The 57,671-nt window shown below is 44.7% G+C and carries 51 protein-coding genes and 1 other RNA gene (1 of these 52 running past the window's edge); 21 read left to right on the top strand and 31 right to left on the bottom strand.

The window, feature by feature from the left end; all coding sequences use genetic code 11:
- Nucleotides 1–596 precede the first annotated feature (596 nt).
- The gene (locus ACIGBN_RS00005) at nucleotides 597–1,562 is read left to right on the top strand and encodes a transposase (RefSeq protein ID WP_396662933.1); all 966 of its coding nucleotides are present in this window, start codon (nucleotides 597–599) and stop codon (nucleotides 1,560–1,562) included.
- Between the two features lie 631 nt (nucleotides 1,563–2,193).
- Here ACIGBN_RS00005 and ACIGBN_RS00010 read toward each other — a convergent pair.
- From ACIGBN_RS00010 to ACIGBN_RS00025, 4 genes are all read right to left on the bottom strand, one after another.
- On the bottom strand, nucleotides 2,194–3,432 hold the full coding sequence (locus ACIGBN_RS00010) for a uracil-xanthine permease family protein (RefSeq protein WP_396662935.1): 1,239 nt from the start codon (nucleotides 3,430–3,432) through the stop codon (nucleotides 2,194–2,196).
- 334 nt (nucleotides 3,433–3,766) lie between these two features.
- On the bottom strand, nucleotides 3,767–5,989 hold the full coding sequence (gene ppk1, locus ACIGBN_RS00015; RefSeq protein ID WP_133002071.1) for a polyphosphate kinase 1: 2,223 nt from the start codon (nucleotides 5,987–5,989) through the stop codon (nucleotides 3,767–3,769).
- Between the two features lie 180 nt (nucleotides 5,990–6,169).
- Nucleotides 6,170–7,165, bottom strand: coding sequence for a porphobilinogen synthase (gene hemB, locus ACIGBN_RS00020; RefSeq protein ID WP_396662937.1), 996 nt, complete (start codon nucleotides 7,163–7,165; stop codon nucleotides 6,170–6,172).
- 104 nt (nucleotides 7,166–7,269) lie between these two features.
- On the bottom strand, nucleotides 7,270–9,195 hold the full coding sequence (locus ACIGBN_RS00025; protein WP_133002069.1) for an ABC-F family ATP-binding cassette domain-containing protein: 1,926 nt from the start codon (nucleotides 9,193–9,195) through the stop codon (nucleotides 7,270–7,272).
- Nucleotides 9,196–9,411: 216 nt separating this feature from the next.
- On the opposite strand from ACIGBN_RS00025, the gene hslO reads away from it, so the two are divergent.
- A complete protein-coding gene (gene hslO, locus ACIGBN_RS00030; RefSeq protein WP_243711924.1) occupies nucleotides 9,412–10,287 on the top strand; it encodes an Hsp33 family molecular chaperone HslO in 876 nt (291 codons plus the stop codon).
- A gap of 14 nt (nucleotides 10,288–10,301) precedes the next feature.
- On the opposite strand, the gene ACIGBN_RS00035 is transcribed toward hslO, so the two are convergent.
- On the bottom strand, nucleotides 10,302–10,703 hold the full coding sequence (locus ACIGBN_RS00035) for a CBS domain-containing protein (RefSeq protein ID WP_396662939.1): 402 nt from the start codon (nucleotides 10,701–10,703) through the stop codon (nucleotides 10,302–10,304).
- 416 nt (nucleotides 10,704–11,119) lie between these two features.
- Between ACIGBN_RS00035 and mqo the strand changes: the two genes are divergently transcribed.
- Both mqo and ACIGBN_RS00045 read left to right on the top strand, forming a co-directional pair.
- On the top strand, nucleotides 11,120–12,598 hold the full coding sequence (mqo, locus tag ACIGBN_RS00040; protein WP_243711923.1) for a malate dehydrogenase (quinone): 1,479 nt from the start codon (nucleotides 11,120–11,122) through the stop codon (nucleotides 12,596–12,598).
- An 85-nt stretch (nucleotides 12,599–12,683) separates the two neighbouring features.
- Entirely contained in the window at nucleotides 12,684–12,956 is a 273-nt protein-coding gene (locus tag ACIGBN_RS00045; RefSeq protein ID WP_133002067.1) for a YfcL family protein, read from the top strand.
- Between the two features lie 81 nt (nucleotides 12,957–13,037).
- Here the strand turns inward: ACIGBN_RS00045 and ACIGBN_RS00050 are convergent, their stop codons facing one another.
- Nucleotides 13,038–13,766 (bottom strand): NAD(P)H-flavin reductase, encoded by a 729-nt coding sequence (locus ACIGBN_RS00050; RefSeq protein ID WP_133002066.1) that lies wholly within the window; start codon nucleotides 13,764–13,766, stop codon nucleotides 13,038–13,040.
- 137 nt (nucleotides 13,767–13,903) lie between these two features.
- Complete coding sequence (gene rho / locus ACIGBN_RS00055; RefSeq protein WP_133002129.1) at nucleotides 13,904–15,169, bottom strand: transcription termination factor Rho; 1,266 nt, start codon at nucleotides 15,167–15,169, stop codon at nucleotides 13,904–13,906.
- Between the two features lie 511 nt (nucleotides 15,170–15,680).
- Here rho and ppx point away from each other — a divergent pair.
- On the top strand, nucleotides 15,681–17,198 hold the full coding sequence (gene ppx / locus ACIGBN_RS00060) for an exopolyphosphatase (RefSeq protein WP_133002065.1): 1,518 nt from the start codon (nucleotides 15,681–15,683) through the stop codon (nucleotides 17,196–17,198).
- Here the strand turns inward: ppx and ACIGBN_RS00065 are convergent.
- Nucleotides 17,195–17,503: a hypothetical protein gene (locus ACIGBN_RS00065; RefSeq protein ID WP_396662943.1), complete on the bottom strand. Its 309-nt coding sequence runs from the start codon at nucleotides 17,501–17,503 to the stop codon at nucleotides 17,195–17,197. The genes ppx and ACIGBN_RS00065 overlap by 4 nt on opposite strands.
- A gap of 381 nt (nucleotides 17,504–17,884) precedes the next feature.
- Here ACIGBN_RS00065 and amt point away from each other — a divergent pair, with 381 nt between their 5' ends.
- Nucleotides 17,885–20,938, top strand: a complete 3,054-nt coding sequence (amt, locus tag ACIGBN_RS00070; RefSeq protein ID WP_396662945.1) for an ammonium transporter — start codon at nucleotides 17,885–17,887, stop codon at nucleotides 20,936–20,938.
- A 257-nt stretch (nucleotides 20,939–21,195) separates the two neighbouring features.
- Nucleotides 21,196–23,220, top strand: a complete 2,025-nt coding sequence (locus ACIGBN_RS00075; protein WP_133002062.1) for a hypothetical protein — start codon at nucleotides 21,196–21,198, stop codon at nucleotides 23,218–23,220.
- A gap of 118 nt (nucleotides 23,221–23,338) precedes the next feature.
- On the opposite strand, the gene ACIGBN_RS00080 is transcribed toward ACIGBN_RS00075, so the two are convergent.
- The 12 genes from ACIGBN_RS00080 to ACIGBN_RS00135 form a co-directional block, all read right to left on the bottom strand.
- Nucleotides 23,339–23,701 carry a Na+/H+ antiporter subunit G gene (locus ACIGBN_RS00080; RefSeq protein WP_133002061.1) on the bottom strand — a complete coding sequence of 121 codons (363 nt, stop codon included), beginning with the start codon at nucleotides 23,699–23,701 and terminating at the stop codon, nucleotides 23,339–23,341.
- A gap of 8 nt (nucleotides 23,702–23,709) precedes the next feature.
- Nucleotides 23,710–23,979 (bottom strand): K+/H+ antiporter subunit F, encoded by a 270-nt coding sequence (locus tag ACIGBN_RS00085; RefSeq protein ID WP_133002060.1) that lies wholly within the window; start codon nucleotides 23,977–23,979, stop codon nucleotides 23,710–23,712.
- Complete coding sequence (locus tag ACIGBN_RS00090; protein ID WP_396662948.1) at nucleotides 23,973–24,458, bottom strand: Na+/H+ antiporter subunit E; 486 nt, start codon at nucleotides 24,456–24,458, stop codon at nucleotides 23,973–23,975. The genes ACIGBN_RS00085 and ACIGBN_RS00090 overlap by 7 nt, the downstream gene beginning before the upstream one ends.
- Nucleotides 24,455–25,966, bottom strand: coding sequence for a monovalent cation/H+ antiporter subunit D (locus ACIGBN_RS00095; protein ID WP_133002058.1), 1,512 nt, complete (start codon nucleotides 25,964–25,966; stop codon nucleotides 24,455–24,457). The genes ACIGBN_RS00090 and ACIGBN_RS00095 overlap by 4 nt, the downstream gene beginning before the upstream one ends.
- Nucleotides 25,967–26,332: a Na+/H+ antiporter subunit C gene (locus tag ACIGBN_RS00100; protein WP_133002057.1), complete on the bottom strand. Its 366-nt coding sequence runs from the start codon at nucleotides 26,330–26,332 to the stop codon at nucleotides 25,967–25,969.
- Nucleotides 26,333–26,334: 2 nt separating this feature from the next.
- A complete protein-coding gene (locus ACIGBN_RS00105; RefSeq protein WP_133002056.1) occupies nucleotides 26,335–29,133 on the bottom strand; it encodes a monovalent cation/H+ antiporter subunit A in 2,799 nt (932 codons plus the stop codon).
- Nucleotides 29,134–29,682: 549 nt separating this feature from the next.
- Nucleotides 29,683–30,294 carry a Yip1 family protein gene (locus ACIGBN_RS00110; protein ID WP_133002055.1) on the bottom strand — a complete coding sequence of 204 codons (612 nt, stop codon included), beginning with the start codon at nucleotides 30,292–30,294 and terminating at the stop codon, nucleotides 29,683–29,685.
- 185 nt (nucleotides 30,295–30,479) lie between these two features.
- A complete protein-coding gene (locus ACIGBN_RS00115; RefSeq protein ID WP_133002054.1) occupies nucleotides 30,480–31,124 on the bottom strand; it encodes a hypothetical protein in 645 nt (214 codons plus the stop codon).
- 403 nt (nucleotides 31,125–31,527) lie between these two features.
- Nucleotides 31,528–31,770, bottom strand: coding sequence for a hypothetical protein (locus ACIGBN_RS00120; RefSeq protein ID WP_133002053.1), 243 nt, complete (start codon nucleotides 31,768–31,770; stop codon nucleotides 31,528–31,530).
- A gap of 349 nt (nucleotides 31,771–32,119) precedes the next feature.
- Nucleotides 32,120–32,362 carry a hypothetical protein gene (locus ACIGBN_RS00125; RefSeq protein WP_133002052.1) on the bottom strand — a complete coding sequence of 81 codons (243 nt, stop codon included), beginning with the start codon at nucleotides 32,360–32,362 and terminating at the stop codon, nucleotides 32,120–32,122.
- 377 nt (nucleotides 32,363–32,739) lie between these two features.
- On the bottom strand, nucleotides 32,740–32,982 hold the full coding sequence (locus tag ACIGBN_RS00130; RefSeq protein ID WP_396662952.1) for a hypothetical protein: 243 nt from the start codon (nucleotides 32,980–32,982) through the stop codon (nucleotides 32,740–32,742).
- A gap of 252 nt (nucleotides 32,983–33,234) precedes the next feature.
- Complete coding sequence (locus tag ACIGBN_RS00135; RefSeq protein ID WP_396662954.1) at nucleotides 33,235–33,477, bottom strand: hypothetical protein; 243 nt, start codon at nucleotides 33,475–33,477, stop codon at nucleotides 33,235–33,237.
- Nucleotides 33,478–34,668: 1,191 nt separating this feature from the next.
- Here ACIGBN_RS00135 and ACIGBN_RS00140 point away from each other — a divergent pair.
- Nucleotides 34,669–36,042, top strand: a complete 1,374-nt coding sequence (locus ACIGBN_RS00140; protein ID WP_396662956.1) for an alkyl sulfatase dimerization domain-containing protein — start codon at nucleotides 34,669–34,671, stop codon at nucleotides 36,040–36,042.
- 117 nt (nucleotides 36,043–36,159) lie between these two features.
- On the opposite strand, the gene ssrA is transcribed toward ACIGBN_RS00140, so the two are convergent.
- Together ssrA and smpB are read right to left on the bottom strand one after the other, a co-directional pair.
- Nucleotides 36,160–36,521: a transfer-messenger RNA gene (gene ssrA / locus ACIGBN_RS00145) on the bottom strand.
- Nucleotides 36,522–36,631: 110 nt separating this feature from the next.
- Nucleotides 36,632–37,111 (bottom strand): SsrA-binding protein SmpB, encoded by a 480-nt coding sequence (gene smpB / locus ACIGBN_RS00150; RefSeq protein ID WP_133002048.1) that lies wholly within the window; start codon nucleotides 37,109–37,111, stop codon nucleotides 36,632–36,634.
- A 181-nt stretch (nucleotides 37,112–37,292) separates the two neighbouring features.
- On the opposite strand from smpB, the gene ACIGBN_RS00155 reads away from it, so the two are divergent.
- Genes ACIGBN_RS00155 through ACIGBN_RS00165 form a run of 3 tightly spaced genes read left to right on the top strand, consistent with a single transcriptional unit; the run spans nucleotide 37,293 to nucleotide 39,364 of the window.
- The gene (locus tag ACIGBN_RS00155; protein WP_133002047.1) at nucleotides 37,293–38,651 is read left to right on the top strand and encodes a sodium-dependent transporter; all 1,359 of its coding nucleotides are present in this window, start codon (nucleotides 37,293–37,295) and stop codon (nucleotides 38,649–38,651) included.
- A gap of 1 nt (nucleotide 38,652) precedes the next feature.
- Nucleotides 38,653–39,084 carry a type II toxin-antitoxin system RatA family toxin gene (locus tag ACIGBN_RS00160; RefSeq protein WP_396662959.1) on the top strand — a complete coding sequence of 144 codons (432 nt, stop codon included), beginning with the start codon at nucleotides 38,653–38,655 and terminating at the stop codon, nucleotides 39,082–39,084.
- Entirely contained in the window at nucleotides 39,077–39,364 is a 288-nt protein-coding gene (locus tag ACIGBN_RS00165; protein WP_133002045.1) for an RnfH family protein, read from the top strand. The genes ACIGBN_RS00160 and ACIGBN_RS00165 overlap by 8 nt, the downstream gene beginning before the upstream one ends.
- Before the next feature lie 5 nt (nucleotides 39,365–39,369).
- Here the strand turns inward: ACIGBN_RS00165 and ACIGBN_RS00170 are convergent, their stop codons facing one another.
- Nucleotides 39,370–39,687, bottom strand: coding sequence for an outer membrane protein assembly factor BamE (locus tag ACIGBN_RS00170; RefSeq protein ID WP_396662961.1), 318 nt, complete (start codon nucleotides 39,685–39,687; stop codon nucleotides 39,370–39,372).
- 69 nt (nucleotides 39,688–39,756) lie between these two features.
- Between ACIGBN_RS00170 and fur the strand changes: the two genes are divergently transcribed.
- Nucleotides 39,757–40,167, top strand: coding sequence for a ferric iron uptake transcriptional regulator (gene fur / locus ACIGBN_RS00175; protein WP_133002043.1), 411 nt, complete (start codon nucleotides 39,757–39,759; stop codon nucleotides 40,165–40,167).
- Nucleotides 40,168–40,223: 56 nt separating this feature from the next.
- Here the strand turns inward: fur and recN are convergent, their stop codons facing one another.
- Nucleotides 40,224–41,894 (bottom strand): DNA repair protein RecN, encoded by a 1,671-nt coding sequence (gene recN, locus ACIGBN_RS00180; protein ID WP_133002042.1) that lies wholly within the window; start codon nucleotides 41,892–41,894, stop codon nucleotides 40,224–40,226.
- Nucleotides 41,895–42,268: 374 nt separating this feature from the next.
- On the opposite strand from recN, the gene grpE reads away from it, so the two are divergent.
- The 3 genes from grpE (at nucleotide 42,269) to dnaJ (ending at nucleotide 46,170) form a co-directional block, all read left to right on the top strand.
- The gene (grpE, locus tag ACIGBN_RS00185) at nucleotides 42,269–42,847 is read left to right on the top strand and encodes a nucleotide exchange factor GrpE (RefSeq protein WP_133002041.1); all 579 of its coding nucleotides are present in this window, start codon (nucleotides 42,269–42,271) and stop codon (nucleotides 42,845–42,847) included.
- 100 nt (nucleotides 42,848–42,947) lie between these two features.
- A complete protein-coding gene (dnaK, locus tag ACIGBN_RS00190; protein WP_396662963.1) occupies nucleotides 42,948–44,876 on the top strand; it encodes a molecular chaperone DnaK in 1,929 nt (642 codons plus the stop codon).
- Between the two features lie 163 nt (nucleotides 44,877–45,039).
- Entirely contained in the window at nucleotides 45,040–46,170 is a 1,131-nt protein-coding gene (gene dnaJ, locus ACIGBN_RS00195) for a molecular chaperone DnaJ (RefSeq protein ID WP_133002039.1), read from the top strand.
- A gap of 34 nt (nucleotides 46,171–46,204) precedes the next feature.
- On the opposite strand, the gene ACIGBN_RS00200 is transcribed toward dnaJ, so the two are convergent.
- Nucleotides 46,205–46,816, bottom strand: coding sequence for a uridine kinase (locus tag ACIGBN_RS00200; RefSeq protein ID WP_133002038.1), 612 nt, complete (start codon nucleotides 46,814–46,816; stop codon nucleotides 46,205–46,207).
- 345 nt (nucleotides 46,817–47,161) lie between these two features.
- On the opposite strand from ACIGBN_RS00200, the gene ACIGBN_RS00205 reads away from it, so the two are divergent.
- From ACIGBN_RS00205 to ACIGBN_RS00215, 3 genes are all read left to right on the top strand, one after another.
- On the top strand, nucleotides 47,162–47,743 hold the full coding sequence (locus ACIGBN_RS00205) for a uridine kinase (RefSeq protein ID WP_133002037.1): 582 nt from the start codon (nucleotides 47,162–47,164) through the stop codon (nucleotides 47,741–47,743).
- A gap of 39 nt (nucleotides 47,744–47,782) precedes the next feature.
- On the top strand, nucleotides 47,783–48,112 hold the full coding sequence (locus ACIGBN_RS00210) for a DUF3392 domain-containing protein (protein WP_133002036.1): 330 nt from the start codon (nucleotides 47,783–47,785) through the stop codon (nucleotides 48,110–48,112).
- Nucleotides 48,113–48,374: 262 nt separating this feature from the next.
- Entirely contained in the window at nucleotides 48,375–49,748 is a 1,374-nt protein-coding gene (locus ACIGBN_RS00215) for a glyceraldehyde-3-phosphate dehydrogenase (RefSeq protein ID WP_133002035.1), read from the top strand.
- A gap of 36 nt (nucleotides 49,749–49,784) precedes the next feature.
- On the opposite strand, the gene ACIGBN_RS00220 is transcribed toward ACIGBN_RS00215, so the two are convergent.
- Nucleotides 49,785–50,126: a LysR substrate-binding domain-containing protein gene (locus tag ACIGBN_RS00220; RefSeq protein WP_396662966.1), complete on the bottom strand. Its 342-nt coding sequence runs from the start codon at nucleotides 50,124–50,126 to the stop codon at nucleotides 49,785–49,787.
- Here ACIGBN_RS00220 and ACIGBN_RS00225 point away from each other — a divergent pair.
- Both ACIGBN_RS00225 and gcvA read left to right on the top strand, forming a co-directional pair.
- On the top strand, nucleotides 50,118–50,306 hold the full coding sequence (locus ACIGBN_RS00225) for a hypothetical protein (RefSeq protein WP_396662968.1): 189 nt from the start codon (nucleotides 50,118–50,120) through the stop codon (nucleotides 50,304–50,306). The genes ACIGBN_RS00220 and ACIGBN_RS00225 overlap by 9 nt on opposite strands.
- Before the next feature lie 477 nt (nucleotides 50,307–50,783).
- Nucleotides 50,784–51,746: a transcriptional regulator GcvA gene (gene gcvA, locus ACIGBN_RS00230; protein WP_133002033.1), complete on the top strand. Its 963-nt coding sequence runs from the start codon at nucleotides 50,784–50,786 to the stop codon at nucleotides 51,744–51,746.
- On the opposite strand, the gene ACIGBN_RS00235 is transcribed toward gcvA, so the two are convergent.
- From ACIGBN_RS00235 to ACIGBN_RS00245, 3 genes are all read right to left on the bottom strand, one after another.
- A complete protein-coding gene (locus ACIGBN_RS00235; protein ID WP_133002032.1) occupies nucleotides 51,726–52,499 on the bottom strand; it encodes a TSUP family transporter in 774 nt (257 codons plus the stop codon). The two genes, gcvA and ACIGBN_RS00235, sit on opposite strands and share 21 nt — an antisense overlap.
- A 126-nt stretch (nucleotides 52,500–52,625) precedes the next feature.
- Complete coding sequence (glpD, locus tag ACIGBN_RS00240; RefSeq protein WP_396662970.1) at nucleotides 52,626–54,125, bottom strand: glycerol-3-phosphate dehydrogenase; 1,500 nt, start codon at nucleotides 54,123–54,125, stop codon at nucleotides 52,626–52,628.
- A 220-nt stretch (nucleotides 54,126–54,345) separates the two neighbouring features.
- Nucleotides 54,346–55,119 (bottom strand): DeoR/GlpR family transcriptional regulator, encoded by a 774-nt coding sequence (locus ACIGBN_RS00245; RefSeq protein WP_133002030.1) that lies wholly within the window; start codon nucleotides 55,117–55,119, stop codon nucleotides 54,346–54,348.
- Between the two features lie 164 nt (nucleotides 55,120–55,283).
- On the opposite strand from ACIGBN_RS00245, the gene glpK reads away from it, so the two are divergent.
- Nucleotides 55,284–56,774, top strand: coding sequence for a glycerol kinase GlpK (gene glpK, locus ACIGBN_RS00250; RefSeq protein ID WP_133002029.1), 1,491 nt, complete (start codon nucleotides 55,284–55,286; stop codon nucleotides 56,772–56,774).
- Nucleotides 56,775–56,896: 122 nt separating this feature from the next.
- On the opposite strand, the gene ACIGBN_RS00255 is transcribed toward glpK, so the two are convergent.
- Complete coding sequence (locus tag ACIGBN_RS00255; RefSeq protein ID WP_396662973.1) at nucleotides 56,897–57,412, bottom strand: DUF501 domain-containing protein; 516 nt, start codon at nucleotides 57,410–57,412, stop codon at nucleotides 56,897–56,899.
- A gap of 9 nt (nucleotides 57,413–57,421) precedes the next feature.
- A protein-coding gene (locus ACIGBN_RS00260) for a PilZ domain-containing protein (protein ID WP_133002027.1) crosses the window boundary here: on the bottom strand, nucleotides 57,422–57,671 show its 3' portion. Its footprint extends 161 nt past the window's final position; 250 of the gene's 411 nt are visible here — the last part of the coding sequence; its start codon lies beyond the right edge, outside the window; its stop codon occupies nucleotides 57,422–57,424.

Consider the following 57,671-nt stretch of genomic DNA (forward strand, 5'->3'; position numbering starts at 1 on the left):
TTTTTGGCGAAATTATTGATCACCAAGGGCCATGAACGTTCCCTTCTTGCGTTAACTAATTGTTATTTATATCAAATTCGTGGGGATACCTCAGGCTCTGACCCCTTTTAGCTAAAAAGCCAAGCTCGACGCATCAGCGGCTCTCTAAAGATACGGCAAAACAAGAAGCTATCACACTGATTGTGCATACCGTCCGCAGGGTCAGACCCCTTAAAAAGTAGCACATCGTTCAAACAACCACATCACTTGATGTTTAAGGGCTCTGACCCTAGTCGTAACAGGCAAACTAGCTAGGCTTTGAAATATTTTTTAAGACAGGCATACGAAAAAGCCAGGCACATATAAAAACTAATAAGCACGGTACTTCTAACGCTTATTCTCCGTTATTTATTACACAATAAAGACAGGCTCTGCCCTTAAGTTGTTACTGACCAAGGTGCTGGCATCTATGCTCTTGATAATAGGGGTAGGCACTCTTTTTATTCAAGACAGGCATATATAAAAACCAACAACCACAAGCCCTTCAGGACTTTTCGTTTTATTCGTTCTATTTCTTCTATACTTAATGTTTGTTTTCTCAAGGAAGAGGAACGGATATGCCAATGCCCCGACGTCAGCAAGTGTGCTTAGACGATACCCCGTATTACCACTGTGTTGCTCGATGTGTGCGTCGTGCCTTTTTGTGCGGTGAAGACCCGCATACTGGAGCGAGTTACGAGCATCGACGAGATTGGGTAGAGCGGCGCTTGTTGTTCCTAGCCAGTGTGTTTTCCATCGATGTCTGTGCTTATGCGGTGATGAGCAACCATCTTCATGTAGTGCTGCATATTGATTCTGAGACGGTGAAAAACTGGTCTGTCGTTGAGGTTTTAGAGCGTTGGCATAAACTTCATAAAGGCACGACCTTTACTCAACGATATCTGCTTGGTGGCACACTGCCTGCGTATGTGGTTGCGCTAGCAGAAGCGGCGGCAGAAACTTACCGAGAACGCTTAACAGACCTAAGCTGGTTTATGAAAGAGCTCAACGAACCCATCGCTCGGCGATCTAACCTAGAAGACGAATGCACTGGGCACTTTTGGGAAGGGCGCTTTAAATCCCAGGCTTTATTGGATGAAGCCGCCCTGATCGCTTGCATGGCCTACGTGGATTTAAATCCAGTAAGGTCAGGCATCAGCGACACACCAGAAGAATCAGATTTCACCAGCATTAAGAAACGAGTAGCAGCCGTGAAAGAGAACAGCCAACCTAAAGCGCTGTATGCTTTTGTTGGGAATTCAAAACACGATATGCCTAATGGATTGCCTTTTAAACTCGCAGATTACTTAGAATTAGTCGATATGACTGGGCTCATTGTGAGAGAAAGCAAAAAAGGCTCGATTGATGCCTCCTTGCTTCCCATCTTGCAGAGGTTGAATATATCCTCTGAAAACTGGCTTTGTATTGCTACTGAATTTGAGGCGAGAACAGGCCGGGTCGTCGGGCAAGAATTATCCATAGATCATTACTGTGAATCCCACCATAGAAAGCGGTATCGTAAAAGTAGTCAGTTACTTATTTAACGAAAATAGTCGATTAGAATACAGTGGATCAACTTCTGGCTGAGATCTTTTTGTAACTAAAAAAGGTCAAGCAGCATTGTTATTGAAGAATAGTGTGATACTCCCTCTCGCACACTTATTTTTATCCTGTATATTTTGATTTATTAGTGATGAGTGATTTCAGCAGTGTGCCCAATATATTGTTTTTATTAACTATATAAGATGCCTGTCTTTGTTTTGTTTGTTTTGTTACTCGCCGTTTAAGGGCTCTGAACCTCGTCGTAACCGCTGAACTCGTTAGCGCCCAACGCTCTCGTGCTTAGCGCCAAAAGTCGCATGCGCCATCACTTTCTAAAGAGCCGTACCTCGACGCGTTAGCGGCTCTCTAAAAGGTACTGCAAAAAAAGAACCTCTCGCACTGACCTTATTCATACTGTCCAATAAGTGTGTCTAATTGCCAATGCACGCCTGTGACTAAACAGCTAAAATCGTAGTCTATTACCTTAGCGTGATATCGCTATTCAACTTTGGGAAGTCCAGAGCTTTTAACACCATATTACTCTGTGTCTTTTTCTCATTATAAAAAACCTCCAATAAGGCAGTGCCATTATTGGAGGTTTTTTGTTTTTACTTTTTTGGTGTGCGTAAAAACTTATTCTATTTGTGCGTTGTCAACAATATGGTTGTCGCCAATGTCTTTTGGTAAGACTAGATTAAGAATAATAGCAACGATGCCGCATAGGCTGATGCCTTGTAAGTTAAACTCGCCAATGCCAAAGGCCATTCCGCCAATACCAAAGACTAGTGTAACGCCGACAATAACAAGGTTACGTGATTTATGAAGGTCTACTTGGTTTTTAATTAACGTGTTGAGTCCAACCGCCGCTATGGAGCCAAATAATAAAATCATAATGCCTCCCATAACAGGCAGGGGAATGGTTTGTAATAAGGCACCTAGTTTGCCAACCCAGGCAAGGACAATCGCGGCAATTGCTGCCCATGTCATGATCACGGGGTTAAAAGATTTAGTGAGCATGACAGCCCCAGTGACTTCGCTGTAGGTTGTATTTGGCGGCGCGCCTACCATGGCTGCTGCCATAGTAGCGATCCCATCTCCTGCGATGGTGCGATGCAAGCCTGGTTTTTTCAAGTAATCTTTGCCAGTGACACTGGAGATAGAAAGTATATCGCCTACGTGCTCTATCGCAGGTGCGATGGCCACAGGAATCATAAATAAAATGGCGTTTATATTAAACTCAGGAGCGGTAAAGTTTGGCATAACAAACCAAGCGGCTTGATGAACCGCATCGAAGTTAACAATGCCGAATAGTAAGCTTAATGAGTAACCCACGATAATACCGCCAAAAATAGGCAGTAGTTTAAAAATACCTTTACTAAAGACACTGATAAAAATAGTCGTTAATAAAGAGGCAAGTGCGATCCAAATAGAGAAATCTGCATTGACCAGTTGAGCAGCCCCATCACCACTTTTCCCCATAGCCATATTGACAGCTGTTGGGGCTAAGCCTAAGCCAATAACCATAATAATAGGGCCAATGACGACGGGTGGTAATAGACGGTGTATAAAGCCTGCGCCTCTTAACTTAATAAGAGCCCCTAAAATAACATAAACAAATCCAGCAGCAATTAACCCGCCCATGGTGGAGGCTAAGCCCCAAGTTTGGATGCCGTATAGAACGGGAGCGATAAAGGCAAACGAAGACGCTAGAAAAATAGGCACGGTGCGACGTGTGACAACTTGAAAAAGCAAAGTCCCTATACCGGCACCAAATAAAGCCACATTCGGATCAAGGCCTGTTAGTAAGGGAACTAATACTAAAGCGCCAAATGCAACAAATAGCATTTGGACGCCTAATATGGCGTTTTTCATTGGTTTTTCCTTTGTCATGATTAAGTGCTGAGGATTTTATCTATTTGCAATGGCAGACGTACAGGGTCAGAGCCGCTAAAAAGCAATCCATGATTCAATTATCTGCATGATTAGACATTCAAGGGGGGATTTTAAGTGTAATCAGCAGACACACCAACAATAAATGCAGTGGCTGGATGTACTTCAGTGCGATAAGCCTGCCTCTAGAGTTCGCTTACTCATTACCGTGATAGTTTGAGTTCATTTTACGCTAGGGGATAAAACAGGTGGTTATACATAAAAAGCCCAGCATTCGCTAGGCTTTTTATGTATAAATGTTGGCTGAGTGACGTGATTAGCGAGTGCTGTCTGCAAGATCGCTTAGTAGCGTTCGTTGCGCACTGCGGTATTCACCTTTTCTCGGCTTAGACAATTGATAAGAGCCATCGCTTTGCAGTATCCAGCTTTGGGTGTTATCCGACAGGTAGAGTTCCAGTTCTTTCTTCACACGACGAGACAGTTTCAGGTCTTGTAACGGGAAGGCGACTTCAATACGGTTGTTTAGGTTTCGGTCCATGCCATCGGCGCTGGACAGATAAACCTGAGGGTTGCGGTTGTTGTAGAAGTAGTACACCCGAGTGTGCTCTAAGAAACGGCCGATGATGCTGCGCACACGGATATTAGAGGAGATGCCTTTAATACCTGGGCGTAGCGTACAGATACCACGAACAATCAAATCTATTTTCACGCCTGCTTGCGAGGCTTTATACAGAGCTTGTACCAAGCGTTGCTCAGTGAGCGAGTTGACCTTGATAATGATTCGAGACGGGTCGCCTTTTTGCGCGTTTTCTGCCTCGCGATTAATCATGTCTAACAAGCGATCGCGTAGTGTGAAAGGGGCGTGTAGCAGCTTTTTCACTTTGAGTTCTTTGCTCATGCCTGTCAATTGCTGGAAGACGCGATGCACATCGTCTCCGGTTTCTTTGTCGCAAGTGAGGAAGCTGTAATCCGTATAAAGACGCGCATTACCAGCGTGATAGTTACCTGTGCCTAGGTGAACATAACGGGTTAATTCTGCGCCTTCTCTGCGTACGATGAGTATCATTTTGGCATGGGTCTTGTGACGAACGACGCCATAAACAACAATCGCTCCAGCGTCTTGTAGACGACTGGCTAAGGCTAAGTTTTCGGCTTCATCGAAGCGTGCACGCAGCTCAATGACCACGGTAACTTCTTTGCCGTTTCGCGCGGCCTCGACCAGTGCATTCGCAATGGGAGAGCGTGCTCCTGTACGGTATAGAGTTTGACGAATTGCCACCACATGAGGGTCTTTCGCTGCATCACTGAGTAAGTCGATAACAGGGGAGAAACTCTCAAATGGGTGCATTAAGAGGTAGTCACGTTGTCGAATTGCTTCGAATATGCCGCCTGAGCTGGCCAGTTTTCTTGGCAGTCCCGGAGAAAAAGGAGGGTACATAAGATCTGGACGGTCGACCAGTTCGAGTACTGCCATCAGACGACTTAAGTTAACAGGACCATCTGTTTTGTAGAGGTCTTGAGTTTCTAAATCAAATTGTTTGAGCAGAGAGTCGATGATGTGCGTAGGGCAATTATCAGCGATCTCAAGGCGTACCGAGCTGCCATAATGGCGGCTTTGTAATTCTGTTCTGAGCGCCCCGGCTAGATCGACACCAATGTCATCAGAGTCGACTTCTAAGTCGGCATTTCGTGTCAGACGGAATTGGAAACAACCTTTTACTGTCATCCCAGGGAATAATTGATCGGCATGGGCGTGAATGATGGAAGATAGGAAGACGAGGTTGTCGCCACCTTCAGACACATCATCTGGCATTTTGACAAGGCGAGGCAGAGAGCTTGGTGCTGGCACAATGGCGAGACCATTTTCTCGTCCAAATGCATCACGACCTTCTAGTTCAACAACAAAGTTAAAGGTTTTGTTGGCGAGACGAGGGAAGGGGTGTGCAGGGTCAAGGCCTATCGGGCTAATAATAGGTAAGACATTGTCACGGAAGTAACGTTTGGCCCAAGTAGACTGTTTTTCATTCCATACTGAACGGCGAATAAATTTAACGTCTTCGGCGGCAAGTTTCGGAAAAATAATATCGTTGAGAATACGGTATTGGCGGCGCACTAACTTGTGGGCCTGTTCGCTGATCAAACTCAGCACTTTCTTTGGGTGCATGCCATCAGGACCGTTTTTTTCACGGCTGTATTCTAATTGACTTTTTAGTCCGGCAACGCGGATTTCAAAGAACTCATCCATGTTTGAACTAAAAATGCACAAGAAGGTGAGACGGTTCAGAATGGGGTGGTTTTCATCCATGGCTTGTTCAAGAACGCGCGCATTGAACTGTAAGTGGCTTAACTCACGGTTAAAATAGAGCTCAGGGTCTGCGAGATCAATTTCTTCAGGCAAACGTTCTTCTAAAGAGACCTTGCTCGGGTCCTGCGGCTGTTCTGGAATGGGCTCCAGCACGAGCTCTTCCCCACCAATTTCCTTCGTTGGAATAGGGGTGATTTCCTTTTTATCCACTTCATTTACTGACTGTTCTGACATGCCTTTTTATCACTCCCAAATACCGTCATCTTATATTATTGGTATTGAACTAATGCCCACTCGTAAATGAGTAGGCATTAACTTACAAATTACACCAACACAGCCAGAAGGTCACCGTCTCTTTGATCTTATTTACATCCTAACAGGAGTATTTTGACATTGTATGAGAAGGACTTAGGGCTATGACTGGGCCTTTAGTATGCGTGCTGCGTCTTTTGCAAAATAGGTTAAGATTCCATCCGCGCCGGCACGTTTAAACGCCAACAGAGATTCCATAATGACGCTGTCTTTGTCGAGCCAGCCATTTTGAAAAGCGGCCATATGCATGGCGTATTCTCCACTGACTTGATACACAAAGGTTGGGACCTCAAGTTCGTGTTTGACTCGACGTACCAGATCCAAATAAGGCATTCCTGGTTTAACCATGACCATATCCGCGCCTTCGTCCAGGTCGAGTAGCACCTCACGAATGGCTTCGTCTGAGTTGGCTGGGTCCATCTGGTAAGTCGATTTATTGCTCTTACCAAGGTTGCCGCTTGAGCCGACAGCGTCACGAAAAGGGCCGTAGTATGCGGAAGCGTATTTAGCGGAATACGCCATGATCATGGTGTTGGTGAAGTTTTCAGCTTCAAGCTCTTCTCGGATTTCGCCAATGCGCCCATCCATCATGTCCGATGGTGCGATCACATCTGCCCCGGCTTTTGCATGAGACAAGGCTTGTTTTACGAGCACTTCAATGGTGGTGTCATTAAGCACGTAACCTGAGTCATCTATGATGCCATCTTGGCCGTGTGTGGTGAATGGATCCAGTGCCACATCCGTCATTACCCCCAATTCAGGGAAGGCTTCTTTTAGCGCGCGAACAGCACGTTGCGCTAAGCCATTTGGGTTGTAGGATTCTTCTGCCATCAGGGATTTTTTCTCTGCGGACACCACAGGGAAAAGTGCCACCATAGGAATACCAAGGTCGACCAGTTCTTGCGCTTCTTTTAATAAAAGATCAATTGAAACACGTTCAATACCAGGCATAGAGGCGACGGTCTCACGGACGTTTTCTCCTTCTATGACAAACATAGGGTAGATTAAATCGTCTGCCGTTAAGCGGTTTTCACGCATCAGGCGACGAGAAAAATCATTTTTGCGCATGCGGCGCATGCGAGTGTATGGAAAAGTCATCCATCAGCTCCTATTTTGCTATTCGTTAATGTACTTAATTTGTATGACAGTGATAAGTCAGACAAGCGAGTACCGCGTTGTTTTTTGATCTTAGATTCATCTCATTAGGCTAAGTTAGCCTCGGCCTCTTCCAGCTCTTCTTGTAACTCGAACCAGGCTTCTTCATTTTCTTCTAGCGACTTTTTCCATTTGGCTTCATCGCTGAGAAGGGCTTGTAGCTTTTCTCTTTGATCCGCCTCATACAATGATGAATCCGCCATGGATTCAGAAATGGTGTCGAGGTGTTTTTGCGCTGTTTGGACGGCTTTTTCATACTTTTCAACTTGCTTGCGCAAGGGGCGCAGTTTCTCTCGCAGTTCAGCGGCTTTACGGCGTTCTTCTTTGCGATCAACTTTTTCGACTTTCTCTTGCGTGGCGTCGTTCTTTTCCGCTTGCGCAGCGGACGCTTGTCGAGCTTGCAACCAAGCATGGTAGGCACTTAAGTCACCATCAAAGGCTTGGATTTGATGATCAGCCACCAGATAGAACTCGTCGACGGTACTGTTGAGTAGGTGACGATCGTGGGACACCACGAGAATGGCGCCTGGAAACTCTTGCAGCGCCTCTGTTAAGGCTTGGCGCATGTCTAGATCCAAGTGGTTGGTTGGCTCATCGAGTACCAGTAAGTTCGGTCTAGTCCAAGCGATTAGCGACAGTGCCAGGCGTGCTTTTTCACCGCCAGAGAAGCCTTTTACTGCTCTTAGGGCGTCGTCGCCAGTAAAGCCAAAGCCTCCCAAATAACGACGAATATCACTTTCTAGTATTTTCGGAGACAGGCGTTGAATGTGCAGAAGAGGCGACGCTTCAAGGTCAAGTGCGCTCAATTGATGCTGAGAAAAGTAGCCAATTTTCAGGTTTTCGCCCGTGATGCGTTCGCCGTTTAATAAAGCGAGCTCTCCTACGATGGATTTGATCAAGGTGGATTTACCCGCACCATTCGGGCCCAGTAAGCCTATGCGTTGACCATCACGGATGGCAAAGTTGGTGTCGCCAAGTTGAACCACTTTGGCGCCTGACTCTAAGGTGTAACCTAGGTTTGCTTGCGACAAATTGATGAGCAGCTGAGAGGTTTTTTCTGCCACAGGGATAGAGAACTCAAATTGAGAGTCTATGTGGGCAGGGCCAATGATTTCCATCTTTTCTAGCATGCGTAAACGGCTTTGTGCTTGCTTGGCCTTATCGGCTTTGTAGCGGAATCTATTCACGTATTCTTGCATGTGCGCGCGTTTTGCTTGCTGGCGCTCATGGTTGGCTTGTTGTTGGGCAAGGTGCTCAGCGCGCTGGCGCTCGTAATTTGAGTAGTTGCCTTTATAAAGGACCAGTTTTTTCTGGTATAGGTGAACGATATGGCTACAAATGCCGTCTAGAAAATCACGGTCATGGGAAATCAATAATAAGGTGCCTGGGTATTGGCGTAACCAGTTTTCCAGCCACATAACAGCGTCTAAGTCTAAGTGGTTGGTTGGCTCATCGAGTAGCAGCACATCAGATGGGCACATGAGGGCTTTTGCTAGGTTGAGACGAATCCGCCAACCACCCGAAAAGTCTGACACTGGCTTTTGCATATCGGTCATTTTAAACCCTAAACCTTGTAACAAGGTTTCCGCTCTAGACTGTGCAGAGTAGCCGTGTGCGGTTTCGAATTCTCCTAACCAATGAGCGTGATCGTGGTTGTTGCCTTGCGCTTGCGCTTGTTCAATGTGCGCTTCGATTGTTCTAAGTTGGTCGTCTCCATCGAGACAATAATCCAGTGCGCTGCGCTGTGTTTCTTCGACTTCTTGAGCCATAAACGCAATGCGTCTATTCCCCGGCAAAATTACGCTGCCGGTGTCTGCCCCTAAATCGCCTTTTACCATCGCAAACAGGGAGGATTTACCTGCCCCGTTGGCGCCAATCAAACCGACTTTTTGACCTTCAAAAATAGTGAGATCGGCGTCTTCTAAAAGAAATTGTGTACCTCGTTGTAAACTGACTTCGCTAAATTGGATCATAAAAACAGAGAATCTCTTTGGTATCGATGATTAGGAGCTAGGTTAAAAGCAATGCTTAGCATTTTAGAGTGGCGCTGCATTAAACGAAATAGGGAAGGCAAAGATTCCCTGTTAATACACGGTTTAAAGTGGATGATTCAGACGCTCAAGGGTAAAATGCGCGCAATATCCATTTGAACTTTTACTCGTGTCGTGTATCGGCACAAGGTGAACTTTGTGAACGATGTAATAATCAATGAAATTCAACGCTTTTCTTTCGACAATACCAATGTTCGAGGTGAGCATGTTGTTTTGAATAGTGCGTACCAAGAGATAATCAAGCGTAAAAATTACCCAATCGGAATTGAAAAATTATTGGGTGAATTCGTGGCTGCGATTGCGCTATTAAGAGACATCATCAAGATCGATGGTGTGTTGTCGATTCAGGCCAAAGGCAATGGCTTTTTGTCCACGTTAATGACTGAGTGTGATGAGTTGCAAAACTTGCGAGGCATTGCCCAATGGGATGAAACGCAAACCGTCCCTGACACTATTTCGTTAAAAGAAGTGTTAGAAGGGGGTTACTTGGTGATTACCATCAGTCCACGTAATGGACAGCGTTATCAAGGGATTGTGGAAATTGTTGGTGACACATTAGCGGAATGTTTAGAGCAATACTTTTATCAATCTGAGCAGTTGCCTAGCCGAGTGTGGTTAGCCGCTAATGGTGCGCAAAGCGCGGGCTTGTTCTTACAGCGCCTGCCTGCTGAGCAAGCACAAAGTGGCGATGAAGATGCTTGGGAGCGTTTTACACACCTTGCGGCCACGGTGAAAGACGAAGAACTTCTGGGACTGGACACCGAAACCTTACTTCACCGTTTATATCATGAAGAAGAAGTGCGCCTTTATGAGCCAAAAGCCTTGCAGTTTGGCTGTTCTTGCTCTCGTCAGCGTACTTTGGATGCGGTTATTTCGATTGGTGCTGATGAAGTTCGTCAGTTATTGATTGAGCAAGGGTCTATTCAAGTGGACTGTCAGTTTTGTGCAGAGCAATATGAGTTCACAGCAGAAGACTTGGTGGATCAGCTAGGTGACCAAGCGCAGACTCATTAAATCTGCGCTGACTGTTAGAACTTGGCGTGGTTGATTAGATCACGCCAAGTAATTATGCCTAGGAGGTGGTTTTCTTCATCAACCACAGGCACGCAAGAAATATCTACGTGTTTCATCCAGGTGACAATTTCACTTATTGGGGAATCGGCTTTCGCCGTAATAGGCTGGCGAGTCATGACCTGATGGGCCGCATGATTCAGTGTCTCAGTGTCGCGAGGCTGCTCTGAGAGACTGTCAATGAAAGGGCTGATGGTTCGTAATAAGTCCCGATCAGAAATAATCCCAACCAGTATTTCGTTCTCTACAACGGGCAAATGGTGAAAGTGGTTTTGCGCCATAATCGCTTTGACTTCGGGCAAGCGAGCGTCAATGTCCACACAAATTACATCACGTACCATGATATCTTGAGCTTTCATACGACACCTCCATTCAAATAGAGAGAATTGATTCTATTTATACTGAATATTGTTTTATAAAGATAGTAGAAAAACAGCGTAAAAGTATTAAACATATGTGTCGAAATACGCTGATATTGTTACTAAAAGTAGATAAAAATCTGCCTTTATAGAGAAGTGGAGTAAAACAAATGGAGATCTTAGACTAAGGTCTCAAGACATTATTAATAAAATCCGTATAATTAAATCACACCTACTCAGACTCCTTGCTAGGTTGTTCGTTTTTGAGTTTTGCATACCATAATTTTGCAAACAAAGGCGTTCTGAGATGAGTGACGAGAAAGCATCGCAGTTCCTCTAATGTAGCACCACTGCTGGCCAAAAGCCTCCTTTACTCATCACTCTCAAATCCATTGGCTATGACACGGCGAAATCATATGACCTCAAACTCTGTAGACGTTTTACTAGTCGGGGGGGGTGCAATGAGCACTACCCTAGGAATGTTACTCAAGCAACTGGATCCAAGTCTTGCCATTACCATGGTCGAGAAATTGGACAGCATTGCCAAAGAAAGTACTGATGGCTGGAACAACGCAGGAACTGGCCACGCTGCCTATTGTGAGCTTAATTACACCTCAGAGAATGCCGACGGCAGTGTTAACATTGATAAAGCGGTTAAGATTAATGCAGCATTTGAGGTCAGTCTTCAGTTCTGGTCCTACCTTGTTGAACAAGGCAAATTACCTGCACCAAAAGAATTTATAAACCGTGTACCACACCAAAGTTTTGTTTGGGGTGAAGACAATGTTAGAAAGCTAAAAGCACGTTACGACGCGATGAGTGCGCATCCAGCATTTAAAGAAATGCAGTTCACGGAAGATCGTGAAAAAATGCAGGAATGGATGCCTTTGATCATGAACAATCGCGCTCAAAATGAGCCTTTAGCGGTGACGCGTATTGAGCATGGATCGGATGTTAATTTTGGTTCCATTGCTCGTAATATGACCAAAAATCTTCAAGCTATGGACAACTTTGAGCTACACATCAACTCTGAAGTGACTAGCATCAAGAAGAACCAAGATGGCACTTGGGATGTACTGGTTCATCATAATGGCACAACACAGCGTTTCCACACTAAATTCCTTTTCTTAGGCGCTGGTGGCGGGGCATTGCCTTTACTGCAAAAAGCCGGTGTCGAAGAAGGCAAAGGATATGGCGGTTTCCCTGTCAGTGGGCAATGGTTGGTTTGTGAAAAACCTGAATTAGTTGAACAGCATTTTGCGAAAGTTTATGGTGCGGCACCGATTGGTGCGCCACCAATGTCTGTTCCTCATTTAGACACACGTATCATTGATGGCAAAAAAGCCATTTTGTTTGGGCCATTTGCTGGCTTCACGACAAAATTCTTGAAGACTGGCTCAATGTTAGACTTCCCTTTGAGCATACGACCAGGCAACTTGAAGCCTATTTTGTGTGTGGGTAAAAACAACATGGACCTGACGAAGTATCTGATCAGTGAAGTGCTTAAATCCCATAAAGATCGTTGTGATTCTTTGCGTAATTTCTTCCCTGATGCAAAAGATGAAGATTGGAAATTAGCTTACGCAGGCCAACGTGTTCAGATTATCAAAAAAGACGATAAATCGGGCGGTAAGCTGGAGTTTGGAACCGAAGCAATCACCACGAAAGATGGCTCATTAGCCGCGCTATTAGGGGCATCACCAGGTGCGTCGACTACGGTTAATACCATGATCAACATCTTGGAAACGTGTTTCCCTAAAAAGATGGCGTCTAAAGAGTGGCAAGCTAAAATGAAAGAAATGGTGCCTTCTTACGGTCAATCTTTGGTCGAAAACACAGATCTTCTGTTGTCTATCCGTGAGCGAACCTTGACGACATTGCAGTTAAAACCATAACCGCCATGAGTACGATAAAAAGCTGGGTTTTCATACCCAGCTTTTCTATATGTATCGAATGTAAAAAATGAATAAGAGAATAGAGATGCCAATAACCTTTGCAGAACGCGCGGATCAGTTGAGTGATTCCCTACGAGATATTGAACACCAAGCAGAAGAGGGCGACCAATTATTTTATTGTGCTTACCTTTTAGGATTATTAGGGCTTCATAGCAGCGCTGAAGGTGAAGGTTCTGATCAGTTTGACAGTGCCTTTGAAGGAACGCTAAGAGACACACTAGAAGCAGAAAATGTAACGCCTGAAGATCAAGCCAGTATTCTAGAGCTATGGGAACAGACTTGTAAGCATTCAAAATAATGACTTCGATTGCGTGCAAGACATAAAAAAACGAGGCCATGGCCTCGTTTTTTTATGTCTTATTTGTCGTTATCCAGTCGCTTACAACTTAGGCTTGTCTGGATGAGGTGCGTAGGCAAAGACATCGGAGAAACAGCGATCTGTAGCGAGTCCCTTCAACTCTAATTGGTCTAACGTGCCATATACCATGCCAACAGAGCCACTGATAAACGCGACGCTATTGCTAAGATCAGGATGGTCTTCTAGCACCGCCTCATAGAGCCAGCCAGTACGACCTTGCCATTGCTCGTCGGCTTCATTGACGACAATATCAAGCGAGAAGGTGTGTTCACTTTGCGCCTGTTTAACCCACTCTTGCATAAAAATGTCGCTCGGTGTTCTGAGTCCCCAGTAAAGAGAAACATGGCCTTTAAAGCCCTGCTCGATCAAGCTGTCGTACAAGCTTTTCATTTGTGAAAAACCCGTGCCGCCAGCAATCAGCAGAATGTGCTCTGCTTCTTCGATAAACGCACCACTTTCTAAGTGACTATCGCCGCCAGGCATTTTGACCATAATACTGTCGTTTGTATTGATATGCTCAATGACTTTTTGGGCAAGCGAGCTTGGGTCAGAAACCAGAATGTATAAGGTAAGCGTAGGTAGAGTGTGGGGTGCACTCCCAATAGAATAGGGAACCTGCTCGCCTGTCGGCAAAACAATCATCAAATATTGACCCGCAATAAATGGTGTTTCGTCTATCTCTAGTTTTACTTCATAGACATTGTGATTAATCAGTTCAACCGAACTGACTTTGGCTGTTACGTCTTTCAATTTATTGCTCCGCTGCAAGTCTCACTCACTTGCTCAGTGAGTATAAAACTGTCCTAATCGAGTACCTTGTTATACTGGTAATTTAGGTGAAAAAAAACCACTTACTAAAAGTGGTTTTTTAATATCAGTGAATGATGTTATTTGTTTTTGCCCTTCATGGACTCAAAGAACTCATCGTTTGTTTTGGTGACTCGTAAGCGGTCAATCAAGAACTCTGTTGCGGCAACGTCTTCCATTGGGTTCAATAGTTTACGTAAAATCCACATGCGTTGTAGTTCATCTTCAGAAGTAAGAAGGTCTTCACGACGCGTACCAGAACGACGAATGTTGATCGCAGGGAAAGTGCGCTTCTCAGCAATTTTGCGATCTAGGTGCAATTCCGAGTTACCCGTACCTTTAAATTCCTCAAAGATAACTTCGTCCATTTTAGAGCCGGTATCCACCAATGCTGTTGCAATAATGGTTAAGCTGCCGCCTTCTTCAATGTTACGTGCAGCACCAAAGAAGCGTTTAGGACGTTCTAGGGCGTTGGCATCCACACCACCGGTTAATACTTTACCGGAAGAAGGGATAACCGTGTTGTAAGCACGAGCAAGACGGGTAATAGAGTCAAGCAAGATAACAACATCACGTTTGTGTTCTACCAAACGTTTCGCTTTTTCAATCACCATTTCGGCAACTTGTACGTGACGGCTTGGCGGCTCATCAAACGTCGATGCAACCACTTCGCCACGAACAGTACGTGACATTTCGGTTACTTCCTCAGGGCGCTCATCGATCAGCAAAACAATCATGTGACACTCTGGATTATTGCGAGTGATGGCATTAGCAATGTTTTGCAGCATGAAGGTTTTACCCGCTTTAGGAGGGGAAACCACTAGCGCACGCTGACCTTTACCCATAGGCGCAACAAGATCAATGATGCGAGAAGTAACGTCTTCTGTTGAGCCGTTACCCGCTTCCATTAATAGGCGTTCATCAGGGAAAAGAGGGGTTAAGTTTTCGAAAAGAATTTTGTTACGAACACTTTCAGGTTTGTCGAAGTTGATTTCGCTGACTTTTAATAGTGCAAAATAACGTTCGCCATCTTTTGGTGGTCGAATCTTTCCGGCAATCGTATCGCCAGTACGTAAGTTAAAGCGACGAATTTGGCTAGGTGATACATAAATATCGTCAGGCCCTGCTAGGTAGGAGCTATCTGGAGAACGTAGGAAGCCAAAGCCGTCTTGCAGAATCTCTAGGATACCGTCGCCATAAATATCTTCACCACCTTTAGCATGTCGCTTAAGTATGGAGAAAATGACATCTTGCTTGCGCGAACGGGCCATGTTGTCTAGGCCCATTTCTGCAGCGATATCTAAGAGTTCGTGTACTGATTTCTGTTTTAATTCGGTAAGGTTCATAAACGGGTTTTGCATTAGCTCATCTTAGAAGGACAATTGACGGGATCAGGTTGTAACATTAACGCCGATCAGTGTCTGGAAGTATTTAACAACATATCAGCTACTCGGCACCGAGGAACCTGCGAAGAATGACTCTCTTGCGTTGGTTGCTCTGAAACGGGCCCGGATAGGGCAAAGCCAATACAGCGTGAAACGATTTGATTGGAGTCTTAATCTAGCTCGCGTACACCAGATTTTACTAAGACCATAGCTACTATAGTGCGACTTAAACGCAAGGTCTATAGTGAAAAGCGCGAAAAAGCCAATTTCTGATAATTTTTTGATCAAACACACGGAGTTTTTATTTTTTACTCTGTCCTATCTTATATTCTAGATTACGATGTTTTCTAGGAGGTTTAATGAATGAAAAAAACCAAGACCAATAGCAAGGTCATTGCCTTAGCACTTCTTATTATTATCGAGTACACCTGATATACTTCTTAGCTCAAGACCATGACTTAAGGCGTTCTGGATGCAATCACTCTTCTTGCAACAATCTCATGATTTTCCTTTTGAAAAAATTGCAGCTATTGACCTAGGCTCAAACAGTTTCCACATGGTAATTGCTCAAGTTACCCACGGGCAGTTACGTATAACGAGTGAGTTTGGTGAAAAAGTGCAGCTGGCTGCAGGCTTGCACCACGGTATTTTAGATGAAGAGTCTCAGCAAAGAGGGCTAGATTGCCTCGCACAGTTTGCACAAGTCATTGAAGACATGCCCGCGGGTTCGGTTCGAGTGGTGGGGACAAATGCCTTACGCTCAGCTAAGAACCGGTATGACTTTATTGGCAAAGCCATGGACATAATGAGCCATCCGGTTGAGATTATCGCGGGTCGAGAAGAAGCTCGTCTTATTTATGTCGGTGTGTCGAAAACCATGGACCATGGTGAATTAAAACGCCTTGTCGTCGATATTGGTGGAGGCAGTACCGAGTTTATTATAGGCAAGCAGTTAGAACCTATTTTGACAGAAAGCCTGCACATGGGGTGTGTGAATTTCCGTCAACGTTTCTTTGCTGATGGCAGCATTACCAAATCCAATTTCCAAAAAGCCGTCACGGCGGCTCGTCTAGAGTTGCTAAGCATACAAGACGACTATTTAGATGAGCAGTGGGATATCGCCATTGGCTCTTCAGGTACCATCAAAGCCGCCTTCAACATTATTAAAGAAAATGGCTGGAGTAAAAAAGGCATCACACCGAAGACGCTGAAACAAATTCAGAAAGCCTTATTAGAAGCGGGTCATGCAGATAATATTGACCTTCCGGGATTGAAGCCTGAGCGTAAAAATACGTTTGCTGCTGGTATTGCGATTCTGACCGCCGTTTTTGAGTGTTTTGATATTAAGCAAATGGATTTCTCTGTCGGTGCCTTACGCGAAGGGGTGCTGTACGACATCATGGGCCGTTATGCCGAGTCTGATATCCGTGAGCGAACGGTTAACTACATGCTTAACCAATATCATATTGATACTGAGCAGGCGAAATTAGTGACCCACACCGCGTTATCCGCGCTTGCTCAAGTCAAAGACAATTGGCAGCTGAAAAGTATTTCCAGTGAAGATTTGTTGCGTTGGTCAGGCCTTCTCCATGAGGTTGGTGTCGGCATTTCACACAGCCGTTATCACAAACATGGCGCCTATATTATCAGTGAGTCTGATATGCCAGGCTTCTCCCAGCAAGAACAACAAGCTTTGGCGAATCTTATTTTGCGCCATCGTCGAAAGTTTACCCAGTCTCTGGAATATAAATTCACCAAAAGCGATCAGCAAGATTTAGATCGTTTGTCTATTTTACTCCGCTTATCTATCTTGCTTCATAATGACCGTAAAGAAGGTGATATGCCGATTTTTACGTTAAAAGCAGGGGATAAAAGCTTACATGCGGAGTTTTTGCCTAATTGGTTAGACAGTCGTCCTCTTACTTTGGCGAACTTGCAGCGCGAGGCAGATTATCTGGCGAGTGACGGTTATACGCTGACGTTTAGCTAGCGATTACTTTGTTCGCTTTTGTTGGCCATTGCTTCAATAGAACGATAGATAGCAATGGCCTCTTCATGGCTCAGTCCTAACCAGCGGGTTGGCGCCCTTACGCTGGAAGACAGGCTTACATACTCCTGATTGGGCTTTACGTCTGCACCCTGTTGAAATTGATCACTCATGAACCTTGCTTGGCTAGACAAATGCAGTGTGCTGCGGGCGTGAGAGGAATCTGTCTGATTACTAAAGCCAGAATGCGAAGACTTGCTTGGTAACAGCTTATGCCAGTCCGAGTTTGAAATTGGGGAGATTGCCATTGCACGCTCTCCTATTTTAGGGAGTGTTGCTTAATTATTAATCAGCCCTGTTCAAAAAACAATCTATTCCAGATTTAGCCTTAATCGTTCCATTCATTCAAAAAACGCGGTTATTCTTCATAAAAGAGCGAAATAGGCGGTTTTTACAGACTTCTTATTTGTCACACAAAACCTATCGTTACCGGCCCATCAAGCAAATATTAACCCTTTTTATATCAAGTATTTAATCCCTCATAAACGAAAACAAAAGTTGGCGTGAGTCTTGAATAAGTTTGTGTGGCTTAACGAATTATTCGTGACTCTGTTCTTGCATTGGAATGCACTTAGAAGCCTGCAATATGGCTTTCTTAGCAAGGAGAGCAATACCGGCTGAGGGAATGTATGTCAGATTTTTATTGGTTATTGGTCGCATCGGCTTTGGTGTTTATGATGCAGGCGGGGTTTTTGTGCTTAGAAAGCGGCCGTATCCGCAGCAAGAATAGTATCAATGTCGCGGCGAAGAACATTTCAGATTTCATTATTTCCAGCGTGATATTTTGGCTCTTTGGCTTTGGCATCATGTTTGGAGAATCCAATTTAGGGCTGTTTGGCAGCAGCGAATTTGTCTTTGGCGAGGACAACTCTCCTTGGCAAATAAGCTTCTTTCTTTTTCAAATGATGTTTTGTGGCACCGCCGCAACACTCACCTCTGGTGCCGTTGCTGAGCGCATGACCTTTATGGGGTACTTGGCGATTACGGCCGTGCTCATTGTGCTTATCTATCCGGTAACGGGGCATTGGGCGTGGTCGGGAGCCTATGATTCACAAGCTCAACAGGGATGGTTAGAGTCACTGGGCTTTATTGATTTTGCAGGATCGACCGTGGTGCACTCTGTTGGCGGCTGGGTGGCGCTAGCGGCCATTATGATCATAGGACCTCGTCTAGGACGCTTTGAACAAGGTATTCGACTGCCTCCAGGCAACAACTTGCCCTTGTCTGCTTTGGGGGTGTTGCTGATTTGGTTTGGTTGGATTGGTTTTAATGGTGGCAGTACATTGGCACTGACCGATGATGTGCCGATTATTATTTTGAATACGTTTTTATCTGCTGTGTGGGGCGGTTTAATTGCGGCATTGATCAACTATGTACGAGATGGCTTTGTTGAGGTCGGGTTTATTTTAAATGGTACTATCGCAGGCCTAGTCGGAATTACGGCGTCTTGTCATGTGGTGTCACCGGCATCATCGGCGATTATTGGTGCCGTATCAGGAGGTATTGTGTATTACGGCAGCCTCTTAATGGAGCGGCTGCACCTTGATGATGCACTTGATGTGGTGCCCGCCCACCTCTTTGCTGGCATATGGGGCACGCTAAGCGTTGCCTTGTTTGGTGATGCAGACAAGATTCAAACAGGGCTAAGTTTTTACCAGCAGCTGGGTGTTCAATCGCTGGGTATTGTTGTGATTGGCGTGTACTGTTTTGTCGTCGCTTATGGTGCCATGTGGTTGCTTAATAAGGTACTGCCACTGAGGGCGTCGAAGGAGCACGAAGAGCAAGGCATGAACGTGTCTGAACATAGGGCTACGACAGAGCTTTTTGATCTCTTAACCTCGATGCAATACCAGCAAAATAATGCAGATTTCTCTTTCCCCGTTCCTGAGGAGCCGTTTACTGAAGTAGGGCAAATTGCTCATAAGTACAACCAAGTGATTGAGCGAGTAAACGGTGAAATAGCCCAGCGCGACGATGCTTTATTGCGGTTTCAAAAGAGCGAAAGGCGCAAAACCGCGATTCTTAATTCGTCGATGGATTGCATTGTGACTATTGATCAACAAGGCGATGTGATTGAGTTTAACCCCGCTGCGGAGCGGACGTTTGGCTGCCTTAAAAAGCAGGTAGTAGGCAAAAGTTTTATTGATAGTTTTATTCTGGAAGAAGACAGATCTGCTATTTTGGAAAGCTTAGAAATAGGTTTTTCTTCCTCGATGGGGCTAGTGCTTAATCGCCGTAACTCATTTCGTTTGCAAAGAGACCCACATAATCATTTCCCCGCTGAAATTGCGATTACAAAAACTGGCGTCGATAACAGTCGCGCCAGCAAAGAAGAATACACCCTTCATATTCGGGACGTTACACGGCAATTTAAACTTCAGGAAAGGCTGCGTTTTCTTGCCTATAGTGACCCATTAACCAGCTTGTACAATCGCACTTATTTGATGGATAAATTGGTCAGCGCACTGCTTTTCGCATCCAAGCAACATAGCCAAGTAGGCTTGTTATTTTTAGACTTGGACAAATTTAAAACCATCAATGACACCCTAGGTCATAAAGCGGGTGATGAGTTGTTATGCGAAGTGGCGGAGCGCCTAACTCAAGTCTCTGATGAATCCGATATGGTGGCTCGTTGGGGAGGCGATGAGTTTATTTTAATCATGACTCAAGATGTCTCTTATCAGTCTGCTAAAAAGCGTGCGGAATGCATTTTACAGGTAATGCGAGCGCCGGTTAACTTAAAGGGTCAGTTGTTAAACATACCAACCAGTATCGGTATTTCATTGTCTGATGGGGGAGCAACCGACGCCGACAAATTGATTCAGCAAGCGGACATTGCCATGTACTGGGCGAAGGAAAAAGGTCGAGACAATGCTCAGGTGTTTGCGCCAGAAATGGCGACCGTCGTCGTGAAAAAGTTTGGTTTTGAACAGGAGATGCATGAAGCGCTTGCGGCAGGACAATTTCGTTTAGATTATCAGCCAAAAGTGTGGATGGATAGTGAGCGTATTGTTGGCTTAGAAGCCCTGATTCGCTGGCATCATCCGACAAAAGGGTTGATTTCTCCTGCGGACTTTATCCCGATTGCAGAAGAGTCGAACCTGATTATCAAAATAGGCGAATGGGTCATTGAGGAGGCGCTAAGACAGCAAGCTGAATGGCGAGAAATGGGGCTACGCTTAGTGCCCATTGCGGTCAATATTTCAGGACGTCATCTTGTGCTAGGCAGTTTTGTTTCTTATCTCTCAAGCAAGCTGGAAGACTACGGGATTACTGGAGCTTTGCTGGAGATTGAAATTACCGAAAGCGTTCTATTGCAAGATATTGACCGCTGTATCGAGGTAATGGAAGCGCTAAAAGCGATGAATATTACTATTTCGGTTGATGATTTTGGTACTGGTTACTCTTCTTTGAGTTATTTAAAACGGTTGCCTTTGGATGTGTTAAAAATAGACCAGTCATTCGTAGAGGAATGTGGCAAGCACACTGAAGACACCACCATTTGTGAAACCATCATTCATTTAGCGCGCAATTTGAAGCTGGTGACGGTAGCGGAAGGTGTTGAGACGGCTGAGCAAGCGGCACTATTGAAACAAATGGGCTGTCTGATTTATCAAGGCTATTATTTTTACCGACCAATGCCCAGTTTAGACACGGCAGCGCTGCTGGATAAAGCCGATTAGGCCTATTTTTCTTTATTAATTAAAACAATTAGTTAAAAATAAATTATAACAACAGCTACAAAACTCATACGTTCTTTCTTAATGCTTACTTTGTCTTTAAATAGTGATATTGTTCTAAAATAATGACCAGTGTGACGTCTCGTTAATCTCTAGGTTCGACAGCAAACCTTTAGTACTGCATCCTCATTGCCATGAATGGTACGAGCGGTAACACTTGGCCTACGCCACATATTCGCGCTTTTGACAGGGATATTTTTATGAGCCGAGATACACTTCCAATCGAACACTTTTTTTATACCGAGCCCAGTTTAGAAAAAATCTTAGAAAACCTAGATGTTATTCGTCATCAAATTCACCCTGAGATAACAGATGATACGTCTGATTTTGAACAGAACTTCCCGTCGGTTTGTTTGGTTGGATTAGGCCGCTGTGGCTCTAACATCGCGTTAGAAGTTGCCACGTTAGTTTACAACGCTCGTACCAGCTATTTGAACGAAGTTGAGTATCATGAGAAGCAAGTGCTCGAAAATGAGCATAAGCCGATGCGCTGGATTCGAAAGCATCTACCGATGGATAAGAAGTCCAATACAACGCCTGTGTTTTTGATTGAACCTATTGTTTTATTGGGAGATTTAGACAAAGACATTGAAGGGCGCATTCGTTTCTCCAATCAGGAAGGGCGAGCACGCTTTTTAGAAGCGTATCGTAAACTGCAGATTATGGACCTCTCTGAGGTGCATGCTGGTGGAGCGGGTAATGCGCCAATTTTGGGGCAATATTTGGCCAAAATAATCCTCAACAAAGACACTTCTAGTTTTAAAAATGAGAAGTGGAGCCAATTGCATTCTTACCTAGTCGATTCCTGTGGCATTAAAGCGAATCAATCACGCCTGTACTTTTATATTTTTAGTGCGGGTGGTGGTACGGGGTCTGGCATGGCATCTGAGTTTGGTTTGGCTCAACAGTTTTCCTATCTAAGTAAAACTTTTGATTATCGAGTGGAAGAGAAAAACGCGGTGGATAAACGCCACAGCTTTGTCTTCGAACCTATTTTTACCTCCGGTATTTGTATCTTGCCGAATATTTCAGGGCGCAATATCGATATCTCTGAGGCCTTGCACATTAATGCGGGTCGCTTGCTCACTAAGTACGTATCCGAAGAATGGGATTTCTCGTACAACGAAGAGCGTGATAATGACCAGGTGCCAGAAAATGTGATGCAACGTATTCGCCCTTGGAATTCCATGATGTTGATTTCTAACGATATCATGCGATATGCAGAAGAAGAGAATGGCAACGAAATCGATGATATCGATGTTAATACCATGGAGAAATATGCCAACCAGTACATTTCCCAACAGATCTTCAATATCTTAACAGCGCAGGCTGTTACCACGGATTACGATGAAGATTACTTCCGTCGTGCAGGAATTGATATCTCAGAAACCATTCGCCTCGATGCTAATGATTTGTTTATGAGTCTTGCCGGTCCGGTTGCTGTGGCGTATGCCGAAAGTGTGGTGCGTAATAATGGATTGAATAACGAAGTCGATATCGATGACCTATTTTGTCGCTCTATTGAGTTACCGCATTTCAATGACGATACTTCTGCGATAGAGGGCATCAGTGTATTGCCTGTGGAATCTGAGCGTTATCGCCAAGCGATCATGGAATATCGTAAAAGCGAGTATGATGCCAGCACGCTCAATCATCTTCACTTCTTTAAGAACTGTTCGTCCGTGGTGTCTATTATTTCTGTGCCGCGAGATTTCAAACTCTCGTTTACAGCGATGAACCGTCTAAAAGTCCATTTGAACCGCTTGTTCCCTAATACAACGTTGAAACGTTATGCCTTGGTTATAGGCGCGTCTGCTAACTTGTCCTTGACCACACTGGTCGCCAAAAGTCCGTGTTTAAGTGATGACTTCTTAACGCTAATGGTTGCGTATATGAAGCGTTGCTTCGCCCGTGATGAATATCGTTACACCGATGAAATTGATAATGCGGTGATTGGCTTTATTCAAAGCGATGAGTTTGATGAAGATATGGTGGATAAGTATTTTACCGAGTATGAAAATCCAGCCAAAATTCTGGATACAAATTGGTACGCGATTAAGCCAATGTATGAGAAAAAATACCGAGAGCTGATAGAAGACAACGATCGTTTTGTTTCTATTAACGATATTCGTCTCGACATTAAAAACGTGAAAAATGCGATTAAGTATTTACGTGAGATTTATCGCCATAGGATCAGTAAGACGAACATATTGTCCTTGAACTAAGCTATTGGTATGGAATGCGCCTTTTGTTAGGCCAAAATTTGTTAGGCCAAAAAAATCCCCTTTTAACGTCATCGTTAGAAGGGGATTTTTTTTGTCTTTGATATCGACAACCCATACTCTACTTAGGCGGGTTATCTCGATTACGCATGCTGTCAACCAAGGCTTTACCACGGGTTTTGTTCAGTGGTTTGATCTCATGGTGAATCGCTGTTTTAGCAATCATATTAGCGGCCACAGGGGCGGTAATAAGAAGGAACAGAGTAATCAGCAGTTCTTTAATGGAAACGAAGTCCTGCAAGTAACTCTGCAGAATCATTGATGCGATTAAGACACCAGTAATACCCAAGGTTGAAGCTTTGGTTGGGCTATGCAAGCGCATATAAATATCTGGTAAACGGGCCAATCCATAAGAGCCAACCAATAAGAAAAGGCCACCGATCAGCAATAAGACACAAACAATAATTTCGAGAAATAAAGGCATAACAAATCCTATTCTATGATGTCGCCACGAAGTAAATACTTACTTAGTGCCGCGGTACTAACGAAGCCGAGCATGGCGATAAGTAAGGCGGCTTCGAAATACAAAGCACTCCCCATATACATGCCGTAGAGTAGAATCAAGGCGATGGTGTTTATGTACATGGTGTCGAGGGCTAAGATTCGGTCCGAGACACTTGGGCCTTGTATTAAGCGCCATAAATTTAAGATCAGTGCGATACAAATGCAGACCGCAACAATGGTGATAGTCCAAATTAACATCCGAATATCTCCTTAATCGGGGCTTCATAACGCGTCTTAATTTCGTTGATTAAGGCCTTTTCATCGTCTAGGTGAAGGGCATGAATATACAGCCATGTTTTGTCTTTTGAGACTTCGGCACTAACGGTACCGGGTGTTAAGGACACCGTACTTGCGAGCACGGTAATGCCTAAGTCCGATGTCATATTAATGGGGATGGCCACGAACCCCGGTTGTAATTTTTTAATCGGGCCCACGATGAGCAAAGCGACCTCAACGTTCGCGACGACTATGTCTTTCATCACCATCAGTACGTAGCGGATGGCTAAAAAAGGTCGGCGAATTTTTGGGTGCTCATCGCGCATGTCTTTCACTAACCAAGGGATGGTGATGGCAAAAAACGTGGCGAGAACCATTTGCCCTGCACTCACCGAATTATTGAGCAGTAACCAAACCACAAACAACATCAGGCTGTGAAATGGCATTGGGAAAAATCTCATGGCGACACTCCTGGCAGTAAGTTATAAGCGGATGCTTGAAAGTCATGCAGATAGTGAGCAGCCTCCTGAGTATAAGCGGTCATGTCTCCCGCAAAAATAACCAGAACAGGGGAAGCAAGCAGTAGCAGAATAACCGCTGCAAGCTCCAATGGCTTAGCGGCTTCGCTTTCTGTTGATAAGTTTCCATTATGTCGCCAGAACAAGGTGGTACCTGCACGAGAGAAGGTAATCAGAGCGGCTAAGCTACCAAGCAATATCAACGGCCATAGCCATAATGACTCAGCCAATGATTGTGTGGCTTGGAGTATCATCACTTTGCCAATGAAGCCTGAAAAAGGTGGCATCCCTATGATGGATAACGCCGCAATAGAAAATAAAATCCCCAATATTCTTGGTTGTACGAATGGCCGTGAGCGCACAAATCTGTCTTCAGCTTGGCCGCGTTGTCTGGCCATGATGTCGGCAAGTAAGAAGAGCCCCGCAGACACCAGTGTACTGTGCACAAGATAGTAAAGAGCAGCAGACGTCGCTGTTTCTGAATTGATCGCCGCACACGCCAATAGGCTACCGCTAGACACGATAACAAGGTTGGCTGTGAGTGTTTTTAAGCCTGGGCTGGCAAGAATGCCAACAGCACCAATCGCAATTGTCAGCAAGGCCAGAGGCCATAACCAAGGTGTTGCTATATTCGCTAACGCGCCAGCGTGCTCGCCAAAGATAACCGTATAGACACGGAAAATACTGTAGATCCCGACCTTGGTCATAATGGCAAAAAGTGCCGCTACTGGCGCACTGGCGCTGGAGTAGGTTTTGGGTAGCCAGAAATGCAATGGTAACATCGCGGCTTTGAGACCGAATACAACCAATAGTAGCAAGGCGCCTGTTTTCGCTAGGGTGGCATTTTCAGCCTGTAAACTGCCAACTTTGACGGCCAGATCGGCCATATTCAGTGTGCCGAGTGTGCCGTAAATGATGCCTAAACCAAATAAGAATAGACTGGAGCCAACCAAGTTTAGAATGACGTAATGCAGTGTTGCTTGAGTGCGTTGTTTTCCTCCGCCATGAATCAACAGGGCGTACGAAGCAATTAATAACACTTCAAAAAATACGAAGAGGTTAAAGATATCGCCAGTCAGAAAAGCGCCGTTAATGCCCATTACTTGAAACATAAATAATGGGTGGAAGTAGGCGCCGTTTTTGTCCTGTCCATTCATTGCATAGAGCATGACGGAAAAGGCCAAAAAGGAGGTCAGGGCGACCAGCAATACAGAGACTGGATCAGCCACCAGAACGATACCAAAGGGTGGCTGCCACTCGCCTAAAGCGTACAGGTGGACACCCTCTGATTGCACTTGGTAGAGCAGATAAAAGGCTGAGATCAGCAGTAAGAACAAACCAATGATAGCGGCAATACGCTGTCTGTTAATGTGCTTAGACAGCGGCGGTAAAAGCAGTGCGGCACCGAAGATTAGTGGGATTAAAATGGGCAAAATGCTCAAATGCTGCATCTATTTCGCCCCTCCTGTTTTTTGAGATAGTGAGCTTTTGGGTTGGGGTATTTGCCCGTCAACATGGTCATTTCCTAAATCCGCTCTGGCGCGCATGGCCAAAATGACCGCGAATGCCGTCATGGCAAAGCCGATTACAATCGCGGTTAATACGAGTGCTTGAGGCAGGGGGTCGCCATAGTGTTCTGATTCGCCTAATACCGCGGCGGCGTTCAATTTCAAACGGCCGCTGGCAAATAAGAATAAATTCACTGCGTAGGAGAGCAAGGTCAATCCAACAACCACAGAGAAACTACGGCCTCTTAATGTTAAAAACACACCGCAGGCGGTCAGTAGTCCAACGCTAAATGCGTACATACCTTCCATAATTAATCATGCTCCTTTTGCGTAGCGCGTTCGCTGGTGGTGAGCTGACCTAGATTGGCCAGAATCAGCATGGTGGCGCCAACCACGGTTAAAAATACGCCGAGGTCAAAGATCATTGCACTGGCGAGTTCAAATTTGCCAATGACAGGTAAATAAAAGTAATCGAACCAAGAGGTTAGGAATGGGTGCCCAAAGACCCAGCTGCCTAGACCGCTGAGTGTCGCGATGCTAATACCGCTGCCTATCATTATCTGGTAGTCCAATTTCAGTCGCTGTTTGATCCAGTTAACACCGTGAGCAATGTACTGCTGGATAATGGCAACCGAGGTGATGAGACCCGCAATGAAGCCACCGCCAGGCATGTTGTGGCCGCGTAGGAAAATATACGCAGACACCAGCAGGGCTAATGGCAATAGACTTTGTGAGATAACCGCGAGCAGAAGAGGGTATTTGTCTTCAGACCACGCACGTCCTTTTCCATCGCTGGAGGGCATATATAAGCGCATTCTGGCAATTAACTTATAAATCCCCAGAGCAGCAATACCCAGTACGGTTATTTCGCCTAAGGTATCAAAGCCACGGAAGTCGACCAAAATAACGTTAACGACATTGGTACCACCACCGCCTGTCTTACTGTTCTCCAGAAAGAAGGTCGAGATGGTATCCAAGGGGCGTGTCATCAAGGCATAACAAATAGTACCGACCGTGCCGCCGACAAACGCCGCCAAACCAAGATCACGTACGACCCGTCGAGGAGACGATTCTTTAGGGGTTTTCTGAGGCAAGAAAAACAACGCTAAGATCAACAAAATAACGGTCACAACTTCGACTGATAGTTGAGTCAAAGCCAAGTCTGGTGCTGAGAACTTAGCGAACGCCAAAGAGACAATCAAGCCGACAACAGACAGCATTAAAAGAGATATCAAACGTCGTCTGTGCCAGATAACCGTTGCGACACCAGCAATACAGAGTAGTGCTACGGATGTGACAGAGATAGCGTCTATCGGTATTTCAGGACGCAAGCCCGCGGTCGTGTTCAGTTGCAGTAATGGGACCGCCGTCATCGAAATGGCGAGCAATAAGGCAAAAAAGATATAGCGTTGCAGCGATCCATTTTCCGTTAGGGTGATGAACTTTTGAGCCTTGTGGGCGAGAGATTGAATGATACTCTCAAACACCAGTTTGGGATCGCTAACGGGAAATTGCGCTTGGAATTTAAAGAAATGATGGCGGTTGGTATAGATGATTAAACCGCCTACCATCGCAATCCCACTCATTAGCAGAGGATAGGTGAAACCATGCCAGATCGCTAAACTGTAATGAGGCACCTCTCCATTTAGTACCGCAGTCGCCGCAGAGTAGAGTAAATCGCCAACAACGAGAGTTGGGAAGATACCTACTAGCAGACACAAGGCGACTAAAATCTCTACTGGCACTCGCATATAGCGTGGTGGCTCATGAGGTGTTTTAGGCAAGTTAATTGGCTCACCATTAAAGAAAACATCATGAATAAAGCGCATTGAGTAGGCGACAGAAAAGACTCCGCCCAAGGTCGCTAATACCGGAATCATCCATGATAGAGAGCCAATAGAAGCTTGATGCAATGTTTCAGTAAAGAACATTTCTTTGGATAAGAAGCCATTTAGCAAAGGAACACCCGCCATCGATGACGCGGCGACCATGGCCAGTGTTGCCGTAAATGGCATGTATTTCCACAACCCGTTGAGTTGTCTCATATCGCGTGAGCCGGACTCATGGTCAATGATGCCTGCCGCCATAAAGAGCGACGCTTTAAAAATAGCGTGGTTAATAATATGGAAGATAGCCGCGACAGCCGCCAAGTCGGTTCCCATACCTAACAGTAGGGTTATTAACCCCAAATGACTGATGGTTGAGTTAGCGAGTAACCCTTTTAAGTCATGTTGGAAGAGTGCCACATAAGCACCGGTTAAAAAGGTAGCTAAGCCCGTTAGGCTGACTAATAAGAACCAGAGGTCGGTATCGGCTAGCGCAGGGTAAAAGCGAGCCATCAGGAAGATCCCTGCTTTTACCATGGTGGCTGAGTGTAAGTACGCACTTACCGGTGTCGGTGCAGCCATGGCATTTGGTAGCCAAAAGTGAAAAGGGAATTGGGCTGATTTGGTAAACGCACCAAGTAGAACCAGCACAGTGATCACTGGGTAACTGGCGCTGGCCTTAATTAAATCGCCACTATCAAGGACCGTTTGTAGGCTATAGCTGCCGACTGTATGTCCCAATAGTAGTAATCCGGCCAACAAGGCTAGACCGCCAGCGCCGGTGACAGTCAATGCCATTCGCGCCCCTTTACGAGCGTCGGCTTTGTGTCCCCAGAAGCTAATCAGCAAGAAAGAGCTAATACTTGTTAGCTCCCAGAAAAACCAAAGTTGAATTAGGTTATCTGATAACACCACACCTAGCATGGCGAACATAAAAAGGATCAAGTAAGCGTAGAATTTTCCGATCGAATCTTGAGCCGATAAATAGTACCGAGCATACAGAATGACCAGCAGACCAATGCCAAGAATAAGTATCGAGAAAAGAAGAGACAGTCCGTCTAACCGAAAAGCCAGCTCTAAGCCTATGGCAGGAACCCAAGGCAGTGATGAAAAGAAGCGCTCGCCGGAAAAAATATCACCTGCATGGGACAGGATGAGCAATAGCGTAATCGCAGGCAGAGCGGCGGTCATAAAGGCACAAGCCGTACGACTAAGACGCGCTGAAAATAAAGGGACTAATGTGCCGAGTAATGGAAGAAATGGGAGCCAAATCAAAGAGTTCAATTTTTTGCTCCTCTCGTTGAGTGCGGTGGGATTCGGGTCGCATCCGTATGTGACATAGCGATTCAAGGTTCCTTAAAATGACATGTTTGTACTATAGCGAAGCTTTACCTTGACGGATAGTTAAGAGATTGCTTTTCCGTCAGATAAAGAACGAATAAGAAGTTAAAATAGTGATTAAAATCAATTAAGTGAAATGGCTTTATTTCGAAGTCATATCCTTTTCTCTTATATCTCCTGCTGACGGAGGAGGTCACAGTCGTTGACGTAATCTGTGCTGTTTTCGTAGGTGTGTAAGCTGAAAGAGTAAATAAATCACCTTTGATGTTTGCTCAAATTTTTCATCTGTATGGAAAACTTTCATAGTTAAGACTGGTGGTGATATTAAAAGTTCAGCCAAGCAGGCAACTATTAGTGAAGGGCGATACATTTGGTGTGGCCTAACGCGACCTTGGTTTAGACATGAGGAGATAAGGCAGGCATCCAGTAAATAGTGAGCAACGCCTATTTACTGGCATTGCTCACTATTCGTCACTAAGTACTTTTATTATGTTATTGGAAAAAGTGCCATATAACACTGTTGCTCGATCCCATGCTCCATAAGATCACCACAAGCGCTAATAAAACTTCTAATACTAAAACCCCAATGCCCAAGGTGGTACTGGACAAAATAAAGCCTTGTTTATGACTAATGCCTAAAAAGCTAGGCGTGCCTTTATAAAGTAGGTAGCCGGTGTAACAAACCCCTATAACGCAGGCTAGGGCACATAGCCAGATAATAGGATACAGAGCAAACAGCCCGCTTAAAAACATAGGTGTAGCGATATAACCTGCAAACACAATGCATTCATGACGACTAGGGCGGGTAGAGTATCTCGCGGCCATCCAATGAATTAAGCTGCCGACCAGAGCGACGGCCACCAAAATCAGTGCATAAAATAGAATACCAAGCGTGAGACCATTAACTAATGATACTTTGATGGCTTCTTCGCCACCAAACGTCCAACCGAATTGTGTGGTACCAATAAAGGTACTAACGACTGGAATGGCAGCTAGCCAAAGCACATGGTGAGTGTATAAGTGACTAACTGTTTCGTGTTCTTTGTTTATTTCGCGCCATTCGCGGTCTGGATGATGGATTAAACCCCATACATGATTGATCATGGATTCCCCCTCGCTTTTCGAAAAAAGCCTATTGGATTTGGAAAACAACCTATTTATAAGGTAACGATCACTCGTCACCTTAGTTTTCAGTATAGGTAGTTACGCCCAAAAAGCGCAAAGGGGTCACATTTTTTCTTGTAAAGTATCATTTACGTTGAAATGTACGGTCAGCCCTAGGTATGGCATCACTGCTGACAACGATAACTCTCTGGCATGGTGACTGAGTATTGCTTATCCACCGGAGTCTTAAAATTGGTTCTAGCAATCGCATCTGAGGCTAGGAACTGATAGATCTTCCATTGAGAACAATCCTCATGAACAACTGTGCTTGTGACATTTAGAACAGGGCTTTTGTGCTGGTCTTGCAATATAAAATTGAAGGTGTAGACATTCGTAGGCGTGCTGACAGAGCGATAGCCACTGACCATAGGTGCATTGAAGTAATAATGAGTGGTGCAGACTCTATTGTTGTTTTTATTCTGATGGCAAACAACATAGGGCGTGCCTCTTTCGCGAGTAAAAACCGGCACAGTTTGTATTTGATTTTCCTCTTTGGAGGTGAAGTTGACTATGAGTGTGTAATCTGGCGATGTCATCTGCTCTGATATATTGCTAAATCCTAGTTGATTAAATGCATGGATAATATCGGGCATATAGCGTTTATTAGTAAGTTCATCCCCATCTTCGTTTGATTGAACCAAAATAGCAGAGGATTTAGCTATCTCTATGCTGGTGTCTACATTGCTTAAGTAGCGCCCAGATAGAGTGACATTGGATGTGCAGCCACTCAGCACTGTCATCAATACAACCAATAGTAAAATGTTTTTCATGATTCCCCCTCCTTTGTGCGTCTGCAGCCCTGCCTTGTCTAATGAAAATATAGAATAAACTAAGCGCTGAAGAATTACTTGTGGTGTTACACGGTGCTGCGTAATTCTTACAGTCCCCCTAAAAAGCAGGCATGCCTGTAAGTTATTTTATATGTGCTAAGACACGAGTGCGGGTGAGTGTTTGCATTACTATTGGTGGCTTGGGTGAGCTATACAACGGCGTTTAAAGCGGCCTGAGCTATTTTGTCTTGTCAGAAAGGCAATGGATCGTGGGAGGTTATCTAGATAGAGGCTTTGGGTTCATTAAGTTTGGATAAGAAATGAAAAAGCCAGGGTGGGTTACCACACTGGCTTATTAAGGCTTTCATTCTTTCTCAGAATGGGGTCTTACTGGCTGAACAACTTAGTTCAGTTTGTTTTGCAAGAACTCTGCGCGTTGGCTGTTTTCAGCAGAAGCTTTTTTCGTTAGATCAAATGCAGCGTTGTTTGCAAGGCTAACATTCACTTCTTGGGCTTGGGACTCTAAAGAGTGAGTCTGACCACGAGTTTCTTTGCCGTAAGTTGCATCGCCTGGTGCCGCTAGTGCTACAGAAGCAATTGAAGATGCTGCTAGGAAAGTAAGAGCGCTTTTAGTAAAAGTATTCATAATTAATCACCTTAATATAATTTGTTTGGGCAGATTGTCTGCTGTGTTTCTATGTTTTAAATAATAACAGTTAAATTTAAAATAAAAAGGGATTGAGGGGCACTGTCACTTTACATTCAATAATTCAAATTATTGTGCAATGTTTCTAGAAATAAGAACGGCGTGTATTTTAGGGTTAAGAAGTAACTGGATTGAAGGGAAATATAGGCTGGCTATTATCTTGATAGTCAGAGGCGATGACTTGGTCTAGACAGCTATTTTTTAAAAATGAAAAAGCCAGCATGGAATACCAAGCTGGCTTATTAAGGCTTCTATTCCATATTAAAATGGAAGTTTAAAAATGAACTTATTAGTTCAATTCGTTTTGTAAGAACTCAGCACGATGGCTGTTTTCAGAAGAGGCTTTTTGAGTTGGTGCAAACGCAGCATTGTTTTCAATGCCAACATTAACGTTTTGTGCTTGAGACTCTAAAGAATGAACTTGGTTGCGAGTAGATTGACCATAAGTTGCATCGCCAGGTGCTGCAAGTGCAACAGAAGCAATGGAAGAAGCCGCTAGGAAAGTAACAACGCTTTTAGTAAAAGTATTCATAATTAATCACCTTAATATAATTTGTTTGGGCAGATTGTCTGCTGTGTTTCTATGTTTTAAATAATAACATTAAAAAATTAAATAAATAGAGGGAAAGGGGCGGTGTCTTTTTATATCCAACTATTCAAAAAACAATGCAATATCTTTAAAAATACGCACGGTTTGTATTTTTATGTTTCTGAAGTTGAGATGACGAGAGGTGGTAAACAGAAGGTTTTATTATTTCGTCGAGAGGTGTCGCTGATGGAAGTAAGTGCTTACTTCAATGTTAGTCATTGTTTTTATGGGCTAATACGTAAAAATCCAGCATAGAAGACTATGCTGGATTCTTTTAAGGCTTTCGTTTTATCTAAGAATGATAAATTACTTTTTAAACCTTAGTTTAGTTCGTTTTGTAAAAACTCAGCGCGGTGACTGTTTTCATAAGACGCTTTTTGCGTTGGTGCAAAGGCGGCATTGTCTTCAAGGCTTACATTAATATCTTTTGCTTGGGATTCTAAAGAATGCAATTGACCGCGAGTAGATTGACCATAAGTGGCGTCACCTGGCGCTGCTAGTGCAACAGAAGCAATGGAAGAAGCTGCTAGAAAAGTAAGAGCGCTTTTAGTAAAAGTATTCATAATTAATCACCTTAATATAATAAGTTTAAGCAGTTTGTCTGCTGTGTTTCTATGTTTTAAATAATAGCATTAAAAACTTAAATAAATAGAGGCTAAGGTGAGATGTCACTTTACATTCAATTAATCAAGATAATGTGAAATATTTCTAGAAATAAGAATGGTACCTTTTAAAATGAAAAAGCCAGCATGGTTCCCCATGCTGGCTTATTAAGGCTTTCATTCTATATTAGAACGATGACTAAGGGATTACCCTTAGTTTAGTTTGTTTTGTAAAAACTCAGCGCGCTGGCTGTTTTCAGAAGAGGCTTTTTGAGTTGGTGCAAATGCAGCATTGTCTTCAAGGCCAATATTGATGTCTTTTGCTTGAGACTCTAAAGAGTGAACTTGGCCGCGAGTAGATTGACCATAAGTTGCATCACCTGGTGCTGCTAGTGCAACAGAAGCAATGGAAGAAGCTGCTAGGAAAGTAAGAGCGCTTTTAGTAAAAGTATTCATAATTAATCACCTTAATATAATAAGTTTAAGCAGATTTTCTGCTGTGTTTCTATGTTTTAAATAATAACATTAAAAATTTAAATAAATAGAGGTTAAGGTGCAGTGTCACTTTACATTCAACTATTCAAATAACGATGCAATATCTTTAAAAATAAGCACGGATTGTTGCCTTCATGTTAAGGCTGGTTTTATTAGAAAAGTAAGGCTGGTTACAGGTCATTGTTTTTATTGGCTTTTATAAAAATTAGTACCAATCCTCTTTGTTACGCTTGAATAGAGTGATGGGTTCTATGATTAGGAAACATGGTTTTTTGTAAGGTTAAGAGGAGGAAGCGGCAATCTAATTGCGCAAGAGCACTTTAATTTCTTATGAAAATCGAGCATAGGCAGCCGACAATCACTTTTTGGAATGGCCGTTGTGGAAGCAAAGATCAGTGACACTTATATGGCCTTCCAATGTGCATAAATTAAGTAACTTCTCATGTCGTTTGAAAAACCGTCCATCACTATGATTAATGTAGGGCTTGATGCTATTTGTGTTGTTGTATGTGGCCATAAAAGGGGAGGCTTAATTGATGGGCTTAAAAGGCGGGAAAACGGCCTGTTTATAGGCCTTCTATCCTAAAATCTCTGCTAATTATTGATGATATATGGAACTAAGTTAGGCCTTATCTTCCATTGTTATCATGACACTTTCTCCTTATTAAAAAAGCCTATCTGCACCGTCAAGTAGCCGCTACCTACACTTCACGGCTCTCGCTTTTATATGGCCTAAGGGGAAAGTGGGGGCTTTGTATCTTGAGGCGCTGCGGGGAAATATTGATCCCCAGTCAAAGGCTAAATTCTTATCTAAGAATTAGAGAAAAACATTAATTTTCAATTGCTTACTTTGTGACAAAAGCATAAGTGCTTTTTTTATTATATATTAATTTATGTTTTTTGATATTCAATATTGAGAATTCTCTTGTTTTTAAATTCGCATTTTAGTCAATATTTTCATGTCTTTTGTTATTTGTTAATGAGGTTTGACTTTGGATTTGTCATAAGGTAATTCTGATTCGTGCGCACAGCAAGGTAAGAATAAATGAGCGGTAAAACAGATAAATATTAAAGTATTGCCAATCTACTCCATCAAAATAAAACCAATAAGCACTCTCCATTTTAACGTCGTTGGAGAAGGAGACATAAGACATGAGAACAATCATAAGTCTATTACTTGTGGTGATCACAACGATTACTTCGAGCATGGCACTTGCCGTCGATACGCCTGAAACGGCACTGTTAAAAGCGCGGAACGCAGAATTCCAAAAAGACACAGTCCATGTTGCGGATAATGTTTATACCTTTACAGGTTATTCGGTGCAGCCTGTTTCTATGATTGTCGGAAAAGACGGCCTTGTTATCGTCGACACCGGCATAGATACCGCCTCCGCCAAAAAAGTATTAGCCGCAATGCGAAAAATAACAGCGCTGCCGATTAAGGCGATTCTGATAACGCACGGGCACAGTGATCATATTGGTGGGATTCCTGTTTTTGCAGCAGAAGGGCACCCACAGATTTGGGCTCGGAGTAACTTTCGTGATGAGGCTCATGCCTTTAAGCGAGAAGGTTTAACCATCAATAGGATTCGTGGTGCGAGACAAGGTGGCTTTTTATTACCACCAGAGAAAAGGATAAATAATGGTATAGCGCAAGCGTATTACCCGAAACACTCGCTTGAAGTATTTGGTACAAAAGCCACAGCTATCCAACCAAATCATCATTTAGGCAGCACACGAGAATTAATAGAGGTGGCTGGAATTAGTTTGGAATTAGTGCCTATTAATGGGGAAACAAAAGACGCCATGTACATTTGGTACCCGGCTAAGCGTGTCTTGTTCTCTGGTGATTTCTTCTACAGTTCTTGGCCTAACCTTTATGCTATTCGAGGATCAGAATACCGCGATGTGCAGTCTTGGATCAGTGGCCTTAACCAAATGTTGAAAGAAAAACCTGAAAAGCTAGTACCTGGGCACACGCGACCTATTACGGATAAAGCGGAGGTCATGGACAGATTGACGAATTATCGCGACGCCGTGCAGTATGTTTTTAACAAAACAATCGAAGGCATGAACAAAGGGATGACGCCGGATAAATTAGTAGAGTATGTGAAGTTACCACAGAAGTATGCGGATAAAGATTATCTCAGAAACTACTACGGTAATATTCAGTGGGCAGTGCGTTCCATCTTTGCTGGTACTTTGGGGTGGTTCGATGGTAACCCGACGCACCTATTTTCCTTACCGGTTAAAGCAGAAGCTGAGCGAATGGCGACGTTGGCGGGAGGCAAAGCTAAATTAGAGCAAGCCACGCTTGATGCATTAAACAATAAGGATTATCAGTGGGCGGCACAATTAGCAGACCAACTTATAGTGCTTGAACCATCAACAGGCAAACCTAAATTAATGAAGGCCGAAGCTCTTGAAGGGCTTGCTAAGCACTTACTCACCGCCACAGGGCGAAATTACTACCTAACCTGTGCCCAAGAGTTGCGTAAAGCAGCCGAAAAGCACAGCGTAAAATAGACAAAAAAAGGGAAGCCATTAGGCTTCCCTTTTTTATTGGCATACAAACTGTGTGTCGTTTGTGTGCCCCGACCTCATTTTAAAAAGTGCAAACCCTTTTAAAATCAAGCCTTTAAGTGGTGGAGATGGGGGGATTCGAACCCCCGTCCGCCAGTCCTCTGCCATCGGCTCTACATGTTTAGTCACTTCTATTATTTGACCACGAACCGCCCGAAGGACAGGGTGTTAATGGCGAGCCTACTTAATCTTAGAACCTTATCCCTAGGCGGGGCATCGGTTAGCATCCTGTAATTTATGATACTGCAGAATCTCTGGCTACAAGCAACCTGAGGGCAGCACACTAGCAGCGGTTTAGGCTGCTAAAGCGTAGTTTTCGTCGTTTGCGACTATAAAATTGATGCGGGGGATTTACGAGATCACGCATCACTCTCGACATGCACCTCAGGGTTTGTAACCGGCGTCGAAACCAAGTCATCCCCAAAGTTGGTATTATTCTAACGGAAACAATGTGCTTTCGCTAGAGATAACGGGTATCTCTGCGCTTTGTTCTTATTTACTCACACTATTCTGTGAACAGCGTCAGCTAAGATTAAGCACTGTGTTTCATTAGGCGTTCTTTGTCTCGCGACCAATCACGATCTCGTTCTGTGCCGCGTTTGTCATGGTCTTTTTTACCGGTAACCAAGGCAACTTCACATTTGATTTTATTGCCTTTCCAGTACAGAGCCATGGCGGCGCAGGTTTTACCCTTTTGCTCAGTAACTTGTATGATTTTCTCGAGCTCTTTGCGGTTGAGCAGCAATTTACGCTGGCGCATTGGCTCACATACAACGTGTGTAGAGGCGCTTAAAAGTGGCGTAATACGCGCACCGACAAGCCACGCTTCGTTTTGGTGAATGATAACGAAGGCGTCAACTAATTGGGCTTTACCTTCGCGCAGGCTTTTGACTTCCCATCCAGATAAAACCAGTCCGGCTTCGAACTTCTGGTCAACGAAGTAGTCAAATTTTGCACGTTTATTAAGCGCGATAGTGCCCGTGCTATTGGATTTTTTCTTTACTTTACTCATAGTTGGAAATTATACGGTCGATAGCGGCAAAAACCTATGCTTTTCTTGAGGTATGCGCCTTAATGTTAGAAAATTCGCCCTCAGTAAATAAAATCATCATGATGAGCTTCGAATGACTGCGGTAAGCTTTCTTTCTCATCTTTAATTATCTAAACGCTACTGAGTAGTGAGAGCTAAATTTATGCCCGAAAGTCGATGTTTACAAGGTATATGGTCTAGTCCGTGGATATTTATTTTTGCCGCGAGCGGATCAGCTGTTGGCTTGGGGAATATTTGGAAATTTCCGTACCTAATAGGAGAGAATGGCGGCGGCGCTTTTCTGCTTATTTATTGTGCTTGCTTACTGTTGGTCGGCCTGCCTATCCTAATGGCTGAAGTGGCACTAGGTCGTACCGTACGCTCAAACCCGATAGACACCATTAATGATCTTAGTGAACGTCGTGTGATTCACCGCTTTTGGGTTGTTGTTCCCTGGATTGCAGGGCTCACAGGCTTTCTCATCCTGACTTTCTATAGCGTCATTGCTGGCTGGTCCATTGGTTACTTTGAACGCGCCATCTCGGGGGATTTTGTGAATATCTCCCAAGCCGATGCCGCGAGCATGTTTGATCATTTATTGGCGTCCCCTGGTGAAATGCTACTATGGCACTCGATATTTGTAGGACTGGTCGTTTTAACCGTAGGGCAGTCAGTGACGCGTGGACTGGCGGCCTTGGTGCGAATTTTATTGCCTGTTTTGATCGTCGTTATGCTGATATTGGCGGGGTTCTCTCTGGAAGAGGGAGAAGCGCTTGAAGCCATTCACTTCTTGTTTCGTTGGTCTTGGCAAGACATCACTTTTGGTGTGGTGTTATCCGCCATTGGTCATGCCCTGTTTAGCTTAAGTGTGGGAATGGGTGCTATGTTTGCTTACGGTGCATACATGAGTAAGCGGATGTCCATTGCCCGAGCCTGTTCTGCGGTGGTAGCGATTGACCTGATTGTGTCTGTATTGGCCTGTTTGGTGATTTTCCCTTTGGCTTTTGCGTTCCATATAGATCTGGATTCAGGGCCTAGTTTAGCGTTTGTGTCCTTGCCTATTATTTTTGGTAGTTTGCCAGCAGGGCAGTTGATAGGCGGCTTCTTTTTTCTCTTATTGGTGATTGCTGCACTGACTTCGGCAATCTCTATGTTAGAACTGTTTGTTGCTTGGTTGCATGAGAAGTTTTACATTGCGCGTTTTAAAGCGGCTTTGTTGTTAGGCGGCGCCATTTGGTTTGTTGGTATTGCGGTGCTTTTATCGTTTAACCATTGGGATAGAAAAGTGCTGTTTGGCCTCAACTTCTTTGAGTTGCTTGATCAGCTAACCTCTTTGATTATGCTGCCGTTGGGGGCGATTTTATTGTCTGTGTTGGTGGCGTGGTTTATCCCTCGTACCGTATTACGCAACGAGATGATTACTCGCCAAGTTAGCCACTTCAAAATATGGTATGGCGTTTTAAAATATATCAGTATTCCTGTGCTTATCGTCATTACTGTCGCAGGTTGGATAGGAGTTTGATTTGAGTCATATAGAGCGCTTTGCTCATGTTGAGTACAGTTGCGAGCAAATGTTTGCATTAGTGAATGATATCGACGGGTATCCGGAATTTTTACCAGGTTGTTTGAGCTCTTCTCTGATATCTCGTACGCCAACAGAAATTGTCGCCTCTCTTGAGGTTGGTAAGGGGCCGGTGCGTCAGGCCTTTACCACTAAGAATTTTTTAGAAGAGCCAACGCGAGTTGAAATGACCCTAGTAAAAGGCCCGTTTAAAAAATTACACGGTGTATGGACGTTTACCGAACTGTCCCCTGGTCGCTGTAAAATAGCGCTAAGTATCGAATTTGAATTGAGTGGTATGCTGAAATTTGCGTTTGGTGGTGTGTTTAGCCAGATCGCCAATGCTATGGTGGACGCATTTAGTAAACGAGCAAAGGTAGTTTACGGTGAATAAAATACGAGTTGAGGTGGCGTATGCGCTGCCTGAAAAGCAAAAAATTATAGCGTTAGATGTAGAAGAAAATTGCACGGTAAGAGACGCAGTGCTTCGCTCTAATATCGATGCTTTTTTTCCAGGTTTAGACTTGGAGAATGTGAAAGTAGGGATTTTTGGCAAAGCGGTAAGAAATGCCGATACACAGACGTTAAAAGAAGGTGAGCGTGTAGAAATCTACCGTGAGCTGAAGGTTGACCCTAAACAAGCTAGAGCCAACCGCGCAGCAAAAAACAGCTAGAATAATTAGTTGTTTTTAATGTCAGTTAAGCTGTCACCCTCGAACGTTAAAGTGAGATCACTCGCGGCGCTTTTAGGTGTCTCAGGTGTCGCGTATTTGGTGGTGTAAAGATAATGCCATTCGTTGGGTTTGAAGGTATCTCTTACCATAGGGGTTCCTAACAGGTAGATAACTTGCGATTGTGTCATGCCCACTTTTAACTGAGAGAGCTGTTCCTTCGTAATGAAGTTGCCTTGCGTTACGGTAGCCTTATATGGAGGCGGAAATAAACTGCATGCGCTTAGAGAAAATAGGGCGCATATTACTAATATTGATTTTTTCATTTGTATCATCCTAACTCAGGTATGCTAATGATAAAGTAATTATCAACAAGATCGAATAGAGAATGACTCATGACTAGCGAAAATCAAGAACTAAAGAAAGCGGGACTCAAAGTTACCTTGCCGCGAGTGAAAATTTTACAAATTCTAGAGAATGCTGGTGATCGTCATTTCAGTGCCGATGATGTTTACCGTACTTTGCTAGATCAAGGTGAAGATGTCGGTTTAGCAACAGTTTATCGTGTTTTGACTCAGTTTGAATCTGCAGGCTTGGTTATGCGCCACCATTTTGAAGCGGGTACTGCGGTATTTGAATTGGCAAAAGGCGAACATCATGACCACATGATTTGCTTGGAGTCAGGTCGAGTGATTGAGTTTGTTGATCCAGTGATTGAAAAACGTCAGCATGAAATCGCAGAAGAGCATGGTTTTGAGATTGAAGATCACAGCTTGATCATTTACGTGCGCCCAAAGAAGAAATAAAGGGCTGCCCAGAAAAATGAGCGGATAATGACACAGTGCCCTTATCCGCTTATTTTTTATTGTAAATGCACGTTACCAAGCATTTCTTTAGCGTGAGCTAACGTTTGTTCGGTTAACTCGAGACCTCCCAGTAAGCGCGCAATTTCCTGCGTGCGCTCAGTATCTTGTAATTGAGACACTTGTGACGACGTCGCCTCATTGGCTACTTGCTTACTCACTCGCAAATGCTGATTGCCTTGGGCCGCCACTTGCGCCAAATGTGTTACACAGAAAACTTGTCCTCGTTTCCCTACCGAGCGCAACATGCGCCCGACCACTTCCGCAATCCCTCCACTTATACCGACATCCACCTCGTCAAATACCAAGGTAGGAATCACTGAGGTGTGCGCGGTGACGACTTGAATGCCTAAGCTTATCCGTGACAATTCCCCGCCAGACGCGACTTTCCGTAATGGTTGCGCGGGCTGTCCAGGGTTCGATGCAATCATGTATTCAATGTCTTCAAAACCATTCGCAGACACTTGATTAAGTGGTTGGCAATCAATGAAAAAGCGTGCGTGGGGCATGCCGAGCCCATGTATTTGTTCTTCGACTTGCCTTGCGAGAAGGTCTTTCGCTGCCATGCGTTTTTCTGTCAATGTGGTCGCGAGCGCCGTGAGAGTTTCATAGGCGCGCTCTTCGCTTTCTTTGAGCTGGTCAATGGTTTCTTCGCTGCCTTGCAGCAAGGCCAGCTCAGCGTCCACGGACTCTCGCAATATTAATAAAGCTTCTGGCAGTACCTTGTGTTTGCGTGCTGTGTCGTAGATGTCAGTAAGGCGTTGCTCTATCTCACTGAGTCGCTCTGGGTTTTGCTCTAATGTGTCTTGATAGTGATGCAGGCTGTCGGCCGCCTCTTGGGCTTGAATGAGCGCTGCATTCATCATTTCAAGCGCTTCTTCTAGCTCTTTGGTTGCGGGGGCTATTTGGCTGGCGCTTTGCACTGCTTGGTTGAGCAATGAGCAAACGGTGCCCTCATCGCTATCAATTAATATGCCGCTGACTTGATACGCTTTTTGCTGGGAGTCTGCGATATTGGCCAAGAACGCTTGCTCGTTTTCAAGCTCGATAATCTCGCCTTCTTTTAAATCGAGTTGTTCTAATTCTTGGGACTGATACGCCAATAGCTGAATTTTTGCTTCTTGTTCAGAAGAGCGGTTTTGTTGTGCGGCGAGGGCTTCTCTTAGTTGTCGCCATACGCTGTATTGCTGGCTGACTTGTTTTGCGAGCTCCGTTAATTGGCCGAATTCGTCGACTTGTTGTCGCTGGGCGCTCTTTTTAAGTAAAGATTGATGTTCGTGTTGGCCATGAATATCGACCAAATGACTGCCCGCTTCTTTTAAATCCGAGAGCGTACAAGGGCGACCATTGATATAAGCTTTAGAACGACCTTCTTTGCTAATAACGCGGCGTAATATGCAGTGCTGATCCTGATCTAGATCGCGCTCTTCTAGCCAATTGAATACATGAGGGTACTGCGTAATATCAAACGTCGCGCTAATATCGGCCTTTTTTTCCCCGTGTCGAACCACCGCAGCATCGGTTCTGCCACCTAAGCAAAGCGACAAGGCGTCTACCATAATGGATTTGCCGGCGCCGGTTTCACCGGAGATCACAGTCATGCCTGTTTTGAATTCCAAATCTAAGGTGTCAACAATGGCAAAATTGGATATAGCGATGCTTGTTAGCATAATACGCTCCACATGAGGAAAAAATTTTATATGGTTATTTATACAGTAGTTTGTCATTTTTTGACAAGTAGGAGAAGAAAATTAATGTGGATTTAATACAATTAAACCGCGCACCGTCGTGCCTAATGAGTCGAAAAGATCATTATTCAGAGCCTAAGGAAGGTGAAATTGAGCCAGTTCTGTTAATTCTGTTCACTGTCATTTTTAGCACAACAACAGGTTATTATTGTGATCTTAGCCATCACTCTGCCTCTGTATTCACATCTTCTTGCCATTCCCATTAAATTTATGAGGTTTTACTGTTGAAAGGTAAAAAGCTGGCCCCATATAGCCAACACAGTTAGAGAATACTTTCTGTTATTTGGAGTGAAGAAATGAGTGATCAGCAAAAAAATTCTAATTTAGAAGCGGAGCAAGATTTGAATAGCGAAGCAGAAAATCAAGCAACAGAAGAGCTTTTAGAGCCTGAAGCAGAGCTTCTAGAAGAAACGCCTGAAAGTGAAGAGCTTGCTAAAGCATTGGAAGAAGCCGCGCAGTACAAAGAAGCGGCACTTCGTGCTCAAGCGGATGCACAAAATGTTCGCAGACGTGCAGAGCTAGATGTTGAGAAAGCGCATAAATTTGGCCTAGAAAAATTCGCCAAATCTATCATCAATGTCGCTGACAATCTTGAGCGAGCGCTAACGTCCGCGCCTGAGACTGGCGAATCTGACCCGGTTCGTGAAGGTGTTGAGTTAACGTTGAAAGACTTGTTGGAAACCTTGGCTCGCTTTGAAGTGAAGCAAGTTGATCCACATGGCGAACCGTTCACTCCAGAGTTGCACCAAGCCATTACTATGGTGCCAAACCCTGAGTTAGAGCCGAACACCGTGATGGATGTTGTGCAGAAGGGTTATACGCTTCATGGCCGCTTATTACGCCCAGCGATGGTCGTTGTTTCGAGCGCAGCATAAAGACCGTCATTTTTTTGACACTGATCGGTTGAAAAGCTCAAAAGCGTACCCAAATACAGAATTATCATTGAAATAAACGAATTTATAGGAGAGACACACCATGGGTAGAATCATTGGTATTGACTTAGGTACAACAAACTCTTGTGTTGCTGTACTAGATGGCGAAAAAGCTCGCGTAATTGAAAACGCTGAAGGCGATCGCACCACACCATCCATCGTTGCATTTGCAGAAGATGGCGAAGTATTAGTGGGTCAATCCGCTAAGCGTCAGGCTGTCACCAACCCAACCAATACCTTGTTTGCGGTTAAGCGTTTGATCGGTCGTCGCTTTGAAGACAAAGTGGTACAAAAAGACATCTCAATGGTGCCTTACAAAATCGTAGCTGCGGATAACGGCGACGCTTGGGTAGAAATTAAAGGCGAGAAGAAAGCACCGCCACAAATTTCCGCTGAAGTTCTTAAGAAAATGAAGAAAACAGCTGAAGATTACCTAGGCGAGAAAGTAACAGAAGCGGTTATCACGGTTCCTGCTTACTTCAACGATTCTCAGCGTCAAGCAACAAAAGACGCGGGTAAAATTGCAGGCCTAGAAGTTAAACGTATTATCAACGAGCCAACAGCAGCAGCATTGGCTTACGGCCTAGACAAGAGCAGCGGCGACTCTACTATCGCGGTTTATGACCTTGGTGGTGGTACGTTCGATATCTCTATCATCGAAATTGCTGACGTTGATGGCGAGAAGCAATTCGAAGTATTGTCTACAAACGGTGATACTTTCCTAGGTGGTGAAGATTTCGACATGCGCGTTATCGAATTCCTAGCGGCTGAGTTCAAGAAAGACACTGGTATCGATCTACACAACGATCCACTAGCGCTACAACGTTTGAAAGAAGCGGGTGAGAAAGCGAAAGTTGAATTGTCTTCTTCTTCACAAACTGAAGTGAACTTACCTTACATCACGGCTGACGCATCAGGTCCTAAACACTTGAACGTGAAATTGACTCGTTCTAAGTTGGAGTCTTTGGTTGAAGAGCTAGTTCTTAACTCTCTTGAGCCTTGCCGCCAAGCATTGAAAGACGCAGACCTTTCTGCTTCTGACATCGACGAAGTTATCTTGGTTGGTGGTCAAACTCGTATGCCTCTTGTGCAAGCGAAAGTAACTGAATTCTTCGGTAAAGAGCCACGTAAAGACGTAAACCCTGATGAAGCCGTAGCAATCGGTGCTTCTATTCAAGGTGCGGTACTTTCTGGTGATGTAAAAGACGTGCTTCTTCTAGACGTGACTCCACTGTCTCTAGGTATCGAGACTATGGGTGGTGTAATGACGGCCTTGATCGAGAAAAACACAACGATTCCGACTAAGAAATCGCAAACTTTCTCGACCGCTGAAGACAACCAAAATGCAGTGACTATCCATGCATTGCAAGGTGAGCGTAAACAAGCGTCTCAGAACAAATCTCTAGGTCGTTTCGACTTGGCTGACATTCCACCTGCTCCACGTGGTGTGCCACAAATCGAAGTAAGCTTCGATCTTGATGCCAACGGTATCTTGAGCGTGTCTGCGAAAGACAAAGCGACAGGCAAAGAACAGTCTATCGTGATCAAAGCATCTTCTGGTCTAAGCGATGAAGAAGTGGAAAAAATGGTTCAGGATGCTGAAGCTAACGCGGAAGAAGATCGCAAGTTCGAAGAACTTGTACAGGTTCGCAACACAGCAGATGGCATGATCCACGCGACTCGTAAAACGTTGACTGATGCTGGCGATAAAGCAACAGAAGAAGAGAAAACAGCGATTGAAACAGCGATCACTGAACTTGAAGAAGCGTTAACATCTAACGACAAAGAGAAGATCGAAGAGAAAACCAATGCGTTGACTCAAGCATCTGGCTCTTTAGCTCAGAAGATGTACGCTGAAGCAGAAGGTGCTCAAGCTGGCGCTCAACCAGGTGCTGAAGAAGCCGCTTCTGGTAAAGCTCAGGATGATGCAGTAGACGCTGAATTCGAAGAAGTAAAAGACGACAAAAAATAAGCCGTAACGCTTTTTTTCGTCACCCTAGTTTTAAGGGTTGCTATAGCGAACACGGTTTTAGGACCGTGTTTTGCTATTTGTAGACCAGTGAATAGGGGCGCAGATACACGGATATCTATTCAAATTTTTCAATTCAGACTTTATCTATTCAGGAATGCCAGCGATGAGCAAAAGAGACTATTACGACGTTCTTGGGGTGGCCAAAGGCGCGGATAAAAAAGACATCAAAAAAGCTTATCGCTCCTTAGCGAATAAGTACCATCCGGATAAGAACCCAGACAATCCAGAAGCTCTGGATAAATTCAAAGAAGTAGCAGAAGCCTACGAGATTTTATCTTCTGAAGAGAAGCGTGAAGCGTATGACCGCTTTGGGCACGAAGGTGTAAATGGTCAAGGCGGCGGCTACGGCGGCGGTGCTGGCGCGGGTGGTTTTAGCGATATCTTTGGCGATGTGTTTGGTGACATTTTCGGTGGCGGAGGTGGCGGCGGTCAAAGTCGTACACGCCGTGGTTCTGATTTACGTTACACCCTAGAATTAGATCTTGAGCAAGCGGTGTGGGGATGCGAAGAAAAAATCCGTATTCCAACATTGGTTAACTGTAATACGTGTGAAGGCTCCGGTGCGAAAAAAGGTTCTACACCGAAAACCTGTGGTACCTGTGGCGGTGCAGGCCAAGTACGCATGTCTCAAGGCTTCTTCTCAGTACAGCAAACGTGTCCAGAGTGCCATGGTCAAGGTCAGGTTATTTCTGACCCATGTACTGACTGTCATGGACAAGGCCGTACTCAAGAATACAAAACGCTTAATGTTAAAATTCCAGCGGGTGTTGATACAGGCGATCGTATCCGTCTTTCTGGAGAAGGCGAAGCCGGTGCACATGGTGGTCCAGCGGGCGACTTATTTGTGCAGGTGTCTGTTAAACCTCACAGCATCTTTGAACGTGATGGTGCCAACCTGTACTGCGAAGTACCGATTAGCTTCACGACCGCGGCGTTAGGCGGTGAGATCGATGTACCGACATTAGATGGTCGTGTGCGCTTGAAAGTGACGGCTGAGTGTCAAACCGGCAAGTTGTTCCGCTTACGTAACAAAGGTGTTAAGCCAGTTCGTGGTGGCCCACAAGGCGATTTGATTTGTAAGGTCGCTGTGGAAACACCAGTGAACTTAACCGCTCGTCAAAAAGAATTGTTGACCGAGTTGTCTGATAGCATGGGAGAAGAAAGTAACCACTCTCCTAAGCAGAAGAGTTGGTTTGATGGTGTAAAACGCTTTTTTGACGATATAAAAAAGTAACCATTCGAGCTTTCGTGACTAAACTAAAAAGGCGCTAGATAGCGCCTTTTTCTTTTAATAAGAAGTCGATGTGGCTGCGCAGCAAGTTAGCGGCATTGGTAAAGCTCTTATTATTCGGGACAATAAAGTCTGCTTTACTGCGAATGTCGATGGTTTTCAATGACGCTTGACGTACGTGGCGCATATAGCGGCTCGTGACTTCATTCACATTGCGGCCTCGTTCTGCGATGTCGCGCTTCAGACGGCGAACAATGGCTATGTCCATGTCGGTATCAACATAGAACAAGTAATCGACAGCGTCGCGAATTCCTGCGTCTTGGAACATCATGTGTCCTTCGACAAGAACAATGTGCGTTGGCTCTAGATTACGATAGCCAACACGTTTGTGTTGCGAGTGGTCGTATTCAGGAATTTCATTTGGCTGCTGACGATTTTTGCAGTTGTGAATGGCCAATGTTAGGCTTTCTAGGTCTAATGAACTTAAGTCATCAAAATTGTAAACATCGGGATCGATGCTACCACATCCATTGTAGAAACTGTCTTGGCACAGGACGGTGATTTTGTCACCTTGACCTTCGGCTAGAAGAGAGCAAAGTCGGCTTTTTCCGCTGCCAGATACCCCTGTGATACCAATAACAAGCGCCATGTATTACCTCGGTAAATAAATTGATATGCCTCTCAAAAGGAGAGGGCTGAATGGCGGGAATTTTAACAGGTTTTGCTAGTCTCTGCTTGCCTTGAATCTAGATAATTCCGAGTATCTCCTTGACATGCACAGCAAGCTTTGGAGATAAGTAAATGCAGTATATCTTCTCATTTAAGGGTTTGGCAGAGCGTAAAAAATCATATAATGGTGAGGCTATTAAGGTAGTGTGGTTACCCGCTGTCAGCGGAGTAAATTGAGCATTGGGACGGTACAGTCTGTCAATGTTCATTTCTATTGAGTTGCTGATCGAGCGACGAATGGTTGTTTTTCTAAGGGAATATAGAGATGTTTCAGCGCGTTATTGCAGTATTTTTTGCCATCCTAGTGTTGGTTGCGCTTCCGACAGTGAGTATGGCTGCGAACGATTCTAATGATCGACAAACGACGCCAATTGCGAATCAAGGGGCTGAGTTGTTTGGCCTGAAAGTAAATGATTTAAGCAAAGAGGATTTTGAAAAACGCCTGTCAGCTATGGGTTTACAGCCTTATCCGTCTTATAAAAAAGGCGTGGCTACTTACAGTTTGGGGCCGGAAGGCATTTTAGGGGTAAGGGAGCTGGCGATTCAATTCAATGGTGACGACTACCTGAAAAAAGCCACTATGTCTGGTGTCGTAAAAAGCAATAAGAAGCGTCAGTCTCTGGGCAACTTGTTAGTGAAAAAGTACGGCATGCCAAATATAGGTTTTGTCCGTGACGGTTATGGTCGAGCGAAATGGGTGTTCCATGATGGCACTTATATAGAGCTTCATAATACCACGTTCAATGTCTTGGTGATCTACGTGGATCAGCAGCCTAAGGTGTTGTCTGAGTCGGGGCAAATTGATGTTGAAGCCCTGTATAAAAAAAGCCAAAAATCGACACCTTGATAAGGTGTCTTCCTCTCTTTTATCTGAAGCAATAGACACATGATAATTCTAGATTTAAATCTTCGCTTAGCGCATTTTTTACAACCTCATTTAAATGAGATTTCACTGGCGATAGTGGCGACTTGTTTGGTGATTTATGGGGACAAAGTAAATGGCTTTCTTAAGCGAGCGATTTCCTCTTGGGTGTTTGTGGCGCGAGTCGTTGCTTTTATTCTAATGTGTACCTTTGGCTATGGTTTATTGACCTTATGGAGTCAGCCATTAGTGTATTGGTTGATTTCTCAGGTCGATTATCTCTATCGGCCTCTGCTTATTGTCGGGTGCTTCTGTTTATTGGGGATTTTGGCCGAGAGAAAGCGAAATTTATAAATTAATTTATGAAATTTTCTCTCATATTTTGTTGCCAAATTACGGAATTCTCCTGACATTTTTGTCTCTAACCGTTTGTATTTGATGGTTATGTAGTAAACTTTCTAATCTTCTTTGTTTATCTCGTTATTTCCATAAAAAACAAGGCTAAATACCCGTTTTTAAAGGTTTTTTGTAGTCTTGTTTCAATTTGTCTTCCGTTCAAACTGTCTTTAGACTTGCCCCATATTGATGAAACAGCGTCTTTTTTCGGGGGCAAAAAATGACAAGCACTTGGTTACAAACACTTTCGCAAGTAGAGTCCATGATTCCTATGTTAGGGAAATTGGGTCGTGAAAAAGCAGTAAAAGTTCAATTAGCTGGTCAGACCTTAATGGCTGATTCTGTCACCAATCTGATGGCGCTTTTTGACCAACATCCTGAATTGGATCTTGTGCAGGTGTATCAGGTGCTTGAAGAAGTACTAAACAGCAATGTGAGCCAAACAGCGGTTGAGCTAGAAGAGCTGCTTGCTGAGGCGGATGTGGCGTCATTGTTGGCGGCACAACCTCAAACAGGCACAGAAACACCTGTTGTTTTATACGGCTTTGGTCGTATTGGTCGCTTGCTAGCACGCCGTATGTGTACACTTGGTCATACTACTCCAGGAATGGCATTGGCTGCGATTGTAGTACGTAAAGCATGTGATAATGATCTAGCGAAACGTGCCAGCCTACTGAAATACGACACGGTTCACGGAACTTACGAAGGTTTGGTGAAAGTCGATGAAGAAAACCAGTCTTTGATTATCAATGGCTCCCCTGTGAAAGTGATCTACTCCTCAGATCCTGCCACCGTTGATTATCAAGCTCATGGTATAGATAGCGCTTTGCTTGTTGATAACACTGGCCGCTGGCGCGATCACGAAGGTTTGAGTGTGCACTTGAGCCGTCCTGGTATTGAGCGTGTTGTCTTGACCGCACCAGGTAAAGAAATGAAAAACGTCGTATTTGGTGTTAATGACAGCGATGTGACTGCGGATGACCGTATTGTGTCTGCTGCCTCTTGTACTACCAACGCCATTACACCGATCTTATCTGTTCTAGAAGATAAATTTGGCATCGTTTCTGGTCATGTTGAAACCGTTCACGCTTACACCAATGATCAAAACCTAATCGACAATATTCATAAAGGCGATCGACGTGGTCGTGCTGCCGGTATGAACATGGTAATGACAGAGACCGGCGCTGCAAAAGCCGTGTCGAAAGCGATTCCTTCTCTAGAAGGTAAGTTGAGCGGCAGCGCGATTCGTGTTCCTGTGATCAACGTTTCTATCGCTGTACTGAGTCTGAACCTTAAAACAGCAACGTCTGTTGAAGAAATTAATGCCTTGCTTAAAGCGGCATCAAACAGCGCGGAACTGACGGGCCAAATTGGCTACAGTGAAGAAGCGGATGCGGTAAGCTCCGATTTTATCGGCTCTCAGCAAGCCGGTATTTTGGATTCTCTATCAACGAAAGTTCGAGGCAATCAAGCGACCTTATACGTTTGGTACGATAACGAGTACGGCTACAGCTGTCAGGTTGTTCGCTTGATGGAAAAGTTGGCTCAAGCCAATTTATTGAGTGATCAGTTAGTTGAAGATCAAGCTGCTTAATCGCACTAGTCGTTAACAGAAATACGCCATCAAAGGCTAAGGAGTTATCTCCTTGGCCTTTTGTTTTATCCACTCAATAAAGGTCGCCGCGTTTGGGTTATCAAGCGTGCGTTCCGGATAGGCTAGATAATACGCCTGCCCTAAGGGCAAACTCACCTCAGAAAGTTTGACTAACTGTCCTGTTTTCAACTCGTTTTCTATCAACAGATGTTGGCCGAGTAATAATCCCTTACCTTGTAGTGCGGCATCAATCGCCATGCTGGACAGGTTGAAGTGTGGTCCACCCTTTGGCATCTGTATGTTAAGCCCTGCCGCGAGCAGCCAGTCTTCCCAATTGGGCAAATTCTGGTTGTGGCTTCCCCAATCGATATGAATCATGACGGTGTGGCTGAGGTGTTGGCAGGCAACCGTGAAAGTAAAACCTTGCAGGCGGGCGCGGGAACATTAGTGATGTTTCGTGGCCGTAATGCGATGCACAGAGTAACCCCTGTGGTCGGTGATATTACTCGTATGCTGGTGGTGCTGGCGTATAACTCAACGCCTGGGGGCGCTTTCTGAGTCGGCACGCATGACGTTTTATGGGCGTCTTTAGGGGGATAAATTTTGCGCAAAAAAAAAGCCGAACAAAGGTCCGGCTTAAACAAAAGTAACTAGCAGTGGTCTAGCAGGATTCTGTGGGAAATGCTGCTAGAGCCTTCTCAAAACATGACTGTGGGACAGATTTTGAGACAAGCTTTAAGACAGTTAGGGCCATCTTAGAGCCATATTCTAGGTCGCTGTTCAACCTAAGAGATGCGCTCATTCTAGTTTTAAGTGGGCGAATTTCAAACGATATAAATTAGTATTATGGATTAGTTTTTCTAATGTAGTGGTGTGTTTTACAGCGCCGCTTGATAGAATTGAATTCTGTAAAAATAAATCAAATGGCCGTTAAATTCTTAGCATTTTCTTTGATAATAGAGATTTGTCGTTGTTTTTTTAACCGCTTCATACTTTTTATTGCAATAGCAGAGATACCTTTAATTCGAGACAATTATGAAAGCCATTCCCCTTTATGGGCTAGAGACCTTCGCCATTGCGGCACGCCATTTAAGTTTTACGAAAGCGGCGCAAGAAATGAATCTAACGCAAGGCGCTGTAAGCCAGCAAATTCGTCAACTGGAAGAGCGTCTAGGATTAACGCTTTTTATCCGCCACCATCGACGTTTGGAGCTGAGTGTCGCAGGGGCGCGATTGGCGGTTCAGGTGAATCACAGTTTTTCAGAGATTAGTGGGCTTATTGCAGATCTAAAAGAAGAGGAGTCTTCAACGATTCTAACGGTCTCCGTGATGCCTTCTTTTGCCACAAAATGGCTTATCCCTCGGCTTGGCAGCTTGCAAGAGAAATACCCAGAATTGCAGTTACGGATTCAAGCCAATGAGCGAGAAGTGAATTTCCAGCGTGACCGAATCGACGTGGCGATTGTTCACAGCCATTTGCTGGCTCGTCATAGTGGGCAAGTGATTCCATTGCTAAAGGATAAGGTCTTTCCTGTTTGCAGTCCGGCGTTTGCGAATGATCGTCAGTTGGTATCGCCAGCGCAGTTAGCGACGGTTCCCCTGTTGAATGATGATTCTGAGTGGCGTTTTTCGAGCCCCTACGCAGAGTGGGATAAATGGCTGCAGCTTGCTAAAGCGAAAGGTGTGAAACCCTCGCGTGGAATCAGTTTTAACCGTGGGGATCTTGCTGTTCAGGCGGCAGTAGCTGGGCAAGGTGTGGCGTTAGGCAGAACGCCTTTAGTGATGGATGACATTCAGCAGGGGCGTTTGGTGCAGCCATTTACTGAGTCGCTGGATGAAGGTCACGCGTATTTGTTTGTATGCCCAGATGCCCAACGCCAGCGAGACGCTGTCCAGCAGCTACTCGCATGGTTGGTAGAAGAGTGTTATGCCTATGCGCCGTTGGATTGCTTAACGACGCCAGACGATCTAGTTCAATTAGGTGTTGCTCCAGAGTAGCTTGATAGACATGGCTAGGCACATAAAGATAACCATTGGGCGAATCAGAGTCGCCCCTTTTGTGATGACGAGGCGCGAACCGACTTGCGCGCCAAACCATTGCCCTAATGCCATCGCAATGCCGAGCGCCCAGATAATATGACCAGTAAACGCGAACATCAAAAGGGATGCACAGTTACTGGTCGCGTTTAGTATCTTAGTGTGAGCGGTGGCCGCGACTATGGTAAAGCCCATTAAGCAAAGGTACGCCGTGGAGAAAAAGGCGCCGGTACCAGGGCCGATCAAACCATCGTAAAAGCCAAAGCTGGTGCCGATAATAATGGCAAACTGGGTGTGACTTAAGGAAAATCGGCTTGCGATATAGGGTTGTATTTTAGGCATAAAGAAAAAGAACAAGGCGACGGCAATCAGAATAATAGGCACGGCTTTGAGCAGTAATTGACTGTCCAAATAAGACACCAGCAATGTCCCTGTTATGCTCCCTATGGCGGTCATGGCGATGGGCAGCCACATGTCAGACAAATTGACTTTTTTCGTCTTAACAAAGTGGTAAGACGCAGAAAGAGTGCCTGCGCAACCTTGTAATTTATTGGTGGCAAGTGCTTCAACGGGAGAGAGGCCTGCAGCCAGCAGCACGGGCACTGTAATCAAGCCACCTCCGCCAGCAATGGCATCCACTGCGCCGGCTAAAAATGCCGCGGCGAATAGTGCCAGATAAACCCATAATGAAATATCAAAAAACGTGATGTCCATATTAAATAATCATTCCTAGTGGATATAACCCTATAAGGTGGGTTTACGGTGAGTTTGCCTATGAGTAGAGCAAAAAAAGCCCACTTAGACAATCGCTTAAGTGGGCTTCGAGGTGATTGGTTATTTTTAAGCGGCGCTTGCCAGCGCCTCTTGTATGTAGTTTTCTAAGTTGGCGACCTGCTCTGGGGTAAACTCAAGTCCGAGCTTTGTTCGGCGCCATAAAATGTCTTCGGCAGAGTGCGCCCATTCATGCTGAATAAGATAATCCACTTCCGCTTGGTAAAGCTCAGCACCAAATAGTGTGCCTAGTTCCTGCTGTGAGGAAACCGCATTCAATAGCGTGTGTGTAAGCGTTCCATAGCTCATGGTAAATCGCTTCGCCATGTGCGCAGAAAGAAATGGATAGGTCTTCTGCAATTGCAAAGTGAAAGCATCAAGAGACATGCCTAAATCGCCGCCTGGTAAAGGGCGTGAATGGGTCCAAGGTTGACCAATGGCTGGAAAATAAGGGGTTAGTTGCTTCATTGCAGACAAAGCCAACTGACGGTAAGTCGTTATTTTTCCACCAAAAATACTCAATAAAGGGGCCTGACTATTGGCGTCATCTAGGTGCAAGGTATAGTCGCGCGTCACGGCAGATGGATTGTCGGACTCATCTTCTAGGAGTGGTCGAACCCCTGAGTAACTCCAGACAATATCCGCGCTGGTTAATTGCTTCTTAAAGTGCTGGTTTGCAACGCCAAGAATGTACTGTGTTTCTTCTTCTGAAATAGCCACCTTATCAGGGTCCCCGTGGTATTCCACGTCGGTGGTGCCAATAAGGGTGTAGTGCTCACGGTATGGAATTGCGAATACGATGCGCTTGTCCGTGTTTTGCATAATGAATGCATTGGCGTGCTGATACAGTCTTGGCACAACGATATGGCTGCCCTTGATCATGCGGATGCCATAAGGAGGCTTTTGCTCCATCTGACTCTTAATGAAAGAGGACACCCAAGGGCCGGCGGCATTCACCAAGGCGTTGGCCGTGATTTCTTGGGATTCTTTTGTCAGTTGATCTTCCAGGGTGATGTGCCATTGCCCATTGCTGCGTTTGGCTGATGTGCAGCGGGTGCGAGCAAAGATGTCGGCACCATTTTGTTGTGCGCTCAAAGCATTAATGACCACTAAACGGGCATCGTCTACCCAGCAGTCAGAATATTCAAAACCTTTACTGATGTCGCTTTTCAGTGGGCTGTCTGCACCATACTTAACGCCATGGGAGCCTGCGAGTGTTTCGCGTTTGCCCAAGTTGTCATACAGAAATAAGCCAATACGAATCAACCATGCAGGACGTAGGTGAGGTCGGTGTGGCATCTGAAAGCGCAGCGGTGTCACAAGATGTGGGGCTATTTTTAGCAGCACTTCACGCTCTGTGAGAGCTTCTCGTACCAAACGGAATTCATAATGTTCGAGGTAACGTAAGCCACCATGAATCAGCTTACTACTGGAAGAAGAGGTGGCGTGGGCAAGATCACCCATTTCGCACAGACCAACACTTAAGCCGCGTCCTGCGGCATCGGCTGCGATACCTGTACCATTGATACCGCCACCGACGATAAATAAATCGAAATGTGTTTGTTTCATGCCCTGCCTCGTTGAGAATCCCGAATAGTAATGTTCATTTTTGTTCGAAAACGAATATTTATGTTCGATAGTAGACCTTGAACTGGTCGCTGGCAAGTTCCGAATGGTATTTTCTATGGAGTATTTAAGGAAAAGACTCTGAGCGGTATAGAGCGTAAGCGACCTCTTTTTCTAAGATAGTCGCTTTTCGCCATAATGGTATGTTGCAGAAAGGTCGATATTAGGAGGTGGAGGCGCAAAGTTCCAAACGAACTTGATGCTCTTTCATCAATGTAAGAATCGGTTTTGGTGGTTGTTCTTCAGTGAATAGACGATCGACTTGGGTAATGTTACCGAGTCGGACAACCGCATTGCGACCAAACTTAACGCTGTCTGCGGCTAAGAAAACGTTGCGAGAGTTGGCGATAATGCTTTGTGCGACACGCACTTCTTGGTAATCATAGTCCAGCAGTGAGCCGTCATGAGGGTCAATGCCACTGATACCAATAATGCCGTAATCCACGCGGAACTGATTAATAAAATCAATAGTGGCTTCACCCATTACCCCGCCATCCCGCGAGCGCACTGTGCCGCCAGCGATAATCACGGTAAAATCTTCTTTGCCACTAAGAATGGTCGCGACATTTAAATTGTTCGTAATGACCTGCAGCCCTTGATGGTTGAGTAAAGCGCGGGCTACGGTTTCTGTGGTGGTACCGATATTGATAAATAAAGATGCGTGGTTAGGAATCTCTGCCGCAATTTTCTTAGCAATTTGTTCTTTGGCTGAGAGCTGCATAATTTGCCGAGTGGCATAAGCCACGTTGGTGGTACTGGAATCGTAGCTTGCACCGCCATGGTGGCGACGAATTTGTTCTGCTTCAGCAAGGGCATTGATATCACGGCGAATGGTTTGTGGTGTGACGGAAAATTTGCTGGCCAATTCATCGATCGTCACATACCCTTTTTCTTTAGCAATGGCGACGATTTTCTCTTGGCGAGTTTGTTGGCCCATGTTGATTCATTCTCCTAAAAAAGTTTACTGCTTGCTAAAGAAGCCTAGATTGGTTTTTAATAGCCGATATTCACATTTGAACATTTTTGTTCAAAATAAAAAAAATAAAAAGTCTCAGGCGCGATTCTTATGCCGGATGACAGTGACCTAAAAGAGCCTTTCCTATGAAAAAATATATTCTTGCGATTGATCAAGGCACCACCAGTTCTCGTGCAATTCTATTTGATGAATTAGGGCAGCGAGTAGGTCAATCACAACAAGAGTTTGCGCAGCATTTCCCTCATGATGGTTGGGTGGAGCATGATCCTGAAGATATATGGACATCCACTTTAAGCGTCTGTCGTTCTGTTCTCAAGGATACAGGTATCGATGCAAAATCGGTAGCCAGTATCGGTATTACCAACCAACGAGAAACCACCATTCTCTGGGATATTGAAACCGGAGAAGCTGTTTATAACGCCATTGTATGGCAAGATCGACGAACCAGTGAATTCTGTCAAATGCTGCATCAACAAGGGCTGAGCGAAAGCGTTCAGAATAAAACGGGATTGCTCATAGACCCTTATTTTTCTGCGACCAAAATTCGTTGGATATTAGACAACGTCGAAGGGGCAAAAGACAAAGCGGAACAACACAAGCTTGCCTTCGGAACGGTCGACAGTTTCTTATTATGGCGCCTAACCAAAGGCCAATCCCATAAAACGGATGCAACCAATGCGGCTCGCACCATGGCGTTTAATATTCATACGCAGGAGTGGGATCAGGAATTGATTAAAGCCCTTGGTATTGAGAATGTGCTCTTACCAGAAGTGATGGATTGCAGCGCGGATTTTGGCGAGATCGATGAAGAGTGGCTGGGTGCCAGTATTCCTGTAAATGGCATGGCGGGAGATCAGCAAGCGGCTTTAATAGGCCAAGCATGCTTTAAACCTGGCATGGTGAAAAGCACCTATGGAACCGGCTGTTTTCTTATTTTGAACACCGGCGATAAACCATTACGCTCAGAAAACAAACTGCTCACCACCGTGGGTTATCGCTTAAACGGCAAGGTCACATACGCGCTAGAAGGCAGTATCTTTGTGGCCGGTGCTGCGATTCAATGGTTGCGAGATGGTTTAAATCTATTTAAAGACGCAAAAGAAACACAAAGCTTGGCGCAACAAGCACTTAATGGTGATTCAGTGTATTTAGTGCCAGCGTTTACTGGCTTGGGGGCACCCTATTGGGACCCGGATGCCAGGGGCGCTATGATCGGCTTGACGCGTGATACCAGTGTGGCGGACATCGTCAGTGCTGGATTGCGATCCGTGTGTTACCAAACAAAAGATTTGGTTGGGGCCATGGCGCAAGATGGTGCAACGTTTCGCTCGTTGCGCATCGATGGTGGCATGGTGATTAACGATGTCATGGTGCAGTTTTTAAGTGACCTATTGGAAGTAGAAGTAGAGCGTCCAAAAATCACCGAAACCACGGCATTAGGCGCGGCCTATTTAGCCGGTCTGCAGGTGGGGATTTATTCTTCGTTAGAGGCAATTACGGATTTATGGCAAGCCGAAAAACGCTTTGAACCTAGTATGGAGCAGGGCACGGGCGAAAAACTATACGCAGGCTGGCAAGAAGCCGTCAATCGAGTCCGTACACGCCCTGAAGAATAAAGGGCTTATCATCGCGTGAGCAAAAACGAAAAAAAACCAGACTCAAGCTTTCACACTTAGTCTGGTTTTTTATTGTCTATGCCAAGCGATAGCGTGTTTTATGGCGCTTGTTTTGACGGCGTTTATTCTGCGTCGGCGATGCTTCGTATGTCGTATTCTTCATCCAGAATGCGACCAATGACATTATCGCCTGCTAGGTGATGGGCGTATTGCATGTGTAAGCAACGAACTTGATCCCAGTTTTTGATACCACCAATACCGAGCTCTTCAAATAACGGTTTAAAGCCTTTTTCTTCAATAATGGCTTTGTGCTCGTCACTCATCGCAGTCCAACGTCGAGCAATATAATCACGATGTGAATTGTGATGTGCTTCGCGCAATGCTGCGTCGTCTTTAATGCGCTGTTCTAGCTCTTTTACCACGCCTTGGCTTTCGATTTTAGCAAGCGCTTTATCAATGGCTTTACTAGAGAGCCAGTACAAGGTTGGGAAGGGTTGATTAAACACCCAAGTTTCCATTTCGAGTACTTGTGGAACGCGGTTTGGGGAGTAATGAGCAATGGCGCTAATGCCGCTTGGCGTACGGCCAAGCTGGCTAGTGATAATATCGATATCACGTTGAGAAAGAGATTGGGTCATAGAGGTCTTTTAAATGATAAATGCGGGGAATGAAGCGGCAAATTTCTGGATCCATTCAGCCGCAGCTTCGTTGTAGTTAAGGCGACGGCCTTGTGTCTTCGCTTGGCGGCGATAATGCTCAATTTGAGACAGCTGCTCAACCATTCGCACACAATAACACTCGTCTTTGATTGGGAATTCTATTGCTACCTTGTATTCGCCTCTTTCGTTGTCACACCAGACGACACGGCCCGTAACACAAAAGTTAGGGTCGATTTCT

Origin of the sequence: Marinomonas sp. NPDC078689 (genome assembly GCF_044542435.1) — a bacterium.
Lineage (GTDB): Bacteria > Pseudomonadota > Gammaproteobacteria > Pseudomonadales > Marinomonadaceae > Marinomonas > Marinomonas arenicola.

Excerpts from the sequence above, each read along its gene's own strand:
- ACIGBN_RS00065 (WP_396662943.1), bottom strand. The coding sequence starts at position 17,503 with ATGGCAATCTCCCCAATTTCAAACTCGGACTGGCATAAGCTGTTACCA.
- ACIGBN_RS00110 (WP_133002055.1), bottom strand. The coding sequence starts at position 30,294 with ATGATCAATCATGTATGGGGTTTAATCCATCATCCAGACCGCGAATGG.
- ACIGBN_RS00245 (WP_133002030.1), bottom strand. The coding sequence starts at position 55,119 with ATGGGCCAACAAACTCGCCAAGAGAAAATCGTCGCCATTGCTAAAGAA.
- ACIGBN_RS00035 (WP_396662939.1), bottom strand. The coding sequence starts at position 10,703 with ATGAAAGCTCAAGATATCATGGTACGTGATGTAATTTGTGTGGACATT.
- ACIGBN_RS00210 (WP_133002036.1), top strand. The coding sequence starts at position 47,783 with ATGATAATTCTAGATTTAAATCTTCGCTTAGCGCATTTTTTACAACCT.
- smpB (WP_133002048.1), bottom strand. The coding sequence starts at position 37,111 with ATGAGTAAAGTAAAGAAAAAATCCAATAGCACGGGCACTATCGCGCTT.
- ACIGBN_RS00075 (WP_133002062.1), top strand. The coding sequence starts at position 21,196 with ATGAGCCGAGATACACTTCCAATCGAACACTTTTTTTATACCGAGCCC.
- ppk1 (WP_133002071.1), bottom strand. The coding sequence starts at position 5,989 with ATGTCAGAACAGTCAGTAAATGAAGTGGATAAAAAGGAAATCACCCCT.
- hemB (WP_396662937.1), bottom strand. The coding sequence starts at position 7,165 with ATGACTTTTCCATACACTCGCATGCGCCGCATGCGCAAAAATGATTTT.
- ACIGBN_RS00045 (WP_133002067.1), top strand. The coding sequence starts at position 12,684 with ATGCCAATAACCTTTGCAGAACGCGCGGATCAGTTGAGTGATTCCCTA.
- ACIGBN_RS00235 (WP_133002032.1), bottom strand. The coding sequence starts at position 52,499 with ATGGACATCACGTTTTTTGATATTTCATTATGGGTTTATCTGGCACTA.
- ACIGBN_RS00095 (WP_133002058.1), bottom strand. The coding sequence starts at position 25,966 with ATGCAGCATTTGAGCATTTTGCCCATTTTAATCCCACTAATCTTCGGT.
- ACIGBN_RS00005 (WP_396662933.1), top strand. The coding sequence starts at position 597 with ATGCCAATGCCCCGACGTCAGCAAGTGTGCTTAGACGATACCCCGTAT.
- rho (WP_133002129.1), bottom strand. The coding sequence starts at position 15,169 with ATGAACCTTACCGAATTAAAACAGAAATCAGTACACGAACTCTTAGAT.
- ACIGBN_RS00255 (WP_396662973.1), bottom strand. The coding sequence starts at position 57,412 with ATGACCCAATCTCTTTCTCAACGTGATATCGATATTATCACTAGCCAG.
- ACIGBN_RS00025 (WP_133002069.1), bottom strand. The coding sequence starts at position 9,195 with ATGATCCAATTTAGCGAAGTCAGTTTACAACGAGGTACACAATTTCTT.
- ACIGBN_RS00225 (WP_396662968.1), top strand. The coding sequence starts at position 50,118 with ATGAATCATGACGGTGTGGCTGAGGTGTTGGCAGGCAACCGTGAAAGT.
- ACIGBN_RS00010 (WP_396662935.1), bottom strand. The coding sequence starts at position 3,432 with ATGAAAAACGCCATATTAGGCGTCCAAATGCTATTTGTTGCATTTGGC.
- ACIGBN_RS00130 (WP_396662952.1), bottom strand. The coding sequence starts at position 32,982 with ATGAATACTTTTACTAAAAGCGCTCTTACTTTTCTAGCAGCTTCTTCC.
- ACIGBN_RS00080 (WP_133002061.1), bottom strand. The coding sequence starts at position 23,701 with ATGCCTTTATTTCTCGAAATTATTGTTTGTGTCTTATTGCTGATCGGT.
- ACIGBN_RS00215 (WP_133002035.1), top strand. The coding sequence starts at position 48,375 with ATGACAAGCACTTGGTTACAAACACTTTCGCAAGTAGAGTCCATGATT.
- ACIGBN_RS00220 (WP_396662966.1), bottom strand. The coding sequence starts at position 50,126 with ATGATTCATATCGATTGGGGAAGCCACAACCAGAATTTGCCCAATTGG.
- ACIGBN_RS00115 (WP_133002054.1), bottom strand. The coding sequence starts at position 31,124 with ATGAAAAACATTTTACTATTGGTTGTATTGATGACAGTGCTGAGTGGC.
- ACIGBN_RS00200 (WP_133002038.1), bottom strand. The coding sequence starts at position 46,816 with ATGGCGCTTGTTATTGGTATCACAGGGGTATCTGGCAGCGGAAAAAGC.
- ACIGBN_RS00140 (WP_396662956.1), top strand. The coding sequence starts at position 34,669 with ATGAGAACAATCATAAGTCTATTACTTGTGGTGATCACAACGATTACT.
- mqo (WP_243711923.1), top strand. The coding sequence starts at position 11,120 with ATGACCTCAAACTCTGTAGACGTTTTACTAGTCGGGGGGGGTGCAATG.
- glpD (WP_396662970.1), bottom strand. The coding sequence starts at position 54,125 with ATGAAACAAACACATTTCGATTTATTTATCGTCGGTGGCGGTATCAAT.
- recN (WP_133002042.1), bottom strand. The coding sequence starts at position 41,894 with ATGCTAACAAGCATCGCTATATCCAATTTTGCCATTGTTGACACCTTA.
- ppx (WP_133002065.1), top strand. The coding sequence starts at position 15,681 with ATGCAATCACTCTTCTTGCAACAATCTCATGATTTTCCTTTTGAAAAA.
- gcvA (WP_133002033.1), top strand. The coding sequence starts at position 50,784 with ATGAAAGCCATTCCCCTTTATGGGCTAGAGACCTTCGCCATTGCGGCA.
- amt (WP_396662945.1), top strand. The coding sequence starts at position 17,885 with ATGTCAGATTTTTATTGGTTATTGGTCGCATCGGCTTTGGTGTTTATG.
- ACIGBN_RS00120 (WP_133002053.1), bottom strand. The coding sequence starts at position 31,770 with ATGAATACTTTTACTAAAAGCGCTCTTACTTTCCTAGCAGCATCTTCA.
- ACIGBN_RS00205 (WP_133002037.1), top strand. The coding sequence starts at position 47,162 with ATGTTTCAGCGCGTTATTGCAGTATTTTTTGCCATCCTAGTGTTGGTT.
- dnaK (WP_396662963.1), top strand. The coding sequence starts at position 42,948 with ATGGGTAGAATCATTGGTATTGACTTAGGTACAACAAACTCTTGTGTT.
- ACIGBN_RS00085 (WP_133002060.1), bottom strand. The coding sequence starts at position 23,979 with ATGTTAATTTGGACTATCACCATTGTTGCGGTCTGCATTTGTATCGCA.
- glpK (WP_133002029.1), top strand. The coding sequence starts at position 55,284 with ATGAAAAAATATATTCTTGCGATTGATCAAGGCACCACCAGTTCTCGT.
- ACIGBN_RS00090 (WP_396662948.1), bottom strand. The coding sequence starts at position 24,458 with ATGAGATTTTTCCCAATGCCATTTCACAGCCTGATGTTGTTTGTGGTT.
- grpE (WP_133002041.1), top strand. The coding sequence starts at position 42,269 with ATGAGTGATCAGCAAAAAAATTCTAATTTAGAAGCGGAGCAAGATTTG.
- ACIGBN_RS00125 (WP_133002052.1), bottom strand. The coding sequence starts at position 32,362 with ATGAATACTTTTACTAAAAGCGTTGTTACTTTCCTAGCGGCTTCTTCC.
- ACIGBN_RS00100 (WP_133002057.1), bottom strand. The coding sequence starts at position 26,332 with ATGGAAGGTATGTACGCATTTAGCGTTGGACTACTGACCGCCTGCGGT.
- ACIGBN_RS00170 (WP_396662961.1), bottom strand. The coding sequence starts at position 39,687 with ATGAAAAAATCAATATTAGTAATATGCGCCCTATTTTCTCTAAGCGCA.
- fur (WP_133002043.1), top strand. The coding sequence starts at position 39,757 with ATGACTAGCGAAAATCAAGAACTAAAGAAAGCGGGACTCAAAGTTACC.
- dnaJ (WP_133002039.1), top strand. The coding sequence starts at position 45,040 with ATGAGCAAAAGAGACTATTACGACGTTCTTGGGGTGGCCAAAGGCGCG.
- ACIGBN_RS00155 (WP_133002047.1), top strand. The coding sequence starts at position 37,293 with ATGCCCGAAAGTCGATGTTTACAAGGTATATGGTCTAGTCCGTGGATA.
- ACIGBN_RS00135 (WP_396662954.1), bottom strand. The coding sequence starts at position 33,477 with ATGAATACTTTTACTAAAAGCGCTCTTACTTTCCTAGCAGCTTCTTCC.